49 protein-coding genes (2 of these 49 cut by a window edge) are annotated in these 57,671 nt (G+C 44.5%); 26 read left to right on the top strand and 23 right to left on the bottom strand.

What is annotated here, in order from left to right; translation table 11 throughout:
* Positions 1-462, bottom strand: the 5' end (the start) of a protein-coding gene (locus tag EX191_RS08825) for an ATP-binding protein (RefSeq protein WP_046875634.1). It extends 1,434 nt beyond the left edge of the window; 462 of the gene's 1,896 nt are visible here — the first part of the coding sequence; it begins with the start codon at positions 460-462; its stop codon lies beyond the left edge, outside the window.
* Between the two features lie 68 nt (positions 463-530).
* Between EX191_RS08825 and EX191_RS08820 the strand changes: the two genes are divergently transcribed.
* On the top strand, positions 531-1,286 hold the full coding sequence (locus tag EX191_RS08820; RefSeq protein WP_164665988.1) for a substrate-binding periplasmic protein: 756 nt from the start codon (positions 531-533) through the stop codon (positions 1,284-1,286).
* Positions 1,287-1,357: 71 nt separating this feature from the next.
* Here EX191_RS08820 and ribA read toward each other — a convergent pair whose 3' ends face one another.
* A complete protein-coding gene (gene ribA, locus EX191_RS08815) occupies positions 1,358-2,419 on the bottom strand; it encodes a GTP cyclohydrolase II (protein WP_074190277.1) in 1,062 nt (353 codons plus the stop codon).
* A gap of 281 nt (positions 2,420-2,700) precedes the next feature.
* Positions 2,701-2,898 (bottom strand): PA3496 family putative envelope integrity protein, encoded by a 198-nt coding sequence (locus EX191_RS08810; protein WP_005392088.1) that lies wholly within the window; start codon positions 2,896-2,898, stop codon positions 2,701-2,703.
* 361 nt (positions 2,899-3,259) lie between these two features.
* On the opposite strand from EX191_RS08810, the gene EX191_RS08805 reads away from it, so the two are divergent.
* From EX191_RS08805 to EX191_RS08795, 3 genes are read left to right on the top strand one after another with little or no spacing between them, the layout of a single operon-like run.
* Positions 3,260-4,114, top strand: coding sequence for an ABC transporter ATP-binding protein (locus tag EX191_RS08805; protein ID WP_193447586.1), 855 nt, complete (start codon positions 3,260-3,262; stop codon positions 4,112-4,114).
* Positions 4,111-5,043, top strand: a complete 933-nt coding sequence (locus EX191_RS08800) for an ATP-binding cassette domain-containing protein (RefSeq protein WP_006740905.1) — start codon at positions 4,111-4,113, stop codon at positions 5,041-5,043. Before EX191_RS08805 ends, EX191_RS08800 begins: the two co-directional genes overlap by 4 nt.
* Positions 5,043-5,510: a transcriptional regulator gene (locus EX191_RS08795; RefSeq protein WP_104972137.1), complete on the top strand. Its 468-nt coding sequence runs from the start codon at positions 5,043-5,045 to the stop codon at positions 5,508-5,510. The genes EX191_RS08800 and EX191_RS08795 overlap by 1 nt, the downstream gene beginning before the upstream one ends.
* A gap of 289 nt (positions 5,511-5,799) precedes the next feature.
* Here EX191_RS08795 and EX191_RS08790 read toward each other — a convergent pair whose 3' ends face one another.
* The gene (locus EX191_RS08790) at positions 5,800-7,770 is read right to left on the bottom strand and encodes a replication initiator protein RctB domain-containing protein (protein WP_104972136.1); all 1,971 of its coding nucleotides are present in this window, start codon (positions 7,768-7,770) and stop codon (positions 5,800-5,802) included.
* Between the two features lie 1,240 nt (positions 7,771-9,010).
* Between EX191_RS08790 and EX191_RS08785 the strand changes: the two genes are divergently transcribed.
* From EX191_RS08785 to EX191_RS08770, 4 genes are all read left to right on the top strand, one after another.
* A complete protein-coding gene (locus tag EX191_RS08785) occupies positions 9,011-10,228 on the top strand; it encodes an AAA family ATPase (RefSeq protein WP_005374503.1) in 1,218 nt (405 codons plus the stop codon).
* A 7-nt stretch (positions 10,229-10,235) separates the two neighbouring features.
* Positions 10,236-11,210: a ParB/RepB/Spo0J family partition protein gene (locus EX191_RS08780; protein ID WP_006740903.1), complete on the top strand. Its 975-nt coding sequence runs from the start codon at positions 10,236-10,238 to the stop codon at positions 11,208-11,210.
* A gap of 105 nt (positions 11,211-11,315) precedes the next feature.
* Positions 11,316-13,343, top strand: coding sequence for a tRNA(Met) cytidine acetyltransferase TmcA (locus tag EX191_RS08775; protein WP_193447585.1), 2,028 nt, complete (start codon positions 11,316-11,318; stop codon positions 13,341-13,343).
* A gap of 251 nt (positions 13,344-13,594) precedes the next feature.
* Entirely contained in the window at positions 13,595-15,274 is a 1,680-nt protein-coding gene (locus tag EX191_RS08770) for a DUF342 domain-containing protein (protein WP_193447584.1), read from the top strand.
* Between the two features lie 52 nt (positions 15,275-15,326).
* Here EX191_RS08770 and catC read toward each other — a convergent pair whose 3' ends face one another.
* The gene (gene catC / locus EX191_RS08765) at positions 15,327-15,995 is read right to left on the bottom strand and encodes a type C chloramphenicol O-acetyltransferase (protein ID WP_193447583.1); all 669 of its coding nucleotides are present in this window, start codon (positions 15,993-15,995) and stop codon (positions 15,327-15,329) included.
* A gap of 88 nt (positions 15,996-16,083) precedes the next feature.
* Between catC and EX191_RS08760 the strand changes: the two genes are divergently transcribed.
* Together EX191_RS08760 and EX191_RS08755 are read left to right on the top strand one after the other, a co-directional pair.
* Positions 16,084-16,995: a LysR family transcriptional regulator gene (locus EX191_RS08760; protein ID WP_193447582.1), complete on the top strand. Its 912-nt coding sequence runs from the start codon at positions 16,084-16,086 to the stop codon at positions 16,993-16,995.
* A 37-nt stretch (positions 16,996-17,032) separates the two neighbouring features.
* Positions 17,033-17,698, top strand: coding sequence for a Type 1 glutamine amidotransferase-like domain-containing protein (locus EX191_RS08755; protein WP_193447581.1), 666 nt, complete (start codon positions 17,033-17,035; stop codon positions 17,696-17,698).
* An 89-nt stretch (positions 17,699-17,787) separates the two neighbouring features.
* Here the strand turns inward: EX191_RS08755 and EX191_RS08750 are convergent, their stop codons facing one another.
* The 3 genes from EX191_RS08750 to murQ form a co-directional block, all read right to left on the bottom strand.
* Positions 17,788-18,843, bottom strand: coding sequence for a porin (locus EX191_RS08750; RefSeq protein ID WP_193447580.1), 1,056 nt, complete (start codon positions 18,841-18,843; stop codon positions 17,788-17,790).
* Positions 18,844-18,991: 148 nt separating this feature from the next.
* Positions 18,992-20,446, bottom strand: coding sequence for a PTS N-acetylmuramic acid transporter subunit IIBC (gene murP, locus EX191_RS08745; RefSeq protein ID WP_193447579.1), 1,455 nt, complete (start codon positions 20,444-20,446; stop codon positions 18,992-18,994).
* 28 nt (positions 20,447-20,474) lie between these two features.
* Complete coding sequence (gene murQ / locus EX191_RS08740; protein ID WP_193447578.1) at positions 20,475-21,377, bottom strand: N-acetylmuramic acid 6-phosphate etherase; 903 nt, start codon at positions 21,375-21,377, stop codon at positions 20,475-20,477.
* A 242-nt stretch (positions 21,378-21,619) separates the two neighbouring features.
* Between murQ and EX191_RS08735 the strand changes: the two genes are divergently transcribed.
* Positions 21,620-22,471 (top strand): SIS domain-containing protein, encoded by an 852-nt coding sequence (locus EX191_RS08735; protein WP_193447577.1) that lies wholly within the window; start codon positions 21,620-21,622, stop codon positions 22,469-22,471.
* 19 nt (positions 22,472-22,490) lie between these two features.
* Here EX191_RS08735 and mpaA read toward each other — a convergent pair whose 3' ends face one another.
* Positions 22,491-23,201: a murein tripeptide amidase MpaA gene (gene mpaA, locus EX191_RS08730; RefSeq protein WP_193447576.1), complete on the bottom strand. Its 711-nt coding sequence runs from the start codon at positions 23,199-23,201 to the stop codon at positions 22,491-22,493.
* 141 nt (positions 23,202-23,342) lie between these two features.
* Between mpaA and EX191_RS08725 the strand changes: the two genes are divergently transcribed.
* Positions 23,343-24,968: an ABC transporter substrate-binding protein gene (locus EX191_RS08725; protein WP_193447575.1), complete on the top strand. Its 1,626-nt coding sequence runs from the start codon at positions 23,343-23,345 to the stop codon at positions 24,966-24,968.
* A 63-nt stretch (positions 24,969-25,031) separates the two neighbouring features.
* Here EX191_RS08725 and EX191_RS08720 read toward each other — a convergent pair whose 3' ends face one another.
* A complete protein-coding gene (locus EX191_RS08720; protein WP_193447574.1) occupies positions 25,032-25,607 on the bottom strand; it encodes a flavodoxin family protein in 576 nt (191 codons plus the stop codon).
* A 231-nt stretch (positions 25,608-25,838) separates the two neighbouring features.
* Here EX191_RS08720 and EX191_RS08715 point away from each other — a divergent pair, with 231 nt between their 5' ends.
* A complete protein-coding gene (locus EX191_RS08715; RefSeq protein WP_164666043.1) occupies positions 25,839-26,177 on the top strand; it encodes a hypothetical protein in 339 nt (112 codons plus the stop codon).
* A 301-nt stretch (positions 26,178-26,478) separates the two neighbouring features.
* Here EX191_RS08715 and EX191_RS08710 read toward each other — a convergent pair whose 3' ends face one another.
* From EX191_RS08710 to EX191_RS08680, 7 genes are all read right to left on the bottom strand, one after another.
* Positions 26,479-27,072: a mechanosensitive ion channel family protein gene (locus EX191_RS08710; protein WP_054866762.1), complete on the bottom strand. Its 594-nt coding sequence runs from the start codon at positions 27,070-27,072 to the stop codon at positions 26,479-26,481.
* Between the two features lie 508 nt (positions 27,073-27,580).
* Positions 27,581-29,695, bottom strand: a complete 2,115-nt coding sequence (locus tag EX191_RS08705) for a type I secretion system permease/ATPase (protein ID WP_006740888.1) — start codon at positions 29,693-29,695, stop codon at positions 27,581-27,583.
* Positions 29,696-29,710: 15 nt separating this feature from the next.
* Complete coding sequence (locus EX191_RS08700; protein ID WP_031780239.1) at positions 29,711-31,624, bottom strand: bifunctional diguanylate cyclase/phosphodiesterase; 1,914 nt, start codon at positions 31,622-31,624, stop codon at positions 29,711-29,713.
* Positions 31,625-31,629: 5 nt separating this feature from the next.
* A complete protein-coding gene (locus EX191_RS08695; RefSeq protein ID WP_005392134.1) occupies positions 31,630-32,313 on the bottom strand; it encodes a transglutaminase-like cysteine peptidase in 684 nt (227 codons plus the stop codon).
* A gap of 114 nt (positions 32,314-32,427) precedes the next feature.
* Positions 32,428-33,819: an HlyD family type I secretion periplasmic adaptor subunit gene (locus tag EX191_RS08690; RefSeq protein ID WP_005392136.1), complete on the bottom strand. Its 1,392-nt coding sequence runs from the start codon at positions 33,817-33,819 to the stop codon at positions 32,428-32,430.
* Between the two features lie 172 nt (positions 33,820-33,991).
* Positions 33,992-35,218 (bottom strand): sigma-54-dependent transcriptional regulator, encoded by a 1,227-nt coding sequence (locus EX191_RS08685; protein ID WP_193447573.1) that lies wholly within the window; start codon positions 35,216-35,218, stop codon positions 33,992-33,994.
* Positions 35,211-37,085 (bottom strand): sensor histidine kinase, encoded by a 1,875-nt coding sequence (locus EX191_RS08680; RefSeq protein ID WP_193447621.1) that lies wholly within the window; start codon positions 37,083-37,085, stop codon positions 35,211-35,213. Before EX191_RS08680 ends, EX191_RS08685 begins: the two co-directional genes overlap by 8 nt.
* A 115-nt stretch (positions 37,086-37,200) precedes the next feature.
* Here EX191_RS08680 and pdxH point away from each other — a divergent pair, with 115 nt between their 5' ends.
* On the top strand, positions 37,201-37,836 hold the full coding sequence (gene pdxH, locus EX191_RS08675) for a pyridoxamine 5'-phosphate oxidase (protein WP_005392142.1): 636 nt from the start codon (positions 37,201-37,203) through the stop codon (positions 37,834-37,836).
* 71 nt (positions 37,837-37,907) lie between these two features.
* Here the strand turns inward: pdxH and EX191_RS08670 are convergent, their stop codons facing one another.
* Positions 37,908-38,627 (bottom strand): helix-turn-helix transcriptional regulator, encoded by a 720-nt coding sequence (locus tag EX191_RS08670; RefSeq protein ID WP_005392144.1) that lies wholly within the window; start codon positions 38,625-38,627, stop codon positions 37,908-37,910.
* Between the two features lie 974 nt (positions 38,628-39,601).
* Here EX191_RS08670 and EX191_RS08665 point away from each other — a divergent pair.
* The 4 genes from EX191_RS08665 (at position 39,602) to putP (ending at position 46,301) form a co-directional block, all read left to right on the top strand.
* Positions 39,602-40,414 carry an AraC family transcriptional regulator gene (locus tag EX191_RS08665; RefSeq protein ID WP_006740882.1) on the top strand — a complete coding sequence of 271 codons (813 nt, stop codon included), beginning with the start codon at positions 39,602-39,604 and terminating at the stop codon, positions 40,412-40,414.
* A 406-nt stretch (positions 40,415-40,820) separates the two neighbouring features.
* On the top strand, positions 40,821-43,952 hold the full coding sequence (gene putA, locus EX191_RS08660) for a bifunctional proline dehydrogenase/L-glutamate gamma-semialdehyde dehydrogenase PutA (protein WP_006740881.1): 3,132 nt from the start codon (positions 40,821-40,823) through the stop codon (positions 43,950-43,952).
* An 11-nt stretch (positions 43,953-43,963) separates the two neighbouring features.
* Positions 43,964-44,671, top strand: a complete 708-nt coding sequence (locus tag EX191_RS08655; protein WP_006740880.1) for a 1-pyrroline-5-carboxylate dehydrogenase — start codon at positions 43,964-43,966, stop codon at positions 44,669-44,671.
* Between the two features lie 136 nt (positions 44,672-44,807).
* Positions 44,808-46,301 (top strand): sodium/proline symporter PutP, encoded by a 1,494-nt coding sequence (gene putP / locus EX191_RS08650; protein WP_193447572.1) that lies wholly within the window; start codon positions 44,808-44,810, stop codon positions 46,299-46,301.
* A 123-nt stretch (positions 46,302-46,424) separates the two neighbouring features.
* Here putP and EX191_RS08645 read toward each other — a convergent pair whose 3' ends face one another.
* Positions 46,425-46,958 (bottom strand): GNAT family N-acetyltransferase, encoded by a 534-nt coding sequence (locus EX191_RS08645; RefSeq protein ID WP_193447571.1) that lies wholly within the window; start codon positions 46,956-46,958, stop codon positions 46,425-46,427.
* A gap of 182 nt (positions 46,959-47,140) precedes the next feature.
* Between EX191_RS08645 and EX191_RS08640 the strand changes: the two genes are divergently transcribed.
* Positions 47,141-47,380, top strand: a complete 240-nt coding sequence (locus tag EX191_RS08640; protein ID WP_005392166.1) for an RNA recognition motif domain-containing protein — start codon at positions 47,141-47,143, stop codon at positions 47,378-47,380.
* A gap of 58 nt (positions 47,381-47,438) precedes the next feature.
* Here EX191_RS08640 and EX191_RS08635 read toward each other — a convergent pair whose 3' ends face one another.
* Complete coding sequence (locus EX191_RS08635; RefSeq protein WP_193447570.1) at positions 47,439-47,993, bottom strand: GNAT family N-acetyltransferase; 555 nt, start codon at positions 47,991-47,993, stop codon at positions 47,439-47,441.
* Positions 47,994-48,377: 384 nt separating this feature from the next.
* On the opposite strand from EX191_RS08635, the gene EX191_RS08630 reads away from it, so the two are divergent.
* On the top strand, positions 48,378-48,626 hold the full coding sequence (locus EX191_RS08630; protein WP_012842405.1) for a hypothetical protein: 249 nt from the start codon (positions 48,378-48,380) through the stop codon (positions 48,624-48,626).
* Between the two features lie 294 nt (positions 48,627-48,920).
* A complete protein-coding gene (locus EX191_RS08625) occupies positions 48,921-49,397 on the top strand; it encodes an Lrp/AsnC family transcriptional regulator (protein WP_006740877.1) in 477 nt (158 codons plus the stop codon).
* Positions 49,398-49,520: 123 nt separating this feature from the next.
* On the opposite strand, the gene EX191_RS08620 is transcribed toward EX191_RS08625, so the two are convergent.
* The gene (locus EX191_RS08620; protein WP_005392172.1) at positions 49,521-50,228 is read right to left on the bottom strand and encodes a DUF445 domain-containing protein; all 708 of its coding nucleotides are present in this window, start codon (positions 50,226-50,228) and stop codon (positions 49,521-49,523) included.
* A gap of 591 nt (positions 50,229-50,819) precedes the next feature.
* A complete protein-coding gene (locus EX191_RS08615) occupies positions 50,820-52,670 on the bottom strand; it encodes an ABC transporter ATP-binding protein (protein WP_193447569.1) in 1,851 nt (616 codons plus the stop codon).
* A 403-nt stretch (positions 52,671-53,073) separates the two neighbouring features.
* Here EX191_RS08615 and EX191_RS08610 point away from each other — a divergent pair, with 403 nt between their 5' ends.
* Positions 53,074-54,075, top strand: coding sequence for an arginine deiminase-related protein (locus tag EX191_RS08610; protein ID WP_193447568.1), 1,002 nt, complete (start codon positions 53,074-53,076; stop codon positions 54,073-54,075).
* Between the two features lie 130 nt (positions 54,076-54,205).
* On the opposite strand, the gene EX191_RS08605 is transcribed toward EX191_RS08610, so the two are convergent.
* Positions 54,206-55,129, bottom strand: coding sequence for an AraC family transcriptional regulator (locus EX191_RS08605; protein WP_193447567.1), 924 nt, complete (start codon positions 55,127-55,129; stop codon positions 54,206-54,208).
* Between the two features lie 465 nt (positions 55,130-55,594).
* Here EX191_RS08605 and EX191_RS08600 point away from each other — a divergent pair, with 465 nt between their 5' ends.
* The 4 genes from EX191_RS08600 to EX191_RS08585 form a co-directional block, all read left to right on the top strand.
* Positions 55,595-56,044: a cupin domain-containing protein gene (locus EX191_RS08600; protein WP_086015559.1), complete on the top strand. Its 450-nt coding sequence runs from the start codon at positions 55,595-55,597 to the stop codon at positions 56,042-56,044.
* 152 nt (positions 56,045-56,196) lie between these two features.
* Positions 56,197-56,547 carry a cyclophilin-like fold protein gene (locus EX191_RS08595; RefSeq protein WP_053808330.1) on the top strand — a complete coding sequence of 117 codons (351 nt, stop codon included), beginning with the start codon at positions 56,197-56,199 and terminating at the stop codon, positions 56,545-56,547.
* A gap of 106 nt (positions 56,548-56,653) precedes the next feature.
* Positions 56,654-57,370, top strand: a complete 717-nt coding sequence (locus tag EX191_RS08590; protein ID WP_054866777.1) for a carboxymuconolactone decarboxylase family protein — start codon at positions 56,654-56,656, stop codon at positions 57,368-57,370.
* Positions 57,371-57,412: 42 nt separating this feature from the next.
* A protein-coding gene (locus EX191_RS08585) for a (R)-mandelonitrile lyase (protein ID WP_167427836.1) crosses the window boundary here: on the top strand, positions 57,413-57,671 show its 5' portion. 242 nt of this gene lie beyond the right edge of the window; 259 of the gene's 501 nt are visible here — the first part of the coding sequence; the start codon lies at positions 57,413-57,415; its stop codon lies beyond the right edge, outside the window.

Below are 57,671 nucleotides of genomic sequence, written 5' to 3'. Positions count from 1 at the left end.
CGTGAGCAAGAAAAAAAATTGTTGCCAAAGATCTTCATAAATCGAGCTCAGATCCGCCTGAACAGTCAATGTCGCCAGATCATAGGTTTTATCACCAACACGATATTGCATCGGCCAACTTCTTTCTACGACATCCTCAGAAAGTGCGGTGCCCAGTTCGACGATAACTTCATCTTCATTAGCGATACGTAAATAATCCACAGAGGGCATGCGCATTGCGCCCTCTGCTTGAGTGAGTAACAGCTCCCTATCCTCCACCCATAAGCTGGCAGAAAAGCTCGATAAGTAACTGGATTCGACCTGCTTTAGCTCGACGTGCAAATGGGCTAAATCTTCGTTAAAAACTCGATATAAACTCACAGCGGAAATGATGACAGTAAAGATTAAACTCAACGTTAGCACCGCCAACATAAGTTGGTTGCCGATACTAAATCGACGTTGAGATCGCTCTTTTTCATCCATATGAAATCGCTCCGATAAACTTGCGCTACTCTAAATATAGCCACGCGTAAATAATAATCGAGGATACGATGAAAAGACTTCTACTTAGATTGGCTTTTAGTTTTATTGCGATAGGAACTTATGCTACTGCCGCTGAAGTGAATTATTACGTTATCGCCGACCAAGCAAGGCCATTTCAAATAGAACAACAGGGGCAAATGCATTCCGGGATTGTGACTGACATCGTCAGTGCCATTTTCGCTGAATCAGATTATCAGGTGAATTATCATACTTATCCGTTTAAACGAATGATCTCCATATTAGAAGAAGGTGGCGAACCAAACTGGCTAACTTACGGCAGCCCAAATTGGGGCAAGGTGCAATCAGAAAACTTGTCTGAAGAGCCCATTTACACTGTAAAACATGTATTGGTCTCTAGTAGTGAGAAACCGTTAGAGTTCAAGAATATGGACACCATGCATGGCCGATCTATCGTATTACTACTCGGTTTTGATTATCCGAATTTAATCCCATTCTTTGAGGATGGTAGTGTGAATGAAATACGCGTTAAAGACTATGATGCCGCATATCGAGTGATTACCCGAACACCAGGAGATACAGCCTTCGTCGAAATGGAATCACGCGTTATGTACAACTTAAAACGCCTCAATTTGTCGCTAGAAGATTTTCATATCCAATCTTTCGACTCAGTCATCCCTGACTACTCGATCTATTTGGCCTTTTCGCCCCAAATGCAGCCAGAAACTCAGGACTACATCAATATACGTTTGGCTGAGTTAAAAACATCGGGCGAAATTGATGAGATCATTCAAAGATATCAATAAATGACCTAACGAATGAAAACGCCAACGATTCTATCGTTGGCGTTTTCATCTATTGAGACATAGATGATGCTTTACTTGGTGTGATTGACAAACTTAGGATCAAACATGTGCCCTAATTTACTCGCCTTAGTTTGCAAGTAGTGTTGATTGCTCGGATTATTACCTTCTTGCAAGGGCACACGCTCAATGACGTTGATATCAACCGCTTTTAATGCAGCCAGCTTACGTGGGTTGTTCGTCATTAGTCGCACCGCATCAATGCCCAAATGCTCTAACATCCCTTTACAGAATGCGTAATCACGCATATCGGCAGCAAAGCCCAAACGTTCATTGGCTTCTACAGTATCAGCGCCATCGTCCTGGAGGTGATAAGCTCGAATTTTATTAATCAAGCCAATACCACGTCCTTCTTGACGCAAATAAAGCAGTACACCACATCCCTCTTCGACAATATTTTGTAGCGCCCTGTTGAGCTGAAAACCACAGTCGCAACGCGTACTAAACAAGGCATCGCCAGTAAGGCACTCCGAATGCAACCGAATAAGCGGTGCAGCGCTGCTTGCAGGCTCTCCATACACGAGGGCAAGATGCTCTTTGTTCGTGGCGGTTTCAACGAAGCCATACATCATAAATGTGCCCCATTGGGTCGGCAATTTGGCTTTATCGATGAACTTCACGAGATTGTAGGGTTCGACATGTCTCAGCTCAGCCCGAACGTTCATCAGAATTTCTCCTAAATGATTTTCTCCTTTACCGTCTCCCCCATCCCCCCAAAAGGCATCTTTGTGAGAATGCTCTGTAAGACAAGCGTTACCCGTTCTCATTAACTGCTGCGCTAAAGGTGGATTTTGCAGAAACTTTTCTCTAACGATGAAAGCCATAACGGCCAGCTTCATATCCTCCCAGTCACTTCTGACGAAATGTTCGTATTTTCGGCTTAAGGCGAATGCTTCATCGGGAGTGCTCGCGTGTTGAATTTTGCTTTGTAACTGCGCATCGAGGAACTTTTGGGCTTGATAATAATGTTCGCTGGTGGGCCAAGTTTGGGAGGATATATTGACTGGGGCATGGCAAAAATTGGAAAGAAAACCGTGGGGCTCATCGGGCTCATAAAAAAGGATTTGGTCAACCATACTCGCGCTCCTTGCTTTGTGGTCGCGATAATCAACAAAAAGCATATCGCTATTGATATATCTTTTAGTAACGCTAGGTAAGATTGTCAAACTTCTACACAGATGAAAATGAGTTTGGATCTAGAACTTTTTAGGTGAAAGAGAGGTGAATTAGAACGTTTGGATAAGAAAAATAAAGAGATGTGAGATGTTGTAGTGAGACGCTATGGCTAAAATGGAGCGAAAAATAAAAAGGGCAGCCCGACGACTACCCTATGGATTGCTATACCAAACTAGAGCAATCAGTGTATCAAGCCAAGCTCCCTTGCTTCTTCAATGGTCAATCCACTTTCACGGATTTCACGTAGCGCTTCAATGCGTCTTCTGGCTTCTGCTGATTTCACTGTTTTCTCAGGCTTCACAACGGCTTCTTCATCAGGTAATTCCCATTTGTGAGCGATGTTGGTCATCTCGTCATGGTCGATAGAATTAATGGACATATTTCCTCCGAACACACCATGTTTTCGATGCGTAATCTATAGCAAAACAGGAACGAGGTGGTAAGAAAAACTGTAGGGAAATGTGACCCCTCCCGCCCTTTCGTTAACTCCTTAATAGATCCATCATTTAAGTTTTGCCAAGGGGCAAATTTACGATTAGATTTGAGTAATTCCCCCTAAGAAAAGTGTGCTGATCCAGCTCTCAATTCTCGTCTTCCTTGACCTCATTAACAACGCCGGATACCACTTTTTATTTCGCCTAACTTTCGAGTCACTTCACTGATTCGCCGCTTGCCACTTTCTAAAAACCATCACACCTGATAATGATAATAATTATCTTTTACATTGGTAAGGTGTTTATATGGATGGTATTAACTTAAATCATGCATACCACAATAATCCGGTCATCCAGATCCGAGATTTATGCGTCGATTACATCACCGATAATGGTGATTTCAATGCGGCAAAATCCGTCAGCTTCGATATCGGCAAAGGGGAAGTATTTGGGCTTGCTGGTGAATCGGGATGTGGCAAAAGCACGATCGCATTCTCGATCAACCGTCTCCATAAGCCGCCAGCGTTCATTTCTGGCGGTAAAATATTGTTTGATGGCAAAGACATTCTTAGCCTCTCAGATTCTGAGCTAACCGCTCTGAGGTGGAGTGAAATCGCCATGGTGTTTCAAAGCGCGATGAACTCACTCAACCCTGTCTTAACGATCCAAGAGCAATTCGCAGATGTATTGCGTCATCACCAAGGACTCACCAACGCTCAAGCGAAAGATCGAGCAGAAAAACTATTGGACTTGGTCAATATTCCACGAGAACGGTTAACGGAATACCCTCACCAATTTTCAGGTGGAATGCGTCAGCGCTTGGTGATTGCTATTGCTTTGTCTTTGAACCCCAAGCTGATAATTATGGATGAGCCCACAACCGCTTTAGATGTGGTGGTACAAAGGGAGATTTTACAACAAATCTACCAGCTTAGAGATGAATTTGGCTTCTCAGTACTCTTTATTACGCACGACTTGGCGCTGATGAGCCAATTGTGTGATCGCATTGCCATCATGCGGCATGGAGAAATCGTCGAAGTCAATCAGGCATACGAAATTCGCAATAATCCTCAACATCCCTACACACAAAAGCTATGGGCTTCTTTTCCAAACATCCACGACGTCCACAAACAACCAGAGCGACTAGGAGCGCAATCATGAATCAGCCTATCATCCAAATGAAAAACGTGATTAAAGAGTTCAGAGTAGGCGGTGGTTTAGCGAAAGAGGAAACCTTCCGTGCGCTCCAAGGCGTGAGCTTTGATCTGTATGCAGGAAAAACGCTGGCTTTGGTTGGAGAATCAGGCTGCGGTAAAAGTACGTGTGCTCGCTTGATCACTAAAGTCTATCCGGCAACAGAAGGCGAGATCCTTTTCAATGGCACTAATATCAATGAGATTACGTCACGTTCAGCGCTCCAAGAGTATCGCAGTAAAGTACAAATGGTGTTTCAAGATCCGTTTGGCTCACTCAATCCAACTCATACCATTCGCCATCATCTCACACGCCCTTTAAAGATTCATAAGCAAATCAAAAGTGAACGTGACATTCCTGCCCGTTTGGAAGCGCTTTTAAATTTGGTGGAACTACCTGAAGAGACATTAAATAAGTTTCCTCACGAGCTAAGTGGTGGACAACGTCAGCGAGTAAACTTAGCACGTGCTCTCGCCGTCGGTTCGCAAATCATTCTTGCGGATGAGCCAACATCGATGTTGGATGTCTCCATTCGCCTAGGCGTACTGAATCTAATGCAGCGCATGAAGCAAGAGCTAGGAATCGGCTTTTTGTACATTACTCATGATTTGGCGACCGCACACTACATCGCGGAAGAAACAGCTGTGATGTACAAAGGGCAAATCGTTGAATGGGGTGATACACACTCAATACTGAAGAATCCGCAGCACCCGTACACCAAACTATTGATTTCAGCCGTTCCCGATCCAGATCTTCCTTTTGGTAACTTAGTGAAAAGTGAGCCAAACTATTCGATAGATGCCGATGAAATTCGTAGTCGTAGCAGCATCATTGTCGACGAATTTGATCAAATAGGACCCAATCACTATGTAAAACAATGGACTGAGGCTGCGTAATGGAATTGAGGACTTGGCAAGATCAGATCGCCATGTGGTATGAACATCGGAAGCATGATCAAGTTGAAAAACTGGAAACGCTCTTATATCAAGCGCCCGACGGCGTGTTTGGCCCAGAACTGAACGAAGTTCAAAGCAAAGCGATTGCTTGCTGGCTAGACGGCTGTTTGCGTGTGTTTCAACATGCTAGGTACCGAGATCCTCAAAAAGCGTATCGAACCTTGCTTTACACGAGCGCAAAGCTCGAGCAAGCGGCATGTCAGGTATCGACCGATATTCTGATCAAAGATTGGTGTTTAAAGCGACTTCAGCACCTTACCGTTTTAGCTTTAGAGTTTTGTAATCAGCAATGCGATCAAAATGAGTGGCAACAACAAGCACATAACTTAATCGAGTCGCATGTTGCTTTGATGCGTTCTTTACATTGGAATGAAGCCAAGAAGCATGATCAAGGTTTATCTCATTAATCTGGAAAAATGATCAAGGCTTACTTTGAGGAATTTGAGGTAAAAAAAAGCGAGTTTCCTGAGGAGAAACTCGCGAAGTCTATTCAGAATGAATGTAACAATATGAGCCAATCTATTAATCATCAGAAAGGACAAAAGGTTGTCTATTCGTTATAAATAGTAGTCTCAGGCTTAGCTCCTAATGTCAGTGATTTGTTAGAGTTAAGTCTGTTTTTTATCATCGAAAGACATTGTTACATTTCAAATCAATACGCCACGCCTATTGCTTGATACACATCAAGCAACGCTTTTAAATCGCCATTTCATCCAGAGCGCGGAATACCATTTCATCCATATGGCCATCGAAGATTTGACGGCACACTTTCCGACGTACCGCTAATCCAGCAATCAAGCGCTCAATGGTAAGGTGCTTAACATCATTTTGGGTGTTAAACAGCTCGACGGTTTTGCTTAATGTCTCATAAGGAATTGGCTCATCCCCTACCCTTAGCCAATCAAGCTTCTCTATGTAATCAGAGCACTCTTCTTTGATTGAGGCATACGAGTGCCCTGTCATCGCAGATAAAGCCGTTATACTGCGTTCTAGAGCCTCTGGTGAAGTATATTTAGATAAAGTAATGGTGATCTCGTCTGCATTGATCTCTACCAGGTGTTTTCTTTGCTTCACGCGGCGGCCTAAATTCCCTCTTGGAGATGGCGCTTTGCGTTGGATAGGCTCAAATTCGCCGTCTATGATGCCTGAGAGCTCTTCAAGCTGTTGTCGGGTAACCATCTCATTACGAAGTGGGTTTGGCAGCGTAGGCGCCATGTTACGCTTTCCTGCGTTGGTTGTTCGCGCACGTGAATAACGTAAGACTTCTTCCACATCGCATTTTATATCGATCTGGTAGTCCATCACTTTGTCATTCTCGATCATAGTTTCGATCGTCAGGTGATAACCCCACAAATTCACGACAAACAGCTCATCCGTTCCCTTACCATCCGATAAACGCTTCAGCTCTCGGATCAAATCCATCGAGAATCGTCGCCATTCGATGTTACGTGCCAGCTTCTGGTTTAATTCACTCAGCAGCATGCAGTCAGTATGACGACGCACCATGCGGCTACGGAAGAAAGAATACAGTTGGAATACCAAAGTATGTTGCTTCAAGATCTCTGGTGGGAACAAGAAGAAATAATCACGCGTTAATAGTTCTTCATAAAACGAAGGCTCCCAAACCAAAATGTACAAGTTTGGCTTGATACGAATTTCACCATCGCTTCCCTCTACAGGCGCTTCTTCAGACGCAGTGATGGTTCGAGCAAGAAAACGAAAACGATCACTTTTGAATCCTTCTGGCATGTTTTCACTTAGCCAACGACCAGTAAGTTCATGCAGCTGGAAATCGGTAAACTCAATACGATCAATGCTGTCGCGAATAGAATCACGTGCTGGACCACTGTCTTTTTTGCCTCGAAGCGACAAAATATCAGTAATGTATAACGGCGTCTTGTTCGGCACGTGTGCTGCGTCGAGTTGATACTGATCTTTGTGATGATCATGGTATTGCACGGTCAACGTGAACAGAGCAAACAAGGTCATCAGATCATCCACAGTCATGATATTTTTGGATGATCGCGTTTCAATAACCGCTTTGGTGCCAGAGATCGACACCATGGATTTCTGATAACTTTTTCGAGTTCTTGGTGGTGCAAGTGCTTGGTCAATGATCCCAGCCCAATTCGTTGGAGACACGACAAATTGATCGGCTTCATCTTTCATCGTTGGAGGGGTATTCAACCCATGTTCATTCAACAAACGCTTGTTCACTTGGGTTTGAGCCAATGCTTTTGAACGTTTTTGCTTTTCGTTTTGGCGTACTTTGTCTGTAACAAGACTTGTTGCACCCAACACTGAAATAAGCTGATTAGGATTAACAAACTTATGTAACATCGTCTTACCAGCAAGTCCTTCTTCAAACCGCACTGGAGTTTGAGTAAACAAACCAATGTTTACTGCTGCACGTAAGCGTTGTTGCAGAGCTGCACGAGTGAGTTGTCCGTCCGTTGCTTCCACAATCTCTGTGGTTGAAACCAATCCATCTTTGCTGCTGAAACCTCGCAATGAGATCAGATTAAGCAACTCTAAGATGCTTTTGGTCACCCCTTTGAAATGTTGGTACTGCTCTACCCAATCTGCAGAGGATTCATGTACCTCAAAAAGATGGCCATCCTTATGGCTTCTAGGTGCTTTAATCAGAATTTTTTCATCAGCCGTCATTTTAGATCCAGATCACACTAGCCGTAGTTGTGCTATGGTTCCGAAGAATAAAGAAAAACAGATCATAAATAAAGAAAAAAGATTGTTTTTTAAATAACTGATCTTTTTGATTAATCTGATCTTAATTGATTATATGATCTAATGATCTGGCTATCGTTTTCCCGCTAAGTCCATGTTCTATAAAGTGATTATTTTCATGCATGTCGGAACTATGATCATGTTAATTCTGAAACTATGATCAACAATAGCCTGAAAGCATGATCACATTTGCTCGTAAGCATGATCATTAAGTTTATGAAAAGATGATCAAAAGAGTCTTGAAACGATGATCATGATGTTTTTACAGGTTATCCACAGATGCTGTGTTTAATAATGATCTTAATGAGGATTTTATTGAGCATTGTCGATGTTATTGATACTCGGATCGATGATCAAGAGCTGAGATAGCTATCGTTCTGGAGACAATATTGATGATAAATTACGCATGTGATGAAAATACATCCAAGTAGCTCTTATTCCGCAGTAAAACCTAGTTTCGGACTATTCTTAGGAAGCATGATCATGAGAGTAAGATTTATCATAGTCACTTGAACAATTTCATTGTTCCGGCTTCTCTATCCACTAATTTCTTCTCCATCCCCCATTCTGACTGCATTCAACCGTAAATTAGAGACAAAAACTCATGCTTCCGAGAGATTCTATAGCTTGATCATATTTCCGATTGATGGATCTTATTTAATCCGCGTGTTTACACCCTCGTCTACTCTATTTTTCCATGATCATGCTTTCGTATTTGTGTTTTATCATGGAAGCATGATCATAAGCATACCTTGATCATACTTCCATAGGAACATCACTTGAACTGCCCTTTTTGGCTCGGATACATGATCAAGGTTGTTATTAGCGTTCATGTTGAAAGATTGCTTTCTATTTTTTGTTTAAATTAGGTTGGCCTAACATAATCCGTAATTTAGCTTAAGAATATAATCGTTCCGGTAGAAAATTGATTTACATTGTAAATGAGTGACGCTGTAACACTTTTGTTTTTAAGTTTAAGGTGTCCATTTATTCGAAGATTATTTAATTAAAAATAGTTATGTTTTTTACCATAAATCATAAAAGCGTCGATTTGAGTGTTTTTTTATGTGATGGTTATTCAAAATGTTCGTGCACCTTTTTGTTGTTTTTGGTCTTTACTGCTGTACAATTGCAAGCATAAATCCTTCCAACGGAATTTGGCATGAAAAGAGAAAAAACGATTGAAAACCTTCTTGAGTTGGCGGAGCTGACTCAGCAGGTTCAAGCTGACCGTATTGAAATTGTTTTAGAAGAGCGAAGCGATAACTACTTCCCACCAATGTCTAAGGCGATGATGGAAACCCGTTCAGGTTTAACTCGTCGTAAGCTCGATGACGCGATTGGTAAGATGGAAGCGGCTGGCCATCAATTTACTAAAAATAACGCGAATCATTATTCAATTACGTTAGAAGAAGCACATATGCTTATGGATGCGGCTGAAGTGCCTAAATTTCATGAGCGTAAGAAGAATTCAGGTAACAAACCTTGGATTATTAACGTGCAGAACCAGAAGGGTGGTACAGGTAAATCAATGACAGCGGTCCATTTAGCGGCATGTTTAGCGCTAAATTTGGATAAACGCTACCGTATTTGTTTAATCGACTTAGACCCACAAGGCTCACTACGTTTATTCCTCAACCCGCAAATCAGCATGGCAGAGCATGATAATATCTATTCTGCGGTAGACATTATGTTGGGTAACGTGCCTGATGGTGTGGAAATTGACAGTGAATTTTTGCGTAAAAACGTATTGCTGCCAACGCAATACCCGAACTTAAAGTCGATTTCAGCGTTTCCAGAAGACGCAATGTTTAATGCTGAAGCATGGCAAACGCTATCTGAAGATCCATCACTCGATATCGTTCGTCTGCTAAAAGAGCAACTGATTGATAAAATTGCTGATGACTTCGATATCATCATGATTGATACCGGCCCACACGTTGACCCACTAGTATGGAATGCGATGTATGCATCAAATGCGTTGTTAATCCCTTGTGCGGCTAAGCGTCTGGACTGGGCTTCAACAGTAAACTTCTTCCAGCATTTGCCTACGGTATATGAAATGTTTCCGGAAGACTGGAATGGTCTTGAGTTTGTTCGCTTGATGCCAACCATGTTTGAGGACGACAATAAGAAGCAAGTTTCTGTTTTAACTGAAATGAACTATCTTCTAGGTGACCAAGTTATGATGGCTACTATCCCTCGTAGCCGTGCGTTTGAAACCTGTGCCGATACCTACAGCACAGTATTTGATCTGACAGTAAGCGATTTTGAAGGCGGTAAGAAGACGCTAGCCACCGCACAAGATGCTGTTCATAAAAGCGCACTGGAATTAGAGCGTGTGCTGCATTCTAATTGGCCGTCATTGAATCAGGGGTAATAAGTAAATGGCTTTGAAAACGTCTGAATTAAACGCGAAATTATTTGGCAAAACGAATAAACGTCGTGTTGTGACTCCACAAGAGGCGCAAACCGCGGCAAAAGAAAAAGCTCAAACGATTGAGCTAGCTGTCGCAGGTGAAAACATTGTTCAGTTTGAACTTGTTCGTATTCCTGCAGAGAAAGTCGCGACAGAAACAACGGTGTTTGTTGATAACGCTCGTGAGCAATCGTTCTTAAACGAACATGCTTTATCTGATGTTTTAGTCACACTCAAAGAGCGTGGCCAACAATATCCAGCGGTGGGTCGTAGAACTAAAGATGGCAAGATTGAAGTTTTAGATGGTAGCCGTCGTCGCATGTCTTGTATCCTCGCGGAGCAAGATTTTTTGGTTTATGTTGCTGACAACATCAATACTGACCATGCAAAGTTTTTGTCTGATGTGGCAAATGCTCACAAGCCGCTCTCTTTGTACGAAAAAGGTAAAGAGATGCAGGCTAAACTAGATAGTGGTGAAGCTGAAGATCAGAAAGCATTGGCGAAAATGTTCCAGTGCAGTGAAGCGTTAGTAAGTGGCGCTTTAAAAGCGGCGGCATTACCGTTAGAACTGCTTCAAGCGTATCCCAATGTCGGCGATCTTGGTCGTCCAACTATCGTGAAACTGCACAAACAGTTTTCAACGCTAACGCCAGAGCAGCAGCAAGAGCTGTTAGATAAATGTCGCTCTAGCGAAGGGTTTTTATGGCAGCGAAGCACAGCTCAAGGCGTTGCTCGTCTGACAAAAGAAGTCACGGAAAGCATCGAAAACTGGATCGCTGAGCTTGCACCAGCAAAACCTGGCAAGAAGACCGAAAAAGTCGACTTAGTAAAAGGTCGAGCAAGCTACAGCCGAAAAGGTAGCAGTCTGGCGTTGAACTTGAAGAAAGTTGACGACAGCTTGATGGAAGAGATTCTTGCCTTTGTGCAAAACAAGCTGCAATAACAAAAGATGATTGAATCAACCGCCTCCGGGCGGTTTTTTTATATCTGCGAAGCGTCAAATTAAAGATGTGATACCATTGCGTCAGTTCAACGTTGGATAGACAAAATGCAGACACAATCTGATTTCCTTTCATCACTTCAACAACAAGCTCACCAATCTTTCCAAAGATTCGGCATCGTCATTCAAGGCGAGTCTTCTTGGCAAGATGCATTGGTGTCAGAGTTCCATAAAACACAGATGTATCAACGTTGGTTTTGTGTCGGCGATTTTGGTTTGGAAAACGCATACAGTGTTTCGCCTAAACAAGGGCACATGTTGTTAGGCAGAGAGTGTGACGTTCTATTGTTTGATGCTCGAAATGGTTTTGACGCAAATAGCTTTACCGCCGCGCTTGGTTCATTGGTTGGCGGTGGTCTTCTTATTGTCATTACTGAGTCGCGACAACCTACGAATTTTGCTCAGCAATGGATGCACAAACAATGGGAGAAGCTCGTTGTTATTGAGCAAGACAAAGCATTGCCAACGGCTCCAGACATCAAGCAAGCAGAAAAAGAAAGCCACTACACGGAACAAGAACATGCCATTTCTCTAATTGAAAAGGTGGTAACTGGACATCGAAAGCGACCGTTAGTTTTGACCGCTGATCGTGGGCGCGGAAAAACAAGTGCCCTCGGCATTGCGTGTGCGAACTTATTACAGCAGAAGCCACTTAGAATCTTAATTACGGCACCATCTATAAAAGCTGTTGAGCCTGTTTACCAACATGCTTTGCGGTTACTTCCTAATGCGCAGCGTATTAGGAAGGACAGATTAGAATCAGGGCAGGGAGCCATTCAATTCATTGCTCCTGACGAACTTCTATCGAGCCGACCTGAATGTGATTTGTTACTTGTCGATGAAGCGGCTGCAATTCCAGTTCCTATGCTTAAAAGCATTACCGAACATTATCATCGACTCGTTTTTTCTACGACTATTCACGGTTATGAAGGTTGTGGCCGGGGCTTTACGATTAAATTTGTTGATTGGCTTCAGAAACAGCGTTCGGGAATGAAAACATGGCACATGACACAGCCCATCCGCTGGAGCATGAATGATGCGCTCGAATCATGGCTCTATGACGCGTTTTTGTTGGATGCGGAATTAACGCACCATCAACTTAACCAGGTCGACTCAATTCCCCTTTCTAAAGCCGATAAGAACGATTTGATATCGCAGCCTAGTTTGCTACGTGAGTGCTTCGCTCTTTTGGTTAATGCTCATTATCAGACCTCGCCGAATGATTTGATTCACCTTTTGCAAGACGACAACAGTCAGCTCTATTTTGCTAAGCAAGATAATGTGGTTGTGGGGGTAATATTAGCGGTCGAAGAGGGTGGGCTTGACGCCGAATTGGTTGAAGAAATTCAGCTTGGTAAGCGTCGTCCTAAAGGACACTTAGCCCCAGTTACGATTGCAAACCACCTAGGATTTCCGAATGTCGCGAAGTTATCGACGCTGCGAGTCATGAGAATTGCTGTTAATCCGGCATTGCAACGAAGAGGCATCGGTCAAAAAATGCTGCAGAAACTTGAGCAAATGGCTGCTAAACACATTGCTTACTTATCCACGAGTTTCGGTGCGACTGAAGAATTGGTCCATTTTTGGCGACAATCGAACTTCCGTACAATTCGCTTAGGGTCAATGCGCGATGCTGCTAGCGGTTGTTATTCAGTCTTAATGGTCAAACCTTGTGATTCCCAACAGACGGCTTGGGTCGACCAATCTCAGGTGCTATTTGAAGAAATGTTGTCTAACAATGTGGCTGACGTCTATCCAAAATTGGAAGCCTCTATTTTTCGATCTCTATTACCGCAACCTTTGGGCATGAGTCCACTTTATCCCGCCAAGCTATTACTAATTGAATGTTATGCTGATGGTGGTAACAGTTATGAGTCCGTGTCTATCTGGCTTCAGCAGTGGTTACTTCATTTAGGATTAAATTCCGTTTCCGACTTGATGATCAGTAGGCTTTTTCTTAACCGTAGTTGGACTGAATGTGCTCAGCAATTTGGGCTACCTGGAAGAAAGCAAGTTGAGCAGCAGCTAAGGGACGAAGTAAAGCACATTTGGAACGATTTACACTGTAAACAATAAGGTGAGATTTACACTGTAAATGAAATTATTAGGAGCTGATTTTACACTGTAAATCCAGCTCCTTTTTATTTCAGTGTGTATTTTGATTGAGCTTTAGGTTAAATCGAAATGCTCTCTTAATATCTGTTTAACCGTTATTGATGGATTACTTTCTTTAGTGACGTGAGCCTTATAATAAGAAATGCGAGGTTTGTTCAGAAAACGGATTTGGGTAGACTGAAAGTGTTGATGGGAAGCAAAGTGGTAAGGGTATGTGGAAGCTGTGTCTTGAGTTATCTGAAGATAAGACCAAGGTGATAGCCCGTCTTCCGGGAGAAGTGGACCTCGGTGGTGAGCTAAATCAAAATGAATTAAACGAGCAGCTCGTCGCAATGAACGCAGAAAAGCTGTTTGTTGTAGAGGGGGAAGTCGTTAGATTCATTAACTGCGCCAAAGAACGTAAAGCCGAAGCTTACGAAGGCATCGTCATTGCAGAAAAACGCAACGCACAAGTTGAGGTCGAATTGTCGAATAATGACATGCTCGCCAGTATGAACGTTGTCGGTGCGTACGGAGGCCGAGGTTTACGTGGCCCCGAGATTGTTCAAGCTCTTGCTCAAGCGCGAGTTTCGAAAGGCATCAACAAACTGGCTTTGAAGAAAGTGTTGGTTGTCAGCACTCAGCTCAAACCTGGCGAAACTTTTTCTCAACCAGTAGCGGTTGGTAAGCAACCTATCAAAGGCAAAGACGCTCTTTTTACTCCTCTCGTTAAAGACATCACCAAACGCATCCTCAAACCCAAAGACGGCCAATCTGCTAGCGACAAAATTGATTTACGTAACCTCGGTGAAACTATCGCGGTTGACGTAGGCGATGAGGTGATGCGTCGCACGCCTGCGACCAAAGGTACGCCAGGTTTTACTGTTCAAGGGCGAGTGATTCCTCCACAAGCTGGAAAAGACAGCCCAATGAAGCCAGGCAAGGGCACCGAGATAAGCAAGCACGACCCAAACCTATTGATTGCATCGGTATCCGGTACGCCTCTGATTAAAGACAAAACCATTGAAGTTGATAACGCACTCTGTCTCAATAGCGTTGGCGTGAATACAGGTCACGTGAAATTCAAAGGGAATGTGATTATCGGTGGCAACATTGAATCCGGAATGATTGTTAAAGCGACGGGCTCTATTACTGTAGGCGGCTTCATTGAATCGGCTGACGTACAAGCGCAAGACGACATTCAAGTTGGTAAAGGGATCATTGGCCACACAGTGAGTGATGGCCAGCCAAAGAGTTGTCACGTCAAAGCCAAAGGTTCGATTCGTGCCAGCTACGCCCAATATTGTGATTTGCAAGCTGGCGAAGATATTGAGTTGGCGGTGCACAGCATGAATAACGATATTGTTTGTGGGCGCAATCTGACGGTGCTGGATGAGAACGGTAGGAACGGTACGCTCAGCGGCGGAGATGCAAAAGTCGGTGACAAAGTGGTGTGCTTACAATTAGGCGTAGAAGGCGACACCGTCACTAAGGTAGAAGCGTTCGCGCGCTATTCTGCATTTAAGGAGCGATTAGCTGAGCTCAAAGATCAATACAAACGCGCTCAAGAAGGAACGATGGATGTGATTCGTAAAGAGCTCGAATTTAAGAAACGTCCTAAAGCCGAACGTACCGACGAAGAACAAGCTCAGATTGATGTGATGAAAACACAAAACAACGAGCAGCTTGAAGCGATAAAGCAAAAGCTAGAACAAACGGAACATGACTTTGAAGTCGCGTTAGAAGAAAATATTGTCGAAGCCAAAGAGCGTGTCTTCACTCGCGTGACGGTGCAGTTTGGCGACGAACAAGTAACGACAAAGCGCACTCATGGCGGTTGTTCGTTCCGTTTCAATCAATACGAAATTAAAGTCTCGGCGAACTTGGAAGAAGAGGACGTCGCTGCGGTTTAAGCTTTCTTACTTACTGAGCCCACATGTCGCAACAAGATGTGTGGGCTTTTGTTTATCTACAATACAAATCGACAATGTGCTCTTGATAGTAGTCCGCAAGCGCACCGACTTGGCTGCTACACATTACTTTCATTGCTTGTTTAATGTGTTCTATTGGCCAGTTCCACCATTGGATATTGAGTAGAGTTTCAATCTCTTTATCGCTGAATCGTTGACGTACGACTTGGTTGTTTCCAACCACCACCGAATAAGGTTGGATGTCTTTCGTCACTAGGGCGCGTGCTCCGATGACGGCTCCATCGCCGATGTTTACTCCAGGCATGATCATCGCCTCACTGCCAATCCAAACATCATTCCCCACCACTGTATCTCCGGCACGCTCGAAACCGTCTTGTACGCCTTCTCCAAATTCTTCAGGAGAGAAGGGGAATGTCGAAATCCAGTCAATGCGATGACCTTGGTTGCCTGCCATCATGAAGGCGGTTCCAGAAGCGATGGAACAAAACTTGCCAATGATTAATTTGTCGATGCTATCGGGTTCTCTACTTTGCCATTCTTGAAGTGTGACGGGGTCACCCAACAAGTAGCGTACCGCTTGCTCTTCGAAGCTTTTTTGATGATAGAAGCCCGAGTAATAGCTGTAATCGCCAACGATGATATTGGGATTTGTGATGTGATCTTTAATGACTTGACCTTTTAACCACGTGTCGAAAACACTCATAACTCATCCTTTCAAATTTAGGTTGTACAGAGTTTAGATGCTTTCTATTATTTCCAGTAGTTTGATTTTAGAGATTCAGAATTACTGTATGGAAATAAAATGGCTCAGCTACGTACCACTTTACGTCGCTTTGTGCGAAGAGCGAAGTATTGCTGGCGCGGCAAAGCGCCTGAATTGTTCGAATGCGCATGTAAGTCGGCAACTTAAACAGCTTGAAGAGATATTGTCGGTGCAGCTTATTCAGCGAACTACGCGCCAGTTTAATTTGACCTACGATGGTTTGCGGTTTTATCAGCAGGTAAAGCAACTGCTCGAAGGCGCTGAGCAGATCAATGAGCAAGTCATGGCAAACGAGATCGTATCGGGAAAATTGAGAATAGCGGCGTCTGCTTCTTTCGGAGCCGCGTTACTCAGCCAAACATTGATCGACTTTCGATTGCAACATCCACAAGTGAGCGTCGAAGTGATCTTCACAGAGACACCTCTCGACTTGATTGAGGCTGGGTTTGATATCGCATTCTACTTTACCGATACTCCTCCAGAGGGATACGTCGGCCATCAGCTACGCACTTTACACTGTAAACCGATCGCTCATCGCTCGTATTTAGCTGATAAACCAAATGTAAGTACGCCAGAGGATCTTGGTGACTTGGAGCACATCCTCTATAAAAGTCACTACTTGGTGTTAGATAAATGGACGTTTACGCATAAGCAAACTCAGCAGCAGTGCAGTATTAGGTTAGAAAGTACGCTGAGTTTTAATCTTGTCCAGTCCATGTTGGATGCTACTTTGGCTGGCTGTGGTGTAGCCATGTTAGATGAATTTGCATTGGCTAAACTCGAACCTGCACAAAAAGAACAACTCGTGAGTTTGCTGCCAGAATGGCAAACGGATGCGATTTTGCCGCTTTATCTGCTTTACCCAAAACGTGAGCACTTACCAAGAAGAACGCGAGCGTTCATTGATCACTATAGGAACATATATTCTGTCGGCGAATAGCGACAGCAAACTTAGTAACAATTGAGGAAGCAAAGGAATGCGAAAACACTGTATTGCGATTGGTGGTGGTGGCTGGATGATGGGAGAGAATCCGAGCCCGCTCGATCAATACATTTTGTCTTTGTCTGGTAAGGAGAATCCAAACATTTGTTTTCTACCGACAGCCACGGGAGACGCCGATGAAGTTATTGAACGTTTTTACAATGCGAAGCTTAGTGAAAACGTAACCCATTTTCCGCTGTTTAAGTTTGATGCTAGTTGGAAAGAAACGCTATTTGAACAAGACATCATTTACGTCGGTGGCGGTAATACGCGTTCGATGTTGGCCATTTGGCGCGAATGGGGAATCGATAGAATACTCAAGCAGTGTTATGAACAAGGCATCATCATTTGTGGCATGAGCGCTGGTGCAATTTGTTGGTTTGAGTTTGCGGTGACAGACAGTGATCCCGAAGCATACCAAGTTATGCGTTGTCTTGGATTAATTGACGGTTTGGCTGCGGCGCATTTTTCCCATGTTGGTGAGAAGTTTGAGGTTTTCCAAGCCTTTGCTCGTTCTCAACCGAGCATCACTTGTTATGGTATTCACGATTATGCGGCATTGCACTTTGTCGATGGAAAATTGTTAGCTACTGTCACCAGCTTTCCTGATGCAGGCGTGTTGGTCAAAACAGGTAACGAAGAAAACATATTACGAGGGTGAGCTTCTTCAAATCAGCATTAAAGGCAATAACTACTGACCGGACACAGAAGAAGCTCATGGATTCAGCTAACTTATATTAAGTATCGTGCTTACAGCTCGTAACGCAAACCTAAGTGGTAGTAGCTTTCGTCTGCGTGCGCACCGCCAAACGAGACTTCTTGTCCATTGCTGTAGCCACGCGAACCGTTACGATCAACGTAGTTTGTGTAGATAGAAGAACGAGGCGTCAGTTTGTATTGCACTTCTAGCGTTGTATCTTTCAGCTCTAGCTCGTCACCCTCACTGTTTTCTAAAGAACGATAACCAGCACGCAGTGCCCATTTGTCATTTACACTGTAAACCGCCGTCAATTCCATCACTTTGTCGGTACTGGTTTGCGAGTAATAGCCCTCTAGTTCATCTTCCGAGTACAACGCACCCAACATCAAATCTCCTAGGTAGTAACGTGTACCTGCGCCCCAGAATGTGTAATCGGTGTCGTTGCTTTCACGTGCATCACCTTTATTTTTCTGCATCGCCACCACTGGTGCGAAGGTACCCAAATTCCCCATGTCTAGCGTATAACGCAGTGCAGCGTTGTAACCGTAGTCGAGCTCAGAAGTGTTGTTTCCTAAAATGTACGCGACAGAAAAATCGAAATTACCTAGGCTGTTTTGGTATTGCAGCGTGCCATCTTGACGGAAAACTTGCGTCGCGGTTTTGTCGACTTTATTCGCTTGGCGCGCCATAGAAACATCGGAAGAGGCGAACACATCACCAATGTCGGTAAACATAATCAACCCAGAAGCCACGCGACCACCAGTAATGCGACCATAATCTTTCGCATCAATACCCGCCCATACATAACGTGCGGTCAGAGACGGTTTGTCGTTTACTTGGTTTGCGTATTCAGCGGCACCCACTTGGTATTGCGCTTGGCCGATGATCGACGCGTACTCGTTGATGGTTTGTGAACCGTTTAAACCAATACGGCCATCAAACTCGCCATTTGCATCGCCGTGCTCGTCATTTTTACTGGTGACATTGAAACCAAGACGAGAGTAAATATTTAAAACTGACCCATCTTCCGCTTGATACAGCTGCGCTGCCATTGCGTTTGATGCCATCAACGTAGGGAGAAGTAGAGTCAAAATGTGCTTTTTCATGATTAACGACCTTTCATTTCTATTGTTTTAGGTACGACAAAGCCCCTTCCGAGTAACGGAATAAGAAAAATTGTCGTGAAGTAGAGAGAGGGGGCGCCCTTGTTTGCCAAGGGCGCGAGCTAGTCCATTCCTATAGGGGAAGAATGATTTAGCTTAAATCGACGTCTTTGCAGCCAAAGAAGTAAGTCGCGAGGAAGCCGACGATGTAAGAGATAAGCAGGCCAGCAACAAACACCATCATGCCCGGGAAGATGCCATTTTCAGATGTCATGAGAGGAATCGCCACGATACCGGACGGGCCAAACACCGTATTAAGACCAACTGGTAAGCCAAGGTAAGAAACTAAACCGATAAAGAAGCCGCCCGCAGCACCACCAATACAAGCGGTAACAAATGGTTTTACGCGTGGTAATGTCACGCCGTAAATTAATGGTTCGCCAATGCCTAGAAGGCCCGGAATAATAGCGCCTTTAACTTGAGTGCGCAGTAGAGCGTCTTTTTTTGCTTTGAAATACAGCGCCATTGACGCGCCAACCTGACCGCCACCAGCCATCGCCAGGATAGGGAATAGCGAGTTAAAGCCCTGTGCTTCCATCAATGCGAAGTACACTGGAACAAAACCCTGGTGGATGCCAAATACCACAGAAATTAAGAACAAACCTGCCAAGATTGCAGCGCCTAATGGGTTATCGTTCAAGTTGAGGAACAACCAAGACATCCCTTTAAACAGCTCGCCGCCGATTGGCATGATGATCAAGAAGGTTACCGCACCCATGATCAACAGAGTGATAACGGACGTTAAGATCATGTCCAGATCATCTGGCATGTATTGACGAACCTTACGCTCGACTTGCGCACCGATGATCGCCGCCAAAAGTACGCCGATAATGTTGCCGCGCGGATCAATCGCAAAGCCGAAAAACTCGTTCATGCCAGAGTAAATACCGGATGTAGCCTCTGGGTTGTAACCCAGCACAAACAAAGAGGCGAGAATGGCACCATTAACACCAGAGCCGCCAAACGCTTGCTGCGCGTTGTAACCAATCAGAATACTTAAGAAAGCAAACAGACCCTTACCAAAGACTTTCATGTAGGCAATCAAATCCAACATAAACTGGCTTGGTGTCTGGTCGAGAACAAACATCTGTTCCAATAACGTCGCAAAACCTAGCAACAAACCAGCGGCAATAAAGCCTGGGATCAACGGCGTAAAGATGGTGGCAAACTTGCTTAAAAAACGCTGAACCGCACTGGTTTGTTTGCTCTTCATCTGCTTTTTCTGCTCGGCCGCGACGGCAGAAAGATCTTGTTGCGGCACATCTGGTTCTTCACTGTCACCAGAGGTTAAGCTGTCGATCAGTTGATTCATCATCTCAGCCGCTTGTTGAGCTTTTCCAGGACCGAGAATGATCTGAAACTGCTCATCGCTTTCCACCACACCCATTACGCCGGGAATTTGCTTGATAACTGATTGATCAGCCAAGCCATTGTTGGCGAGCGATAAACGCAAACGCGTCATACAGTTACCACATTTGCTTACGTTGCTACTGCCACCCACTGCGGACAGCAACTGCGATACTGTGTTTGAAGTTATTTTTGCCATAGGGTCTATCCTTCAGAGCTCGGATTATTTAGTTATTATTTAGTGCTGCGCGAATAAAACCGTTGTGCGCGGCAAGGCGTGATTTGGCTTGTTCGGCATCCAAATCGGCCAAAATCATTAAGATGGCGGTTTTGCAGTGGCGATCGCAGGCATTTAATGCTCGCTCTGCTTCTTTTTTTGATGCGCCGGTTGCTTCGACAACAATGTTGGTTTGGCGTTGGATGAGCTTGGCGTTGGTGGCCTCTACATCCACCATTAAGTTGCCAAATACCTTACCGCTACGAATCATTGCACCTGTCGTGAGCATGTTTAACACCAGTTTTTGTGCGGTGCCGGCTTTCATGCGAGAAGAGCCAGTAACGACCTCTGCGCCAACAATCGGCAGAATCGCGATGTCGGCCGCTTTTGCCATGGCACATTCTGGATTACAGGCGATAGATGCGGTCGTAGCTCCGATGGATTTAGCGTACTCCAAACCACCTATCACATAAGGTGTACGGCCACTTGCTGCAATGCCTACAACCACGTCATGCTTGGTGAGGTGAAGCGCCTTTAAGTCGTCTTGACCCATTTTCGCGTTGTCTTCTGCGTTTTCTACCGCTTTCAAAATCGCCTGATGTCCACCAGCAATTAAGCCAATCACCATATCTGGGTGCGTGCCGTAGGTAGGAGGACACTCGCTCGCATCAAGAATTCCTAAGCGGCCTGATGTGCCAGCTCCCATGTAAATTAAACGGCCACTATTTGCAAAAGCTTGGGTAATTGCATCAACTGTCTCTGCAATTTGTGGTAGCACCGCTTTTACCGCTAGCGCGACCTTTTGATCCTCTTCATTAATGACTTGCAGCATCTCGATGGTCGAAAGCGTATCGATCTCGGCACTGGCTGGATTACGGCTTTCTGTCACCAATCGGCTTAAATCAATTTTCATGTTTTACACTCTTCGTAATGTTCAATCTGAGGGCGATTCTATGGAATAAAATATTCAGGTTTGGTGATAAAAATCACACTTGAGGTTATTCTTTATGCAGGGGAAATTTGGAATAATGAGAGAAAATATACGTCTATTACATCCGGGATTAACTGGCTTGGTTAGAATAATCAGGGAGTTAAATCAAACTCCTATTATTTTTGTTTTGGAATAATTTATTTAAAATTTTTGAGGTTTTTGTTGTGTCAGTTATCAATAAGATAGTAGCGAGGCGTACTCAGCTTTCGCAAAGTGGTCGTTTGGTCGGTGATTGGATTGTTGAAAACGCAGAAAAGGCGGCGCTGCTCACCAGCCAAGAACTTGCGGCGCAAGTAAAAGTGAGTCAATCGAGCATTGTGAAATTTACTCAGCGTATCGGCTTTAAAGGTTACAGCGAGTTTAAATTAGCTCTGAATGAAGAGATTGGCCGTAAGCATGCGATGCAGTCGACACCGCTGCACAGTGATATTTTGGCTGACGACCCCATTGCGGTTATTTCACAGAAACTGGTGAAAGCGAAAACCGATGCTATGTTTCAAACCACCAATACGCTGTCTTATGAAGCGTGTCACCAAGCGGTGAAATGGTTGAGTGAAGCGCGTCGAGTGCAAGTGGTCGGGATTGGGGGCTCTGCACTGACCGCGAAGGATTTAAGCTTTAAACTGCTTAAACTTGGTATTACGGCGCTTTCTGAACAAGACAGCCACGTGCAGATTGCTGTTGCCCGCACGCTCTCTCCAGAAGATGTTCAGATCGCAATCTCGTTTTCGGGTGAGCGCAAAGAAATTCTCTTCGCGGCAGAAGCGGCAAAAGAGCAGGGCGCGAAGGTGATTGCGTTATCAGCGCCCGGAAGAAGTCGCTTGCGCGGCATTGCCGATATTACGTTTGATACCATCGCCAATGAAATGGAGCATCGCAGCTCCTCCATTGCTTCGCGCACCGCGCAAAACGTGATCACCGATTTGCTGTTTATCATCTTGGTTCAGCAAAGAGACGACAGTGCCCGTCAGTTGATCAGCGATATCAGTACCGACATCAAACAGATCCTCACATGATCGCTTAACCAACAGCGGACTAAAGATCCGGATCGTGCATCAGCAAAGCAATAAAGGCGGGGAGATGCTTTTCAATGGTGAGATCGGCAGAAATTGCCGGTAACTCCAACGTGATGCAAGGTAAATCACGTTCACTACACCAAGTGCCGAATGAGCCGGGTGTTTCGTAGTCGACATCGTCAACGATTGGCAGTTGAAACTGCTCGCCGAGCCATTTGGCAAGGTTGGAATGTTTGGGGGCATCCACAAACGCAAGCGGTTCATGAAATGACACCACAAACTTTGGCCTGCGCAGTTCAATCAAGTTAATTAATGCGCCAACTTCTGGCTCTAGCTGGTTTTTAGAGCCTGTTTTCACCTTTACGTCTCGAACGGGTGTGTGAGAGCTCCATCGATACACGGTGCCATGCTCAGTCCAATTTGGGGTTGGAAACGCGCGATTGAGATCCACTTGGTTTGCATTTGCACGTGTGCCTAGCTGGTTGCCGTCAGGATTCATTGACAGAATCACATCATGTCGTAAGTTTTTAGCTGGCAAGCTTCTTAGCGCACAGGACAAACCTGCAATCGAGGCCGTCTCATCCCCGTGAGTGCCTGCCAAAATCAAACCTCGCGAAGCACTTTCGACTTGTGCCGGAAAATACAGTAATGGCGCACCAAGCACGGATTGACCGTATGTTGTTGGCCGAATTAAAAATGCCGCTCTTTCCGTTCTTGGAATTAGACTCACCGTAATCTCCTGATTGATGAAGCAATATCAATATCTAAGCTAATTAAACCTAGCTAAACCGAACCGTTTAAACTCGTCAACGGTTGAAATGTTAATTGTGGCGCTTGCTTCACAAGACGCGTTAGGAGAACGAAAAACGATATGGATTTTAAAAAACATTCAACGGCGTTGCTGATTTCCTCTTTATTCACCCCTTTTCTTGCTACATCAGTTGCTGCGGAGACCTTACCTAAAGGCATTCAACTTGCCGCAGAACAGCATTTAGTACGTGCGAATGACGCAGAGGCGGCGACGCTTGACCCTGCGAAAGCCGAAGGTCTGCCAGAAATGCATGTGATTCGTGACTTATTTGAAGGGCTTGTGATTCAAGATCGTGACGGAAACATCATTCCCGGTGTGGCAGAATCATGGGAAACCAACGACAACCAAACCTTTACTTTTCACTTGCGCAAAGACGCGAAATGGTCGAATGGCGAGCCTGTGACGGCGGAGGATTTTGTCTATTCACTGCGCCGAGCGGTAGATTCGAAAACCGCTTCTCCAAATGTTTGGTATCTCAAACTCACCAAGATCAAAAACATCGCCGATGTAGCAGAGGGCAAAAAGCCTTTGGACGAGCTCGGTATCAAGGCGGTGGATAAATACACCCTACGTTTTGAGTTGGACAGTCAAGTTCCGTACTTTGTTGCTATGACTGGGCACACGTCCATGATGCCGGTGCATCAAGCAACAGTGGAAAACCGCGACAAGCCGTGGAGCGATCCAGACCAATTTGTTGGCAATGGTGCATTCACATTGGATAAGTGGGTCGTGAATGAGCGCATTGAACTGGTTAAGAATCCAAGTTACTGGGACAGCGCAGATACGCATTTAAACAGAGTGACTTACATTCCGTTTGAAAACCAAAACGCGTCGATCAATCGTTATGCGGCAGGAGAGCTGGATATCACGTCAGATGTGCCGACTCATATGGCGCAGAAGCTTAAACAAGATTACAAGCAGGCTTACACGGTGGTGCCATTACTGTGCACGTATTACTACGCGTTCAATACCACTCGTCCGCCATTTGATGATGCGCGAGTGCGTCAAGCAGTATCGTACTCCATCATGCGCGATGTGATCACGAATGGTGTCACTCAAGTAGGCAACCTTCCTGCTTATACTTTCGCGCATCAGTACACCGCAGGGTTTGATGCAACGCCGCCAGAATACAGTAACTGGAGTCAACAACAACGTGATGAGAAAGCACGTGAACTGCTGAAAGAAGCGGGATACGGTGATGGCAAACCTTTGGATTTCAAATTGCTGTACAACACCAGTGAGGCAAACAAATCGATCGCGGTTGCGATAGCGTCGATGCTACAAAAAAATCTCGGTGCAAACGTGGAGTTAGAAAACCAAGAGTGGAAGTCGTACTTAGTGGCGCGTAAACAAGGCAATTTCGATGTGATGCGTGCTTCCTGGTGCGGTGATTACAATGAAGCGTCTACTTTCCTGAGTTTACTTCGCTCAGGTTCTTCGGGTAACTTTGCTCGTTACAGCAGTGAAGCGTACGATAACGCGATGAACAGTGCATTGGCTACAACCGATGAGAAAGCGCGCCAAGAATTTTACGACCAAGCTGAACAGTCGCTGGCGACAGATATGCCCATCGCGCCAATCTATTACTACATGCAAGCGCGTTTGGTTCGCCCAACCGTGGGTGGCTTTGCAAAAAACAACGTAGAAGGGCGCATTTACTCGAAAGACCTCTACATTAAAAAGTAGTGCTCAAAACAAGCGATAAATACGAAGCCCCGAAGATGTATCTTACGGGGCTTCTTTTTATTGTTAGCGAGTGGAGAGCTTGTTCACGAGCATAGCGACTCGTTTGCCAAGATACTCTGCTGTTGCAACATCAGAAGCATGCAACTGACCACCTTGTGCAACAATACCACCTTGTACACCATAACGATTCAGGTTTTGCTCCCCAGAATTGCTGATCTTATCCAACCCGACCCACATCATGCCGTGTTGGTTAGCGAGCGTTTGTAGATATTGTAATGTGCAAGATTGGTCGCCATTCATTGCCCCACCACTGGTAAAGCCAGCCGCGATTTTGCTCGCCCATTTTTGGTAATACCAAGATTCACTGCTTGCATCTGCAAATGCTTTAAACTGCGCTGCTACACCGCCCATATAGGTCGGTGAGCCAAAGATAATCGCATCACACTCAGCAAGTTCATCCATTAGTTTAGGGTTCACAAAACGTCCCTCAATAATCTCACTGCCTTCAATTCGGTGAGAGAGGATTTCACATTCATCTTGCTGCTTAATGCCTTGTTGTTCAACGCCTGCGGCAATCGCGCGAGCAAGCTGACCAGTAACGTCGGTTTTAGAGAAATAAATAATCGCAATTTTGGACACAATGGTTCCTTTTTTCATTGTTGATTTTTAATCGTGCGACTAAGGCTAAAACCTCAAGCTAAGTTGAGGTCAAGAAGAGATTTGAGATAGATAAAGTACGAATTGGTATCTAAAGAGCTTTCTTATAGGGTAAGTCGACGGCATAACTACAGTGAATGCAATGATGGCGAATGTCGTGTATAAAAGCGTTAAAGGAAGATCTTAAAGATGTAGAAAACTCTCTTGGAAACAATGATAAAGGTACCGATGCTAGTGATGATTAATAGGCGGAAAAATAGATTAAAATATGTAAACTCAGACCTGATCCAAGGCGGGAAAAGTACATTTCATCGTTTCTTAAGGCGAGGGATTATTATCATTATGGTAGGAGGCCTTTCTACAGCCTTTTCCACGGCATTTGCACACTTTATAGGGGGGGTGTTTGATGTGGATATGAATGTTCATCCAGAGAGCTTAGAAGAAAAAGTGCATGCACTACTTTTTGTTTCGGTCAGTCTTGTTTTTTACCTCTTTTCTGCCCTTATCTCGCTAAATATTAGTGGGTGGCTCATAATGAAGCTAAAAATATAAGCTTAACTAAAACCATGTCCTTGTATTTTAAGGAAGATGGAACTAGTGACGATTTTTTCTTTGCTTGCACCATCTCTATTTTTTGTATTTATTTAAGGTTCGTAAAGAAGAAGCTTACTTTGGTTAAAGTGGCGCTTTTGGTTTCGGCGATGTGTCATGTGTTTATCATGAAAGAATACAGCGGTGACCTTTCAGTTTATACGTTTTGTCTCTTCACTGTTGTTCTCCATTAACTTTGGGTTATTTGTGACTACCAAGTGATATTAAAAAGCCGATGTAGATACATCGGCTTTTTAGTGGGTTATTTCTTTCTGCGAGTATAAATCCGAGATTTTGCTTTACTTGGCTCTGGCTTGTTTTTTGCCAGCTTTAGCACTGCTTTTTGCAAAATCTGGTTGTTTGGGTAAGTGATCAAGTTACCGTTGTCGTGCTTAATTAACACGTGAAACATGCTGATTTCTTGAATCTCACCGCAGATGTCTTCATCTTTGTCTACGACTTTAATTCGGTCACCCACTCGGTATGGGAAGACAAAAAAGATCAAAAAGCTGGCAGTGATGTTGCTCAGAATTGACCACTGCGCAATAAACGCCACACCCAATACGGCAAAAATGGACGATAGGAACAATGACACATCGCCATAGCCAATCCCGGTGATAATGGCAAAAACAGACGCGGTTAAAAATAAAAGCACGACGTTAAAACAACGCTGAATAAAACTCAGGCGGGCCTTTTTTACACCTTTTGAGGTCGCTAAGTTTAAAATGGCTCGATTGACGATTCTCTTCAGAATGCGATAAGCAATCAGGACAATAATGCCCATTAAGACTTTGTACCCGAGAGAGCCTGCGGTGAAATACTGGCTCACTTGATCTAGATGGATCCAATCATTCATTTCTTCAACTCGACGATATTAAGAAAACCGCTGTTATAGCTGATTTTCTGATGTAAGTAATCACAAATTTTTCTCTCCATTTTCGTCTCTCTACCTAGGAATTTCGCCCTAGAGCCTACGGAGAGTTGTAGAGTTTTATCAATAGTGTGCAGAGCTTTACTTCTGTTTGCGCTCACCGCATATATTCAACCAAAGTTGATGCTGTTTTAAAGTGTTTAATGTTTGAGCTGTATCTCATATCCGGTATTGTATGAGGCTAGGATCGTATAAACGTGCTGAATATGATTTTTGTCCTGATAACCTAAGACGTGTTGAGTGAAATGGCTTGCTAGGATATCTATCAAATGGAAGAAGATGAAAAGGCGATTATGATTTTATTCGTGATTGTTGGCCTTGTACTCGTTTGGATAGTGCTTGAAGAGCTTAACTATCTTGGATTCTCAATAAAATAAGCCCCGTTAAACATGAGTCAAACGGGGCCTTTCTCTTTTCTAAATGCTAATTTCGGTTAGCTAACCGCACGTACTTTGCCTTGCTTTAGGTCATTCAGCACTTGCGCTTTAGGACCATCAGCAATGATGCTGCCTTTTTCCATCACAATTACTCGATCAACGATGTCGAGCATCGACGTTTTATGCGTAATCAGTATCAATGTTTCGCTCGGTTTGAGCTGAGATAGCTGGTGCTTAATATGCATTTCAGAGCGGTTATCCATCGCGCTGGTTGGTTCATCCATAAGTAGGACGGGAGGACGGCCCAAAAATGCACGAGCGATCGTGACGGCTTGACGTTGACCACCAGAAAGCATCGCACCACCTTCACCTACTTGACGTTCTAAACCAGCTGGATCCGATTGTGTAAATGCGGTCACGCCTGCACGGTTTGCTGCATCAAGCACGTCTCGGTCATCGGTTAGTGGACGACCCAAGGTAATATTGTCGCGAATCGAACCGAAGAATAGATTCGAATCTTGAGGCACACAGCCGATGTTACGTCGAACATCAACGTGGTGAAGCTGTGCAATATCAGTGTCATCGATACGTACGTGCCCCTCTGTTGGCTTATACAAGCCCATAATCAAGCGCTCCAACGTTGTCTTACCCGAACCAATCCGACCGATTATCGCGACTTTTTCTCCAGGATTTATCGTGAGAGAAATGTTACGTATAGACGCGACAGGAGAGTCTGGGTAATGAAACGTTACGCGATCAATTTCAATCTTACCTTGGATGATTGGGCGATGGATGTAGCGTTTCCCTTCTTCTTGCTCGTCTGGCATTTCCATGACTTGATTGATAATCGTCATAGAAGACTTCGCTTGGTTGTAGCGCGTTGAGAGCAAAGACAGCTGAACCAAAGGCCCTATGGCGCGACCACTCAACATGGTTGCGGCGATTAAGCCACCCATAGTGAGCTCGCCCTCTGCAATCAGATAAACACCGAGAATGATCATCCCAACGTTACTACTTTGCTGCACGAAGCCTGCCGCATTCTGGATGCTGTCGGTAATGCGGCGGCTTTTGATGTTCCAGTTCGCCATGTGCGCCACCGCTTCTTCCCAACGGTATTGGAATTGGCTTTGCGCGCTGAGCATTTTTACGGTTTCTAGCCCCGCTAGACTCTCAATTAAGTTGGCGTATTTTTGCGATGCTAAGCGTGACCCTTCCTCTATAGAGCGACGCAGCGGTCCTTGAATCAGCAGTGAATGAACAATCAAAATGACCACGCCGACCATTGGAACATACACAAGATCGCCAGCCATTAGCCATATAATCACTAAGAAAAGAATGGCAAAAGGCAGGTCAATTAGGGCACTGACGGTTGCTGAAGTGAAAAACTCTCGAATAGATTCAAACTCTTGAAGATGGCGAGCGAATGCGCCGACCGAAGGCGGCTTGGACTCCATTCGGATGCCCATCACTTTGCTGAACAGCTTGGAGGAAATCAGAATGTCAGACTTCTTTCCTGCGACATCAATAAAGTAGTTTCTCAACGATTTGAGTATGAAATCGAATAGAAAGACAACAAATATGCCGCTTGCCAATACCCATAAGGTTTCAAACGCGAGATTTGGTACCACTTTGTCGTACACCAAACGAGTGAACAGCGGGGCGGCAACGGCAAAGAGGTTGATGAGAAGTGAGGCGATTAAAACATCGCGGTAGATACGTTTTGACTGCCACAAGGTTGACCAAAACCAGTGACCTTCGTTGGTTTTGAGCACCTCGGGAGAGCGCTCATCGAAACGGAATTGCTTTTTAACTAAAAAGTAGCGACCAGTGTACTGCTCAAGTAGGTCTTCTAATGGAATGGAGATTGGCACCATTCCACTTTCTAAGGTGGTGACTTCGGCTTCGCGTGTCTCCGCGTTAATGCTGTTGAGAACGCATGAGTCACCGCCTTTAAGAACTAAGATTGCCGGCAGAATCAGGCTGGAGATGTTCTCCAGCTCTGCACGGTTTTCCTTGGCAACCAATCCGGCCCTTTCCGCTGCTCTTGGTAGCAAAAATGGAGTTAGCTTGCCGTCTGAAAGCGGAAGGCCATTGACCAGCGCTTCTGGCGAGTTAGCTAACCCATAGTAACGGCTAACGTAGATGAGCGAATTCAGTAAAGGGTCTTTCATCTGTGGTAAACCTTTTTATTCCTTGTCGACGATGAATCCTTGGAATACCTCAACAAAATGCTCGGTGAGGAAGTCCAACTGGATTTGAGTTTCAATACGCGACGCGATAGTCGTAATGCCTAGGTTATGGGCAGTACGAGAAATCGACGTTAGCGTGAATTTCTGTTTTTCGTCGTGTAAGTTGTGTGTGAATAGGTAATCGAGCTTCACATAGTTAGGGCGGAACTCTTGGATGTACTCCAATGATTGGAAGTTACGTCCATAGTTATCTACGCCAAACTCAGCCCCGGATTGGCGAATGGCATTACATAACAGCGCCGTGTGGTGAGGCTGATCAATAAAACACTCCTCTGGAATTTCAAAGTGTAGCTTAGAGGCCACTTTTGCGTGTTTTTCCAACATGCTGGTGGTCCAGCGAATGAACGATGGCTGAGACAAGCTGCTTTGCGCAATGTTGATCGCGACAGGATCGGTTAGCTCGCCACTTTCCAGCATCTTAATCATCGACTCAATAACGTATTGGTCGAAAATATTGGTGGCGTCTAGCTGCTCTAGTGCGAATAAATATTGGTTGGCACGGAACGTTTCGCCCTCTTTTTCGATGCTTGAGAACACTTCGTTATGGAACACTTTACCCCAAGTGTTCTTCGCCGCTTGGAAGCGGAATTTAACCCAATCGCTATGAATCGCTTCTTCAACCAGCGCTTTCCACTGCTGTTTACCCATTAAGTTAGAAGGTGTGTCACTGCCGATAAAGCCGTAAGCTTTGTCTGGTTGAGCTTTGGCTTTCGAGAGCGCATTATCCACCATAGATAAGATTTCAGAGCGCGTTTTTTGGTCTTTACTATGCGCAACACCTAAGGCTGCTTTTGGTTTGGCTAGACCGGTTGGATCAGTGTTCAACCCGTTAACGCAGTTCACGATGCTGTCCGCCAAAATGCGTAGTTCGCTTTCATCCATGTGTGGGAAAAGCAGGCCAAACTCATCACTAGATAGGCGTGCAATGGTAGCTCCCGGCACATCAATGGTGTTTTTCAGACGTTGAGACAGCTCTTTTACGTGGGCATCGGCGCGTTGGTAGTCTTTTGTCTCGTAAATGTCACCAATGTATTCTGCATGGAGTAGCGCGATACCCCCTTGCGTTTGCTCTGCAAGCCATTGGTCTATTTGGTTAATGTAGAACGAGCGATTACCCAGTTTGGAGATAGGGTCGAGGTAAGCTTGAGCACGCAGTCGTTGTGCCTCTTTCGCTTGTTCTTTGAATGACAGCTCAATTTGAGCAGACATCATGTTAATGCCATCTACCACCGCGATCAGATCTTTAGTTCTTGGACGAGCAAGTGGTTCACCAAATTGGTTATTAGCGATTTCATGCATTTTTTTCACGATGGCCGCTAATGGTTTTAGTGAGCGACGGAGGATGTACGAAATCGCAATTAAACCAGCCAGGAAAATGACACTGAACGCAGATAACAAACCAATAAAGCCTTGCCAGAGCTGCTCGTAAGCAGCTCCTGGGTGGCTAATGATTTCCACTTCAGCAAGTTGCATCCAACCACTGGTCACTACGCGCTTATCGTGAATGGCTTTGAATAGATTCATGTCGATAAACCATTGTGGCACCGTACTTGGTTTAACCGGGTAAGTGCGCACGATTTGGTAGTCAGAATCTAAAGCGGTCAGGCGAACAACCGAGTAGGTGCTGCCGTCAAACAGAGCATTAATCACGGATTCTACCGCGACTTTATCTTTGTCTTTAAGGTAAGGAGCCAATGCCAAACCTACGGTGTTAATGGTGTTGTTGACCTCTGAACGTTGCTGTTGTTCCAAGCTGTCTCGAGTCGTGTTGAATTGGATTACGAATACTGATGCCAACAAGAGTATAAAGACCGTAACCATTCCCACTACAAGCTTCTTATATAGGGTCATGTTTCTCACTCGTCATAGTTAATTTTAGGTTTATTTAACTGCAACTTACGTTCGCGCGAGCGTAAGTCATTCCAAAGGCTCAACCGTGATGCTTTCCCTGCCAGCTCTCCAGTGCTAGCAGAAGACTTCATCAACCACAGGTTTGTACCATTAAAACTGTATATCGGTAGCAAGTCGCTACGTTTAGAGGCTCGGACAATATCAGGGTTGATATTGTCGAGAATGAGCGGCTCAGAGCTTGGGGTTGGGTAGTAAGCTAATACCATGTGAAACTGATTCAGTTCGATGGCTTTTACGTAGATCAAACGCATCTTTGAATCTGGTATTCCTAGCTCGAGTAACGAGAAGTACTTGGCGATGGTGAAATCCTCACAATCCCCTGCATTACTCCCTAAAAATTCGAGTGGCGTAGCCCAATAATCTGTCTTTCCCCACAGTTTTATGTCGTCAACAAAATACAGCTGGTTAAAAAAGTCGTTGACGCCAGCGAGCTGTTCATGTGTCTCTAATTGTTTAAATAAGTCGAGGTTTTTTCGCCATGTATTTACGCGCAATCCCGCACGTTCGCCGTACACCGCTGTGACCGTATTGACCCATTGTTGTTCTTTACTGCTTAACGCACCAATTTGGAACGAAAAACAACTTAAACTGATTAATAATGTAACTTTACGCTTCAAATTGGATCGCATATTCGACTCATATCACAAGTATACTCTTCTAAAGGGTTCGTCAGTGAGAAACAAGTGCTTTTTATTTAATCACTTATCGCTCAATACTCGCCGTTGTGAGTACCTTGGTGTGATTTACTCCTTCAAGGCGTTCGTTTTGGCACTTAAAATCGGTTTAAGTAGATATTCCAAAACGGTTCGCTTCCCTGTGATGATATCGACCGATGCCGTCATTCCTGGAATGATTGGTAAATCTGCATCTTGACCAAAATTCGTTTTATCGGTGCGGACACGAACGATGTAAAAGCTATTTCCTTCTTCATCTTGGGTTGTATCTGCGCTGATGTGTTCCAATTCACCCTCTAAGCCGCCGTACTTAGTGAAGTCGTAAGCCGTAAACTTCACGATGGCGTGTAGGTCTGGGCGCAAAAATGCAATGTCTTTTGGCGCAATTTTCGCTTCTACTAATAACGTATCTTCAGTTGGTACAATTTCGACGATATCCATGCCTGGCTGGATAACACCCCCAACGGTGTTGATGTTCAGCGTTTTGATTTTGCCTGTGACTGGCGAGTTCACAACGGTTCGATTGACTCTATCTTCTAAACCCACTGCTGATTCAACCAAAGCAGATAACTGGTCTTGGGCGCTGTTGAGTTTCTCTTGCTGTTCTGAACGGAATTTGAGCGCAACATCAATGCGATTAAGCATGGATTCTCGAATCGCTGACTTTAATACCGGGATTTTGAGCTCACTGGAAGTCATTTCGCGGCGGGTGTCGTTGACTTGGCGTTGTAACTTGAGTAATTCAATACGAGGCACAACACCTTCATCAGCCAACGGTTTGGTGATGTCTAATTCTTTCTTCGCATATTGATAGCTTTGACGTAAGTTCCTTACTCGCGCTTCAATCTCTACTAAGTCCTGCTGCTTTTGCTGAACTTGTTGGTCAATCACCGAAAGTTGGTTGCGTAAATTGTCTAAATCTTCGCGGTATTCAGCTTTCTGGCGCTGAGTGAGTTTCGGTTGAGTTTCTTCTAAAGTTGGTGGAAAGGTCAGTTTTCCATAATCGAGTACTACGCTTTGGCGCCAGTTTTCCGTTTCAAAATCACGATTCACGGCAACACTGTTGATTGAAGCTGAGAGTTGCAGCACAGACGCAGTTAGGTTGGCAACTTGTTGTTCACGCTCACGAAAATCAGAGCGAAAGCGAGTGTCATCGATAAGAAGTAACTGCTGACCTTTTTCAACCAATTGACCTTCTTTGACTAAAATTTCTTTGACTAAGCCACCTTCTAAGTTTTGGACAACTTGAATCTGTGAAGAGGGAATGACTTTTCCCTGACCAACAGTGACCTGGTCGATTTCAGCCCAAGATGCCCAGCCTATTGCAGCAATAAAAAACAACACCATCACCCAGAGCATCAAACGTGCGCTGTTGGGGGTGTTGAGGAGCAATGCTGCAGTTTTGTCGTCAACAAAATCCAACTCTTCATTGTTGAGTTTGTTGTAGTTATCTCGGCTCATCACAGTCCCTGCTTATATAAATGCTGATTATCTTTTTGATCTTATTATTATTAACCGATCATGTCAGTATGCTCGGCGAATAAAAATATGAGACGAAGACCATTCTCTCTCCGAATGAGCGTTTTCAATGCTTCTCTAGCAAAAGAAAAGTGGAGATACCGTCAGAGTATGGCTATTGCGCCTTGAACTTGGTTTTATCCAACTGATGTTTTTTTAGTTTGTCGTACAAGGTTTTGCGTGATACCTGTAATTCTAGTTGAACCTCTTTGAGTCTGCCTCGGTGTCTTTGTAGTGCATCGAATAATAAGCAATATTCAAAGTATTCTGTGCGCTGAGTCATACTCTGAATTTCGATACTTTTTTCACTGTTCCAATCTTCCATTCGGAAGGTATCTGGCTTGAGCGCGCGAAGTTCTGCAAATTGGCGTAGCTGCTTAATATTTTCTGGCCATTCTAAATCGGTCAGATGTTTGACTTCTTCTAAGCTGATGTGTGGCGGTTGAAGCTGGTAACGACTCGCAGCGTGGCGTACAAAGTGCTTATATAAAGGCCCTATATCTTCCTTTCTTTCATCGAGTGTCGGCAAGTGAATTAGAGTAGCCAGGGCTTTGATAGACGGATCAACTTGGGTTGTCGCACCAAAAACACGCTCAAGTTTCGGGTGGTTAAACAAGCATTGCCATTGTTCATATGAGACATGCTCAGCACTATGTAAGTACAAGCTGCAATGGCTTTTTCCTTCAATCAAGCGATGTATGGCTTTATCGAGGGCTTCTAATGAAAGCTCATAGAGATCCTCACCAGAAGCGGCGATTAACTCGCTGTCTGGCGTTGCATGTATGTCGTGGGCAAATTGTGCGGCGAGCCGGCGACCTGTGCCATCTTGACCAACAAAAATGATCGGCTGGTTCGTTGGTGCGCTGATCAAAGCGCGACGAATGCTCACCATGGCTTTACTGTGACCAATCATTTTCGGACCAACATGAGTTTGCATGTCGAGCTCTTTTTTAAGCCAGATGTTTTCCTGCAATAGATTCAACTTATCACCAGCGTTATTGAGCGACTTTATCAGTTGTTCCGTTGAAAAAGGCTTTTCGAGAAAGTCGTACGCGCCGCTTTTCATCGCATCTACCGCGGTTTTCACATCTCCATGTCCGGTAAGTACGATAAATTGAAAGTGATCGTTTTTACTTCGCAACATTCGCATGAACTCCAATCCATCCATCACGGGCATATGGATATCGGTGATGATGATCGCTGGCGTATTTGGGTCGATAACGCGTAAGGCTTCCACGGCGTTTGGTAAGCAGGTGACGTCTATCCCTTCAATAAGCAGTGCTTGAGCGACGGCATCACGAATATGTGGTTCATCATCAACAAAGAAAACGGGATTATTCATGGTTGTTTTCCACTTCTGGGTTGCGTTGGTTTTGGATAGCGATTGGCAGCGTTACGATAAAGGTCATGCCTCCTGCTTGTTGTTCCGTGTTCTGATGTTTATAAGCACTGAGTGAACCGTGATAGCTTTCTAAAATGCGTTTGGAGATGGTCAAACCTAATCCTAAACCCTCTGGCTTAGTCGTAAAAAATGGGTCAAAGACTTTTGCTAGGGCTTCGTCCGACATGCCGGGCCCGTTGTCGGAAACAAGGATGTCACAGCTGTCATCATGACACTGAACGGCAATAGATATTTGCGGATCAATGCAGTAGTTTTCCATCGCTTGTGCAGCGTTGTGGAAGAGATTGATTAGAACTTGCTCTAACTCAACGCTGTGAATTGCTAGCTTCACATTATAATCGATGGCTGGGACTTTTAATGTCACCCCTTGTTTAATGAGTTTGTTGCTCAAAATGCTGGTGGCAGTATGTACTGCGTCGTGCAGTACCGCGATTTCATTGTGTGAATCGTGCGTGGCTTTCCGAGTGAAGACTTTTAAGCGTGCGATCACTTCCGAAATGGTGTCATTGAGTGTTAGCATTTTGCCCAAGTTGTCGGCGACCATTGGGTATTTTTCCATTGCCAACAAACGCTGCGAGTTTTCGGTATAGGTTCTTAGTGCGGAAAGTGGCTGATTTATCTCATGATTAATACTGGCAGAAAGTTCTCCCAACAATGCCAATTTCGCGGCTTGAGTCAGTTCTTGTTGTGTTTGTTTAAGCTCTTGTTGGCTTTGCTCATATTGGCGGATGGTCTGTTGTAGCTTTTGGTTGGCCTCACTCAACACTAAGGTTCGTTGCACCACTTTTTCTTCTAGGCTCACATTAAGGTCGGCTAGGCGTGCCTTGTTCACGAGTGTTTGGAACCACGCCAACGCAATCAGCGCAATGAGCGCATATAGAATCAGAAAGACGACATCAGCCTGTAAAACGGCGGCAAGGACGGTGTTGTGGTTTATCAAGGCCACGACGCGAAATCCTTTATCCAATAAATGTGTCGCGTATGCGAGGTAATTGGGTGAGAGGAGCAATTGATTATCAGCAAACTCGCTGACGCCACTTTGCGCGGTAAGCTCACCAAAATACTCTGGTAAGGTATCGCCATACTGACGCGTTTCGGTAAGCTCGTTTATCGCACTCGGTGACAGCGGGAAAAGTGCACGATAGCGCCAGTTAGGCAAATTGCTCATAAACACGACATTGTGTTTATCCGTGATGAGTACGTCCGTCGTGGTTTGCGAAAGACGCTGTTCTAACTGCTCCAAATTCACTTTTACCGTGATCACGCCAACGACATCATCATTTACCCAAAGCGGAGATGAGAAGAAGTACCCACGTTTATTTGAACGAACGCCTAACCCGACATATTGAGCAGGTTCACCGCGTCGCGCATTTTTAAAATAGGGACGATAGCTAAAGCTGGAACCAACAAACGTATCTTCTTGCTGAAAGTTACTTGAGGCAATGACCAACCCTGTGCGGTCATGAACGTAAATCGTATCGGCCAAACTTTGTTTCAACCAGTCTGCTAACAATAGATTGAGCTCGTGAGAGGGCGCTCCGCGTTCTACTGCTTTGAGTAATCTCGGATCGTGACTTAATAGGTTTGGTATCTGTTCAAACTTTGCCAGCTCGTAGTCGACTTCTTGCGACACTTGCGCTGCTTGTCTCTCTAGCTTTTGTTGCCACTGATCATGTTGGTATTGAGTTGCGTAATGATGAGTAAGCGCAAGCCCTGAAATGCCAACGGCACACAGTAGCAATAGAAAATGGCGTAGGGCTTTAGGGTTGAGTAAGTTCACGATCAGCTCACTGGTTTTTTGTGTCATGGTATCAAATGACACACTGTGATGCTGTGAGCGGCAACGATAACAAGCACAATGATGTCCTTGTATTTCCTCAGTATCGGGAGCACAATCGACAAAAACGAGTGAAGGAGTAGAGATGGAACTTGCTGATATTCGTCGTGAGTACACCAAAGGTGGGCTACGTCGTAAAGATTTGAAAGCTGATCCTATTGATCAATTTAATCTGTGGCTAGAGCAAGCAGTTGAAGCGGGTTTAACGGATCCGACTGCGATGACAGTTGCAACGGTTGATGAAAATGGCATGCCGTTTCAACGCATTGTTCTATTGAAAAACGTCGACAAAAATGGCTTTGTATTTTACACCAACCTAGGCAGTCGCAAGGCCCAGCAGCTTGAGCATAACAGCAATATTAGTTTGCACTTCCCTTGGCATCCGTTAGAGCGCCAGGTTCATATTACTGGTGTGGCGGAGAAGCTCACCGCCGTAGAAAATATGAAATACTTTACTTCTCGTCCAAAAGAGAGCCAATTAGCCGCAATCGCGAGCAAGCAAAGTAGCCGTATTTCTGCTCGAGGCGTATTAGAAGGTAAGTTTTTAGAGCTAAAACAGAAATTTGCTAAGGGTGAAATACCGGTTCCAACCTTCTGGGGTGGCTTTCGCGTAAAACCACAGAGCATCGAGTTTTGGCAGGGTGGTGAACACCGTCTTCATGATCGCTTTCTTTTCTCCCAACATGATGGAAGTTGGGACATTGACCGTCTAGCGCCATAAACTCTCTTGCCTCATGAATAAACAAACACCGCCACTTGGGCGGTGTTTTTGTAGGTGGAAAGTGGCGCGAATTATCGTTCTCCATTCAACACTACCGATAATTGATGCTTAAGCAGCGTTTTGGGTACAACAGAGCCGTAGCCAGCTTCCATTGCTTTATCTATTAGTTCGTTCTTGCTGTTCGCTGCAAACTTATTACGTAAGCGTGCGACGTGACCTTCAACGGTTTTTGTTGATATACCCATGACCTGAGAGATGAATTGTGGCTTCTTGCCGTAGAGCAGGAGGAAAAGCGTTTCTTGCTCGCGACATGTGAGCTTCTCTGGTTTTGGTTGTAAATCAGAGAAACGAAAGATGGATTGCTGATTAGGGTTGGTGCTGATTGCACGACAAACCCAATACCCCACTTCAATCACGGCGGTGTCGGTGAGTTCTCTTCCGTAGAAAATGGTCCCTACGATGTTACCATTGTCATCTCGCCACGGTGTTTTAGTAAAGATATGCGCTCGCCAGCGGCCATCTGGATAAGGATGGATATCAAGAATTTTGAGTGACTCACCAGTTTCGATGACGTGTTTATCTTGGCGTTGAAATTCTTGTGCACATTCAGTGGTTGGGCTTGCCATCTCAAAATCAGTTTTACCGACGCACTCCTCGGGCGACGTGTGTCCCAACAGTTCTGCGTATTCCTGATTTACGTAGCGGAATACCGAATCTTTATCTTTGCATCCCCAACAACCTGGTAGCTGTTTAAGGAGGGATTGTTCTATGGTATCGACTGAAATATTCACAAAAGGACTCACTACATACTGCTTTTACCAATACAGAGACGTTTGTGTTGCGTTGTTAATATTGACATTGCCAAGTAGGCAGTCACGTTGCTAGAACACGTTCGTTGATTGGCGCTCAATCCAATTAAGTTCATGGTGTTCGATATTTTCGTCACACAGCGACAAACAACAACGAAATTGAACGAAGAATTTAATTGGGAAAATGGTCTGTTTCATTACAGATATGTGCGCTCACGGATGTCCGCCTGATGTTCGGCTTACAACTCGTATCGTCCTTGATCATGCTTCCTACAACTCAGTTGTAATTTAGTTGGCGTTCATATCACTCATCGAGAGGGAGAACGGCGCCTAAGTCATATGAGAGGGACAGTGAGACGAAAGCTATAATATCAGCTTATGCCATTGTTTTCATTGTTGAGAAGCGAAAAAAAAGCCAGCCTGAAGACGGGCTGGCAACACAAGATATAATCTTGTCGACGTGTAGAAGAGGTTCTAAATTACCTAGCGAGGGTCTGCTAAGTAAGTTAGAGGTATCAATGAGATACCGAGAGCTTTAGATCGTATGCATCTTAAAGCTCGAGGACTAATGTATTGAATCAGAAGCATATTAGTAAGGGGGGAAATCCCTCTATGTTGATTTCAAGAGGTGGCTTTGATCTGTTTATGAGGCGATTTATCTATTTTGAACCGCAGTGTTCTACCAAATAACGGATTGTTCGGTAACAAGGATCTTTATATCTATTGGTTATGTATACGTAAGGTGCTTCTATCTATCCGTTTTTGTTAATAAAATTGGTTGCTCATTGACCGTAAGTTAACCTCGCATGATCATCGTTCCGGAACTATGATCATGTAAACCAACTTGATCATGCTGTTTTGATCTTGTGCGATTGAGTTGGGGAAAAGTTGCAACCCAACAAGGAAGGTATATGATGCCAAGACGTAAGCTGACCGTGTAAAGACGACTGTTTAAAATGAGTGATTCAGATAACCCCAAAGCCCCGCCATATCAAGAGATTATGCTGCCTAAGCCAGCAGAACTGATCACACTTCCGTCTTATATGGATTGCCATGATCATTCTTACACACAGATCGTGATTGGTTTAAAAGGACAAGCCGAATTTGAAGTGCGTGGACGAGGTAATCTTGTCGGTCCTGGCCAAGGTTGTGTGGTAACCGCATGCTCTGATCATGCTTTCGGTGGCGTCATTAATCAATCGGACATTTTGGTGTTGAATATGCCAAAACCGACAAATGATGATCCTGAAATGCTGCAGAAAATCAATAATCTGGAGAGAGACCATGTCTACTTTCAGTTAGACGGTCAAATTCAGAAGCTGATACAGATGTTGGTTCAGGAAATGCGAAACCATCCGGACGACCTGCTGTTAAGTCGCGCGTGCAACGACACCGTGATTGCATTAATGCAGCGCCATATCTCGGCATTTGAGACTAGCCGAAAAGAGTCACGCTTTGATTTGGAGGCGATTGATCGCTATATCGAGCAGCACCTTAGCCATAAAATCAGTGTGGCTCAGTTAGCGGGACGAGTGTTTCTTGGGGAAAGTCAGTTCCATTGCTTGTTTAAGGAGCAGATGGGGATTACACCTCATCAATATGTTCTCGGAAAGCGTATCGACATGGCTCGTGAATTAATCGAGCAAGGCCACCTTTCTTTAGGGCAAATTGCCGAATTCACTGGTTTCTCAAGCCAGAGTACGTTTACTCATACTTTTACTCGCTTACAGGGAATATCGCCATCCCGCTATAAAAAACAAGTTGGATAACAACGCGTATTTTTAGGTCAAATTAGCAGCAATCAGAACAAAGCCATGCAATATGCATGGTTTTTTTGTGTTTTATTCACGTGACCTATCTCTCGTTTTGTTAAATTCTCTGTCCTTTGGTGTGACTGATATGCCACTTGATCCTACATTTTCTCTTAGAACGAACGCTTCACAAAAATCTTATTGATATTCTTGACATTTTGTTGTGATTGCAATGAAAAAATTAAAATTTACAACACAAAATATTACCTATTTGAATGTGACTATGTGGATGTTTTGTTATAAAAGCGAGTTTTTGGCAAAAATGTCGTAGTTTTTGACAAGTATTCTTATCGGCCTCAAAATACACTGCCAGCCATTGATAATCCTCGAAGCGGTTTTCGAGGAGTGAGATTGAGGAACACACATGTTTACAGCTACGAACGTGTTGACACCGGAATTTATCGGGCAGCCGCTTGATAAGTTGTGGTCACTGATCTCGCCATTGTATATGGTGGACGAGTCTCAATGGCTAGAGCAACTATTGCCACTAGCGACGCCGACAGAGGATGAAAAATCGGCGATCACTACCCAAACGACCCAACTTATCGAAGCCATTCGTGCCGATAAGAAGTCAATCCAGATGATTGATGCTCTATTGTTGGAATACAGCTTAGATACTCAAGAAGGTATCTTGCTGATGTGTCTTGCAGAAGCATTAATGCGCATCCCAGATGCCGCGACAGCAGATTCTTTGATTAAAGATAAGTTGAGCGTCGCAGACTGGAAATCTCACCTGAAAAACTCTGACTCTGTGTTTGTTAACGCATCAACATGGGGCCTCATGCTAACAGGTAAAGTGGTTGGTCTTGGTGAGCAAGGCACCCAGAGCCCAGGTCAGGCTGTAAACCGTCTGGTAAATAAATTCTCTGAGCCTGTGATTCGTAAAGCCATGTATCAGGCAATGAAGATCATGGGTCACCAGTTTGTTCGTGGTCGTACGATCGAAGAAGCGCAAAAGAATGGTCGCCCAATGCGCGACAAAGGTTTCACCTACTCATTCGATATGTTAGGTGAGGCGGCGTTAACCACAGCCGACGCGAACAAGTACTTCAAAGATTACCTAATGGCGATCGAAGCGGTAGGTCGAGAGACTTACGGCAATGACACCAGTCCTGCGCCTTCGATTTCCATCAAGCTTTCTGCATTACACCCGCGCTACGAAGTCGCAAATGAAGAACGTGTAATGACAGAGTTGTATGACTCACTAATGCAGCTATTGAAACGTGCAATTGAAGTCGACGTTGCAATCACAATCGATGCAGAAGAAGCGGATCGCCTTGAGCTTTCTCTGAAGCTATTTGAGAAAGTGTACCGTAGCGATCTTGTGAAAGGTTGGGGCAAGTTTGGTTTGGTTATTCAAGCCTACTCAAAACGTGCTCTACCAGTCTTGGTGTGGCTAAACGCACTCGCAAAAGAGCAGGGTGACCTTATTCCGCTGCGTTTGGTTAAAGGCGCGTACTGGGACAGCGAAATCAAGTGGTCTCAACAAGCGGGTTACGCTAATTACCCGGTATACACTCGCAAAGAAGCGACGGACGTTGCGTACCTAGCTTGTGCTCGTTTCCTACTTAGCGAAGGTGTTCGCGGTAATATCTACCCGCAATTTGCAAGCCACAATGCCCACACGGTGACGGCAATCGCCGTTATGGCTGAGCACAAAGAGTACGAGTTCCAGCGTCTACATGGTATGGGTGATTCACTGTATAACCATGTTATGGAAATGTATGGTCAGCCAGTACGTATTTACGCTCCTGTCGGTAGCCATGCTGATCTTCTTCCGTACTTGGTTCGTCGTCTGCTGGAAAATGGCGCAAACAGCTCGTTTGTACATCGATTGGTTGATGCGCGTTGTCCGATTTACGAGTTGACTCATCACCCTGTTGATGTGTTGACGGGGTTTGACACGCTACACAACGACAAGATCCCATTACCTGCCGACATCTTCCCTGAGCGTAAGAACTCATACGGCGTCAACATTGATATCGACAGTGAGGCAAAGCCATTTGAAGCGCAAGTAGAAAGCTTCATGGACAATCAGTGGGTTGCAGGCCCGATGATCAATGGTGAGCGTTTTGCCGAAAGCATGATCAAGGAAAATGCGGCTGAGATCATCACCGCACCGTACGATCGCCGAATTGAAGTCGGCAAGGTGGCATTTGCAACACTTGATCATGTTTCCGCTGCAATTGATGCGGCGCAAACTGCTTTCTCTGATTGGAAAGGCGTTCCTGTTGAGCAAAAAGCGGCTTGTTTAGAAAAGCTTGCTGACTTAATGGAAGAAAATCTGGCTGAGCTGGTGGCGATTTGTCACAAAGAAGCGGGCAAGACGATTCACGATAGTATTGATGAAGTTCGTGAAGCAGTGGATTTCTGTCGTTATTACGCGAAACAAGCGCAAAACCTACAGCCATTTGAGCTAGAGGGTTTTGACGGTGTGAAACGCATTTCTAGCCGTGAAGGTCTTGGTGTGTTTGTATGTATTAGCCCTTGGAACTTCCCTCTGGCTATTTTCCTTGGTCAGGTAACGGCAGCACTGATTGCAGGTAACACAGTGGTTGCAAAACCTGCTGAGCAAACAAGCTTAATTGCCGCTCGCGCTATTGAATTAATGCTTGATGCGGGTTTCCCTGCTGGTGTGATTCAGTTACTTACTGGTCGCGGCGCTGAGATCGGCCATGCACTGACTTCTCATGATGCCATTGCTGGTGTGGCATTCACTGGTTCAACGGCAACTGCGCAACGCATTAACGTCACGCTTGCGGAGCGCAGCGCGAAACCGGTTCCGTTTATTGCGGAAACAGGTGGTCAAAACGCAATGATCGTGGACAGTACTGCATTGCCAGAGCAGGTGGTGCGTGATGTGATTCGTTCAGCGTTTGCATCTGCCGGTCAGCGTTGTTCTGCCCTTCGTGTTCTATTTGTACAAGAAGATGTAGCAGACCGTATGATCAACCTGATTCAAGGTGCGATGAATGAGCTGCATGTTGGTTTACCTTACCTACACAAAACGGATGTTGGTCCGGTTATCGACAGCAATGCAAAACAAAAACTCCTTGCTCACCTTGAGCAAATGAGCAAAACACAGACTAAAGTCGCTCAGCTACAGCTGGATGAATCGTGCCAGCATGGTGACTTTGTCTCACCAAGTGCGTTTGAAATCTCGGGCATCGATGTGCTGAAAGAAGAACAATTTGGTCCAATCTTGCACATTGTTCGCTTTAAAGCGTCTGAATTACCGAACGTGGTTGCGCAGATCAACAAGACGGGTTTTGGCTTGACGATGGGTATCCATAGCCGTAACGAAACCACGTACCGTTGGATTGAGAAACATGCTCGAGTAGGTAACTGCTACATCAACCGAGACCAAGTTGGTGCTGTGGTTGGTGTACAGCCGTTTGGTGGTCAAGGCTTGTCGGGTACTGGCCCGAAAGCTGGTGGTCCACACTACCTATTCCGCTTTACTCAACATCTTCTTGCTCAAGCAGAAAACGCATAAGGAGTCGCATTATGGTTCATCAGATCACCTATTTTAAAGATGCATTCTCTGCGTGGGAGCAGTGGAATCTGACTGATTTTGATTACAAATGCGAGCATGTTCTGGCATTTAAATCTGCATTAGAAGGGCAGCAGTCTACCGTTGCCAAAGTGGTTTCTTACCACTTGCAACAAGCATCAACTCTTCTTGCAGAAACTCACCAGTTAGTTGGCCCTACAGGGGAAACTAACGAACTGTATGCCGCAGGACGCGGTGTGGCTTTGGTGATTTGTGAAAACAACATCGAGCCTGCTGATAATGCGTTATACAGTGCTTTTGCAATGATCACCTGTGCCTTAATTGCAGGCAACAGCGTGGTCGTTTGCAGTGACAATGCAGAGCTAAACCAACTGGTTAAGCAAGCTGTAGCGTTGGCAAACTTCCCATCTAACTTAGTCCAGGTTGTTGCGTACGATGCGTCTGCCCCGTTGCTTGAGAGCGATGTACGTAGTGTGGGTTATGTTGGGCGTTCACAGGTTGAGCATGCGCTCAATCTTCAACTAGCTAAGCGTGACGGTGCAATCGTCGGCTTAGTTTCTGAAACGGATTTAGAGTCACCGAAATTGGCTCATGATCCTCATCTCTCGTTGCGCTTCATTACCGAGCGCACTCGAACGATAAATATTACCGCGGTGGGTGGTAACGCGACTCTACTCGAGTTGGGGAACGAAACTCACTAACCTGACTTGTGATACCAATCTGGAGTAACTGGACTGAGAGCCGGTCCAGATTGGTTTCTTATACTCTGATGTATTGCTGAGACGGTAAAATATCAGGGCAGGCAAGGAAGGAAATAATTATAACGAGGACTATCTAATGATAGAAAATAGCTTTGCTATCACGTCCACTTTTGTGGCGTATTTACTGATTATGGTTGCTATTGGCGTTTACGCGTATAAGAGGACTTCCAATTCATCTGATTACTTCCTAGGTGGCCGTAGCCTAGGTCCGTGGCCTGCTGCATTATCTGCAGGTGCTTCAGACATGAGTGGTTGGTTGCTGCTAGGCTTGCCTGGCTATGCGTACGCTGCGGGTATCGAGGCCTTCTGGTTAGCCGGCGGTCTACTTCTTGGTACATGGGCAAACTGGCTCATCAGTGCAAAACGCCTACGTACCTACAGTATCCAAACTGACGCGTTAACGTTGCCAGAGTTCCTGTCACGTCGCTTCAACGATAAGTCGAAACTGATCCAGACAATCTCTGCGTTTTTCATTCTTCTATTTTTCCTTTTCTACACCAGCTCAGGTTTGGTCGCAGGGGGCAAACTGTTTGAGACGGTATTCGGTCTAGATTACACCTACGCTGTTATCATCGGTACGGTGTGTGTGGTTTCTTACACACTATTCGGTGGTTTCCTTGCGGTATCTTGGACTGACTTAGTGCAAGGTCTGCTAATGGCGGCTGCGCTAATGATTGTTCCTGTTGCTGTTATGGACGGTGGTCTAGGTCAGCTAACTTCTGATCTGCATGACATCAACCCAGAACTTGCAACGCTATGGAATGACGCCAAAGGCGAACCACTGTCTGCGATTGCTATCATCTCTTTAGCGGCATGGGGTCTTGGTTACTTTGGTCAGCCACACATCCTAGCGCGTTTTAAAGCGTCTCGTTCAAACAAAGATCTAACGACTGCACGTCGTATCGCTGTGATTTGGACTGCACTATCTATGGTTGGTGCAATGCTTGTTGGTCTTGTCGGTCTGGTTTGGGTTACGGGTCATCCGGGCACTCAACTAGAAGATGGCGAGAAGATCTTCATGCTATTGGTTAACGCAGTATTCCACCCTGTCGTTGCGGGTATGTTGTTAGCAGCAATCCTCGCGGCGGTAATGAGTACAGCAGACTCACAGCTTCTTGTTTCATCTTCAGCGCTTGCAGAAGATTTCTACAAGCAAGTATTCAAGCCAGAAGCCTCTTCTGAAGAAATTGTAATGATTGGCCGTATCGGCGTTATCGTGATTTCTCTTGTTGCGCTATTCCTAGCAATGACACCAGATAGTTCAGTACTTGGTCTTGTTTCTTACGCTTGGGCTGGCTTCGGTGCTGCATTTGGTCCTGCGGTTGTACTTAGCCTTTACTGGAGCGGTATGAACCGTAACGGCGCACTAGCAGGTATCCTTGTTGGTGGTATCACTATCGTAGTTTGGAAGCAGCTAACTGGCGGTTGGTTTGATGTGTATGAAATCGTACCGGGCATCATCTTCTCTACGCTTGCTATCATTGTGGTAAGTAAAGCAACGGGCGGTGCTGCGCAAGACGTATTAGACCAACATCAATCGTACGAGAAGAAACTAGTTGAACTAGACTAATTACTTCCTTTACGAACACAAAGCCCGCTTATACAGCGGGCTTTGTTTTATCTGAATTTAATAAACGTTAATGGTGATTGCTTGAGGCCAGATTTTCACGTCGCTTTATTCTTTGTGAGTGTGTTAGTCACGACGAACTTTGGCGTAAATGACGGTGTTACTCAGCTCGCCAGAAGACGCACGCCGAGCATTGCGTAGCTCACCTTCAAACTCATACCCACAGCGCTCAGCAACCGCACGGCTTTTGCGGTTATTCGCATCGGCTAAAATCGCGATTCTTTTCGTGTCCAACGCTTCGAATGCATAGTTTTCAATCGCCGCTACCGCCTCAGAGATATAACCGTAGCCTACCGCGCGATCATCAAGCCAATAGCCAATCTCAAATGCCGGTATCTCTTGATCATGGATCATTAACCCAATGGCACCGAGTAAACGATCGCTTTCCTTGTCGATTAGGTAGTAGCGCAACTCTTCTTCGAAGTTTTCAAAGTTTGCGATGGCTTTCTCTGTCCCTGCAATCATCGCTTCTAAAGTGAGCACGTGAGGTACCCATGGCAGGTAAACTTCAAGCGTTTTTTGGCTACGAACAACGGCCTGATGTGCTTCTTCTGCACGTTCCAAGCAAGCTGGGATGAGCTTTAAACGTTTGGTTTCCATGTCGAATCTCCTAGGCTTTTATACTCCAATCGTCTCGTAATGCAGGATTCAGAGCGTTATCACTAAAAATCATTTAAACAGAAACACTTAGAGACATCTAGCCTTCGCAACAACATTATTCACTTGGTTTGTAAGGGAGAAGCTGAGAGAATTGAGGCGTTATAAACATAAAATGGTTTAATATGAAACTTCTAGTAAGAAACTTAGCTCGTGAGACGACAGAGCAAGACATCCGTACTCTGTTCTCAAACTACGGCAAAGTTGAGCTTTGCACCGTCGTGCTTGATCAAGAGACGGGTTTATCAAAAGGGTTTGGTTTTGTGATCATGCCGGATGAAGCCGAAGCCGTTGCGGCGTTGGAGGCACTAAACCTGTCTTCAGTACATAAGAGCAAGATTCGTGTGAAAGTCGCACAAGACTAGTATTTTTGCCTTTCAAGGTGAAAGATAAAACCAGCTGAGAGGCTGGTTTTTTAGTGCCTTAATTTTGAGAGGTTGCTACGGTTACTTGAGGCGAAAATATTTGCTGGTATACGCAGACTTCTCGTTCTTTTCCCTGCATTTTGATGATGTGATTGTCGATATACGTCATGCCCAACTTTTGAATGACTGATTGGGATTGTCTGTTTTCGACCAAGTGCATCGCTTTTAGGCCCGATAACTCAAAATGTGGTCTGGCAAACTGAATTAAAGCCATTGACGCTTCTTGAGCAAACCCATTCCCCCAATAATCGACGCCAAGCCAATACCCTAATGTGCCGACTCCCTCCGAGATGTTTAGCAGACTAACAGCACCAATTAACGCTTCGTCTTGACGCAGGGTAATAGCATATATGACCCCGCTACGCTTTTGATATACGCCAACATGGCTCTTAATCCAAACTTGTGCCATCGGCTCTTCATAGGGATGAGGAATATTTGCCGTCATATCTGCAATGCTCTTGTCTCCTGCGAGTCGTGCGACTGTTGCGCTGTCTGTCGGATGAAATGGGCGAAGAATAAGCCTTTGTGTCGTGAGCGTTGGTTGAAGCGTCATCGTGCGTCCTTGAGATGAGTCAGTATCGTGGAAATTGCAGATTCACACTGTAAATCAGGCATGTTTAAACAACCAAGTAATGCCTGAATCGAAAATGTGAGTGAAAGCCATATTTAAAACGCCATAAAAATGATCATTGCAGATTGAAATAGCGAGTAGCAACAATTGCTTATGTGTTATGTGTCGTATTATTACACACATAAGCGCGTTCGTTCATAATAATGGTACAAAAGTTGAGGTCTGACCAATGTCTCAATTTTTTGATACTTTCGTCCAATTTTTTGAAGATAGGACACAAAAAATTAAAGGGGCTTTTTTATTGTGGAATTATTTTGAACAAAATATGTCAATTGTCAGTAGTACTGAAAAACAGGGAGAAGAGAAATGCCGGATATATATTGCGCAGCTTGTAGAAAATCAACGCAACATAAAGTGATCATGAAGCGTTGCGAGCCACAGCCCGTTGATTCGTTGACAGGTAAAGTGGTGAGTTTTACACAGCTGATGGCGAAATTTGTATCAGGTGAACACTACTACGAGATGGAACCACAATACTACTGCCGATGCTGTAATCATCGTGCAATTGGAGAAGTGATTCCTCATCCTACCAGGCATACGTCGGCAGCTCTCTAATTCAGAGCGATAGCTATGATTAATAGCTAAACAGGGCGGCTTGCTTGCCCCGCACGCCAGATCTATAAAGGCGTATCACACGCTTTCAAATTTGCGACTCTACGGGAGCCGCTAGATTACTTTTGTTCTTCATACTCGGTTATGGAGAGAGCGGCAGTAATCGCAGCCCTTTCCTTCCTTAGTTATTTTCTAATTATTCTCTGCTGAATTTCACATGCTGTGCATTTGATGGTTTGCAATTGTTTAAGCAACGATTAATGTGATGCTTCCTGAGTGGTTACAAGGATGTGGTTAATGAGTTACCAATTGGACCGGATTGATTTACACATTTTGAGAGTGCTTCATTCAAGAGGCAGAATTCCAGTTGTTGAACTCGCAAAGCAGATCAACTTAACGACCTCGCCGTGTTCTGACCGCGTGAAGCGACTAGAAAAAGAGGGGTATATCAATGGCTACCATGCTGAGCTGAATGCGGAAAAATTAGGGTTGGATGTGCAAGTATTCATCCATATTCGCTTAGACCAAACCAGTTTTTCCATTTTTGAAAAGTTTGCGAAAGCCGTCGAATTGATGCCGGAAATTGAAGAGTGTTATTCGCTCTCTGGGGACTTCGATACCATGATAAAGGTTCGTGTTAAGAGCATGAAAGCGTATCAGGAGTTTATGTCGAGTAAGTTAGGCACGCTTCCAGGCGTAATCCAGACTCGCAGTGAAGTGGTAATTGAAGAACATAAAACAGGATTTGGCGTGAACCCGGAGCTCCTTGGTTAGGCGAGGCTGATGTCTATGACTACAGCGCTTATGCGTTGAGCATATTATTTAACGTGACTTGGCGGATTACTTTTTCAAGATCAAAAAGGAGCCGAAGCTCCTTTTTGATAAATCGGTGAGCGACTATGCGCCGATAAAGGTGCTGATAACACCAATCAAACCACCAAATACGCCACCCCAAACGACTAGCCAGCCAAGGTGTTCTTTAATCATTTTTTGCACCATTTCTTTGACCAGTGCGGGTGTTAACTCGCTCAAGCGCTGATCAATGATGCCTTCAATGTTTTGCTTTATCTCATCCATCATAGCAGGAGATTCGAACTGCTCTTTCAGTGCTTCTTTGATGTTATCGCTCTTGCTCAACTCAATAATGGATTCTTGCATCTTTTCGACGAAAGGCTGCCGCATAGGTTGTAATGCCTCCGCGCCGCCAAACATCGCTAGCATGCCGCCAAATTGAGAGCCTTCGATCACTTCTACCAAAGAGTCAAACGCTGGGTTTAAATCCACTTTCTCAATCACAGGTTGAAGATCGATGTTTACACCGCCCGCCATTTCTTTGTTCAAGAATCGATCGATGTTCGCTTCGGTAAAGAACTGCTCCATCATCAAGTTTTTGATAGCCAGTTTAAACTCTTCAAATCGCGCGGGGATCACGCCAGAACCGTATAATCCAGGCACTTTTTCAAACAGCATGTGGATGGCAAGCCAGTTAGTGATGGCGCCTGAGAACGCAAACAGCCCCGCATACCAAAGGTAGTCGTTTTGTAATTGATGACCTCCAGCCATCAAAGCGATAGCGAGGACATTCGTTAGCAAACTTTTGTTCATAGTGACCAGTTATATGTGAATATCGGAATAAATAAGTGGGCCTGATTCTATACCTAAGTCACATTGAGATGCTAGGTTTTGCCGTGATGAGTGACCGTGTTGCGAAGGGATAAAAATGGATGTGCAGAAAAACAAAACCCGACAATTACTGTCGGGCCACTGCTTTTTCTTAGAAAAACTAAGATTCTATTTTTAATTTTAGATGCGGTAGATCTTACAACAAAGTTGGCATTTCCATCTTTCTGAGTAGCCGAATAGCTTGTCAGCCCAACTTGGTTTGAGTTGTACGATCTGCATTGAACCACATTTACACATAAGCTAATTACCTTATTGTTAATCTAATAACTAAGCCATCTATTGAGTATAGCTGTTTCTCAAAAAGTGAAATGACAAATGAAGACGGCTCAAAACTCTGTATTGTGTTCATTGCAATGGATACGCAACGAGGCGGTATATTAGCAGAAAAAATGTGAGCTTTATCATGGAGGGTGTTTCATATATGAGAAACTATAATGGCTATATGAGTATAGGCTTATTAATAAAAATGAAAAACGGCGCTTCATGCGCCGTTTTTATTGGGTTTCTCGCTAATTAAGAAACGTGTTGATTTTCTAACTCTTCAGCGATAAATCCGCCAGTTTGATGCGCCCAAAGCTGGGCATAAATACCGTTGTTCGCGATGAGCTCTTGGTGAGAACCTTGCTCAACAATACTGCCTTTATCTAGCACGATGAGGCGATCCATTTGTGCTATGGTCGACAATCGGTGCGCAATCGCAATAACGGTTTTTCCTTGCATTAACTCATTCAAGCTTTCCTGAATCGCTGCTTCGACTTCTGAATCCAGAGCCGATGTTGCTTCATCCAGTACCAACAATGGTGCATCTTTGAGTAGCACACGAGATATTGCGATACGCTGACGTTGGCCGCCAGACAGTTTCACACCACGTTCACCAACTTGCGCATCGTATCCGACATTACCAAATGGGTCGGTCAGAGTTTCAATAAACTCATGGGCATGCGCTTGCTTAGTGGCTTTCAGCAAATCTTCTTCAGTCGCATCTGGGTTGCCATACAAAATATTGTCTCGAATCGAACGGTGTAGCAGAGAAGTATCTTGGGTCACCATACCGATCTTTGAACGCAAAGAGTCTTGTGTGACTTCTGAGATGTTCTGTCCATCGATCTTAATGCTGCCGTCTTCGACATCGTGGAAACGAAGTAACAAGTTCACCAAAGTCGATTTTCCGGCGCCGGAGCGCCCAACCAAGCCGACTTTCTCTCCTGGTTTGATGTTGAGATCGAGATGGCTAATCACGCCTTTGTTCTCACCGTAATGGAAGCTGACGTTATCAAAGTGAATGCCACCTTCAGTGACTACTAAGTCTTTTGCGCCTAGTTTATCTTTAATATCAATAGGCTTAGAGAGCGTTTTCATTCCATCGACTACGGTTCCCATATTTTCAAAGAGGGCGCCAACTTCCCACATGATCCACATCGACATACCATTTACGCGTAATGCAAGGCTAACAGCAATCGCAATCGCGCCAACGCTGATGGCACTATCCAACCACAGGTAAATCGATAAAGCAGCAACGGAAAACACCAAAATATAGTTTGAGATCTCTACAGCAACGTCGAAGCCAGTCACTAGGCGCATTTGACGATAGACCGTATTCAAAAATCCCTTCATGCCTTGCTCAGCATATTGGGTTTCGCGCTGGCTATGAGAAAACAGTTTGACCGTTTGAATATTGGTATAGCTGTCGACGATGCGTCCTGTCATTGTCGAACGTGCATCGGCCTGCGCTGAAGCGACGTCTTTAAGCTTAGGAACGAAATAGATTTGGATAGCGATGTAAGCGAGCAGCCAGACGATCATTGGGATCATCAAGCGCCAGTCTGCCGTTGCTAACATAATGATCATGCTGGTGAAGTAAACCGTAACATAAACAAACACATCCATAGCTTTCATGACGGTTTCGCGCACAGCTAGTGACGTTTGCATGACTTTAGTTGCAACTCGGCCTGCAAAATCATCTTGATAGAAGTTTAAGCTTTGATTGAGCAAATACCGGTGTGCAAGCCAGCGGATAGACATTGGATAGTTGCCCAATAATGTTTGGTGAACGAGCAACGAATACACGATCACCAAAATGGGCATGACAACCAACAATAAGGTTCCGTAAAAAATCAAATCTGCTTTATTGTCTTGCAAGAACGTTTCTGGATTGCTGGTGGACAACCAATCAACCAATTGTCCCATCGCGCCAAACAACATAACTTCAACGACAGCAACAATCGTGGCCATCAAAGACATGATGATCAAAGGCTTTTCGTAGCCGCGGGTGTAATAACGTAAAAAAGCGAGCATCCCTGAAGGAGGCTGATCTGGTGTGGATTTGGGGAACGGCTCTGTAAAGCCTTCAAATCGTTTAAACATAACTCATCCTAAAGTTAAAACAGTGCCATTTGGGGTGGCTAAATCCATCGACTCACGCAGCTTTGGACGAAGTCGCGTGTATAAGGGTTTTTGGCTGCTCCTCGAGAAAGCAGACGGATTGACGAGAGGGGCGAAAAAATAGTCTAACCGATTGTGTTTTAAATGTAACTAGTTGGTTATGGGTGTGGTTGTCTATGGTTCTGATTCTTATGATGAATTCTTCGCATGTTCATCGCGATGCCATAAAACCTTAAACCTGCATAGTGACAATAAAATTTCGGGAGAAATAAGCTAAGTGCAGTGAAAATTACTTCTAGGTAATTAAATTAATTGTGAAAACAGCAAAACTGAAGTTAACAATAAATTTACAATCTCCTCATTCTAGTGATAAGGAATGTATTGGATGCTATTACACGAATCAGTGACCCAATTTGCTAATGGGAAAGAAGAAAGTACGCAAAGTGCTCAGCGCCAAACCGCAAACTGCGTAGTGATGGTGCCACCGAAAGAGTTTCGTTTTAATGAAGAAACCGCACAAGATAATGAGTTCCAACATAAAGTGTCACTCAGCCAAGAAGAAGTCTCGCGTAGAGTGATGGCCGAGTTCGCGAGTATGGTAGCTACGCTGCGTCAAGAGGGCGTTCAAGTTGTTGAGTTTGATTATTCAGCTTCAGATGTTGCGACGCCAGATGCGGTATTTCCAAACAACTGGTTTAGCACTACGCCAGATGGCACGTTGTACACCTTTCCAATGGCCTGTGAAAACCGTCAAAAAGAAGTGCGTCCCGATGCGCTTGTGGCGGCACTAGCGCAAGCTGGGCGAGAAGTTCATCGACGTAGCAGCCTAACTGAATATCTTGATGAGCAAGCGTATTTAGAAAGCACGGGTGTGATGGTCTTTGACCACTTAAATAAAACGGTCTATGCCGCACTCTCACAACGTTGTGATCGTCTGGTTTTAGAAGATTACGCCGATCGTATTGGCTATGAACGAGTGATCTCTTTCCAAACTCGTTTGCCGTCTGGTGCGCCTATTTACCATACCAACGTGATGATGGCTGTGGGTGAGCAGTTCTGCGTGATTTGTGACGAAGTGATCCCAGAATTTGAGCGTCGTTTTGTTCTGAAATCACTCGCCAAAGATAAGCAAGTGATCTCTATTTCGATTGAGCAAATGAACCAGTTCTGCGGCAACATTCTTCAGTTGGAAACCATCAATGGAGACAAAGTCATTGCGATGTCGCAATCGGCATACGATGCTTTCTCTCCTGCACAAAGAAATCAACTTGCGACGCACGGTAAATTGCTGCCATTCGATGTTTCTACCATAGAATCTATTGGTGGTGGCTCGGTTCGCTGTATGTTGGGTGAGGTATTTTTGCCTAGTCGACAAGCGGTGTTATAAACAATATTGCGCAGTTTTGCTTGCAAATGCAGGTGACGTTCATTCTCTCCCAAATAATAAAACCGTTAGCCTCGAGGCAGTACGAGGCTGACGGTTTCACTTTCTAGCTTCTTCCTAGGATATTCCGAGCTTAACCCATACTCTCGCGCAAAGACTTGATGTCTTTGGATGGTGGCGCACCAAATAAACGGCTGTATTCACGGCTAAATTGAGAAGGGCTTTCGTAACCCACTTTAAACGTAGTCGCCATGGCATCGAGGTTTTCTGTCAGCATTAAACGCCGAGCTTCGCTGAGTCTTAATTTCTTTTGAAATTGCAGTGGCGTCATAGATGTCATAGAACGAAAGTGGGTATAAAACGCCGATTTACTCATGCCACTGTAGGCGGCTAACTCACTGACACTTAACGGCTTTACGAAATTATTCTTCAACCAATCAATGGCCTTCGCGATTTGATGGCTGTGACTTCCTGCAGTTACGATTTGATTAAGACGAGCGCCCTGTTCGGTGATTAACAGTCGATAAAAAATCTCTCGTTTAATGATCGGCGCTAAAATTTTGATGCTTTGTCCTTCATCCAGCAGCTCTATTAAACGCAGAAAGGCGTCAAGTAATGGCTCCGACAACTCTCCAACCGCTATGCCTTTTTGTGCTTCTTTGCTTTGATTAAACGTCAGTTCACTATCGACAATAAGTTGAGATATTTCAGTCAGATCCAGCTCCATAATCACCCCTAAATAAGGTTTATCTTCACTGGCTTCAATGATATTGGCGATAATCGGCAAGTCGACAGAGGAGATCAAAAAGTGGTTAGCATCGTAAACAAAGCTATCTTCACCCAACAACACGCGCTTTCTCCCTTGAGCAATTAAGCAAATACTTGGGTTGTGGGTGTAGCTTGTTGGTGGTGTTGGGGTTGCCCAACGACTGAACCTTAATCCTGGAATTTCTGTGTCATATTGGTTCGCGCCATTTGCCCATTTCTCAATGTGCTTGGCAAGCTTTTCTATTGCACAGGCCAGGGTTGACGAAGTGTTTGACGGTACCTCTTGCATAGGTCAGTGCTCTCCTCTAGTTGGCCTCAGGTTCGGTGTTAACGGCATGCGATTTCTGCCTTTGTAGTTAACGCCTCTTCGGAGTCAATTAAGCGACTTGATTAAGCATAGTTATAACAGTTCATTTCTTTAAGTAAAGAATATTGGGCAAGTGTCTATTTCGAGGTTAAGCGATCGGAGATTGATCTTTCTGCTTGATTGTTGAGCGGGCTAATTGTCTTCCATGAGTTTATTCTTTAAAAATCAAATTATTATGTATTACTGAGTTTTTATTTCGTTTTTTCTAACCGGTCTTAAGTATGGTTGTCTTTTGTATTGGTTTGGAATATTGGGCAAGTATTAGCAAAGAATAGGCTAACGGTCATCTATCAAAGCGCAATACAGTGAACCTATGGTTTGGTGAGTGAATGAACATGCCTTACGTTTGTAGGGTGATGAAAGCACTCAAGAACACTATTTGGAGTCATGATGAATAACAAAAGCAATACTCAAATCCCTGACGTACTGCAAGCCGGTGTATTTCAAGGTCGAGGCATTTTCGAGTTTGGTGAAAAGAATGAAGCGTATGCGGATTACTTTACCGGTACGAGTTATCTGGCGTTGCTCAATCAGCCTGGTCTTATTGTGGCGAACGTAACGTTTGAACCAGGGTGTCGCAATTTTTGGCATATTCATCATGAAGGTGGGCAGATTCTGTTAGCGACAGGAGGGCGAGGTTGGTATCAAGAATTTGGCCAACCAGCACAAGAGTTGAATGTTGGCGATGTCGTGCATATCGCGCCAGGTACTAAGCATTGGCATGGCGCAGCTAAAGACAGTTGGTTCTCACATGTAGCAATAGAAATACCGGCTGAAGGCGCAAGTAATGAATGGTGCGAACCAGTCTCTGATCAAGAGTACATGCAACTAAAGTAGCCCGAGCAAGTTTTCAGTGAGAAAAGGGAATCTCGATGAGACAAGCATACCGTTTCAATCAGTGGGTGAGATGCGTTTTGGTGAGTAGTGCCTGGATGTTCCCCTGCATTGTAAACGCAGAAGTTAATAGCGCTGGATTGGAGGAAAATATAGTGAAAATTCGTTTTATTTTCGATGATTGCAGTGTTTTAGGCACATTGAAGAGCAGTGCGAGTACAGACGATTTTGTTCGTCAATTGCCTCTAACATTAGATCTACAAGACTACGCAAATACAGAGAAAATTGCTTACTTACCGAATAAGTTAACTCGCGAAGGCGCACCTTCTGGAACTCAATCAAAAGCGGGTGACATCTCTTATTACGCCCCTTGGGGAAATTTAGTTATCTTTTATAAAGACTTTGGTTACGCGTCTGGGTTAATTAAATTAGGTCAAATCGATGATGGGATTCATTGCTTTATTTCGAAAGAAACAAACCGTGTCACGATCGAAAAAGTAAATTAATGACCCAGTTAACAATGTGAATTATTAATGTAGAAATCAGAACGCTAATAAATATATTTCTAGAGCTTCTATGGATTAGAACACCGTTACATAATGGAATTTTGATATGAAAGCATTAAACAAATCTGTTAAATCAATATTAATATTGGTGCTCACTATGACAACGCTATGCACAACGAATATCGCTTCAGCATCAGAAATATTCAGTGATAAAGAGCGAGCTATTATTCCTATTTCTGCTTTTACTGCGAGTGGTGAAATAGAAAAACTAACACAAAGCCTTAATGATGGGTTAGACGCAGGCCTAACGGTCAACGAGATAAAAGAACTGCTGGCTCAGTTGTATGCGTATGCTGGATTTCCGCGCAGTTTGAATGGACTAGCAACATTTATGACGGTGTTGGAGGAACGCAAAAGCCGAGGTATTACCGATATCTTAGGGCGAGAATCAAGAGCGTTACCTAACGATAAAACCAGCTTAGAATTTGGCGCTGAAAACCAAACACAACTTGTTGGTGCAGAAGTAAAAGGCGCGCTATTCGATTTTTCTCCGCAAATTGATGAATACCTAAAAGCACATTTGTTTGGTGATATTTTTGAACGCGATGTGCTCACTTGGAAAGAGCGTGAAATTGCTACGATTGCAGCATTAGCAAATATGAACGGTGTTAATAGCCAATTAGCAGCTCACTATAATATCAGTATGAATAACAATGTTTCTATTCAAGAGTTAGAGGAATTTATTGTTGTATTAAGTGAGTGCTGTGGTGAAAGTGTGTCTAACAATGCTCAATCGGTCCTAAAAACAGTTTTGGAAAAATAAATATTATTTGGCCAATCATATCAATTAGAAAGGAATTCGTTTATGAAAAATAAATCATCATTGTTTATTTGGTCTGTGCTGTTGTCGACGGGATTTATGCTTCCAATCGCTCAAGCAGCCGATGGTAACTCATCTTCGCAGCAAGTTTATCGCTCTGCTGATCAGAAATCGTTTCAAGGACCTGAAAACCTATTTACCGGGAAAGTTAACGTCGAGATGTTGTTTCCTGAAAACGAAGTTGCAAACTACAGCGCCGCCTATGTCACTTTTGATGCAGGAGCTCGAACCGCTTGGCATACTC

The organism is Vibrio chemaguriensis (assembly GCF_012275705.1).
GTDB lineage: Bacteria > Pseudomonadota > Gammaproteobacteria > Enterobacterales > Vibrionaceae > Vibrio > Vibrio diabolicus.
This window is presented reverse-complemented; position numbering and strand designations above follow the sequence as displayed.

What these genes read in the sequence shown, in the direction of transcription:
- murQ (WP_193447578.1), bottom strand. Translation starts at nt 21,377, where the DNA reads ATGAAAATTGATTTAAGCCGATTGGTGACAGAAAGCCGTAATCCAGCC.
- EX191_RS08750 (WP_193447580.1), bottom strand. Translation starts at nt 18,843, where the DNA reads ATGAAAAAGCACATTTTGACTCTACTTCTCCCTACGTTGATGGCATCA.
- EX191_RS08625 (WP_006740877.1), top strand. Translation starts at nt 48,921, where the DNA reads ATGAGTTACCAATTGGACCGGATTGATTTACACATTTTGAGAGTGCTT.
- ribA (WP_074190277.1), bottom strand. Translation starts at nt 2,419, where the DNA reads ATGGTTGACCAAATCCTTTTTTATGAGCCCGATGAGCCCCACGGTTTT.
- catC (WP_193447583.1), bottom strand. Translation starts at nt 15,995, where the DNA reads ATGAGTGTTTTCGACACGTGGTTAAAAGGTCAAGTCATTAAAGATCAC.
- EX191_RS08725 (WP_193447575.1), top strand. Translation starts at nt 23,343, where the DNA reads ATGGATTTTAAAAAACATTCAACGGCGTTGCTGATTTCCTCTTTATTC.
- EX191_RS08615 (WP_193447569.1), bottom strand. Translation starts at nt 52,670, where the DNA reads ATGTTTAAACGATTTGAAGGCTTTACAGAGCCGTTCCCCAAATCCACA.
- EX191_RS08700 (WP_031780239.1), bottom strand. Translation starts at nt 31,624, where the DNA reads ATGACCCTATATAAGAAGCTTGTAGTGGGAATGGTTACGGTCTTTATA.
- EX191_RS08820 (WP_164665988.1), top strand. Translation starts at nt 531, where the DNA reads ATGAAAAGACTTCTACTTAGATTGGCTTTTAGTTTTATTGCGATAGGA.
- EX191_RS08620 (WP_005392172.1), bottom strand. Translation starts at nt 50,228, where the DNA reads ATGAACAAAAGTTTGCTAACGAATGTCCTCGCTATCGCTTTGATGGCT.
- EX191_RS08695 (WP_005392134.1), bottom strand. Translation starts at nt 32,313, where the DNA reads ATGCGATCCAATTTGAAGCGTAAAGTTACATTATTAATCAGTTTAAGT.
- EX191_RS08590 (WP_054866777.1), top strand. Translation starts at nt 56,654, where the DNA reads ATGAAAGCATTAAACAAATCTGTTAAATCAATATTAATATTGGTGCTC.
- EX191_RS08805 (WP_193447586.1), top strand. Translation starts at nt 3,260, where the DNA reads ATGGATGGTATTAACTTAAATCATGCATACCACAATAATCCGGTCATC.
- EX191_RS08715 (WP_164666043.1), top strand. Translation starts at nt 25,839, where the DNA reads ATGATAAAGGTACCGATGCTAGTGATGATTAATAGGCGGAAAAATAGA.
- EX191_RS08795 (WP_104972137.1), top strand. Translation starts at nt 5,043, where the DNA reads ATGGAATTGAGGACTTGGCAAGATCAGATCGCCATGTGGTATGAACAT.
- murP (WP_193447579.1), bottom strand. Translation starts at nt 20,446, where the DNA reads ATGGCAAAAATAACTTCAAACACAGTATCGCAGTTGCTGTCCGCAGTG.
- EX191_RS08790 (WP_104972136.1), bottom strand. Translation starts at nt 7,770, where the DNA reads ATGACGGCTGATGAAAAAATTCTGATTAAAGCACCTAGAAGCCATAAG.
- EX191_RS08710 (WP_054866762.1), bottom strand. Translation starts at nt 27,072, where the DNA reads ATGAATGATTGGATCCATCTAGATCAAGTGAGCCAGTATTTCACCGCA.
- EX191_RS08785 (WP_005374503.1), top strand. Translation starts at nt 9,011, where the DNA reads ATGAAAAGAGAAAAAACGATTGAAAACCTTCTTGAGTTGGCGGAGCTG.
- EX191_RS08630 (WP_012842405.1), top strand. Translation starts at nt 48,378, where the DNA reads ATGCCGGATATATATTGCGCAGCTTGTAGAAAATCAACGCAACATAAA.
- EX191_RS08760 (WP_193447582.1), top strand. Translation starts at nt 16,084, where the DNA reads ATGGAAATAAAATGGCTCAGCTACGTACCACTTTACGTCGCTTTGTGC.
- EX191_RS08640 (WP_005392166.1), top strand. Translation starts at nt 47,141, where the DNA reads ATGAAACTTCTAGTAAGAAACTTAGCTCGTGAGACGACAGAGCAAGAC.
- EX191_RS08755 (WP_193447581.1), top strand. Translation starts at nt 17,033, where the DNA reads ATGCGAAAACACTGTATTGCGATTGGTGGTGGTGGCTGGATGATGGGA.
- pdxH (WP_005392142.1), top strand. Translation starts at nt 37,201, where the DNA reads ATGGAACTTGCTGATATTCGTCGTGAGTACACCAAAGGTGGGCTACGT.
- EX191_RS08685 (WP_193447573.1), bottom strand. Translation starts at nt 35,218, where the DNA reads ATGAATAATCCCGTTTTCTTTGTTGATGATGAACCACATATTCGTGAT.
- EX191_RS08610 (WP_193447568.1), top strand. Translation starts at nt 53,074, where the DNA reads ATGCTATTACACGAATCAGTGACCCAATTTGCTAATGGGAAAGAAGAA.
- EX191_RS08605 (WP_193447567.1), bottom strand. Translation starts at nt 55,129, where the DNA reads ATGCAAGAGGTACCGTCAAACACTTCGTCAACCCTGGCCTGTGCAATA.
- EX191_RS08770 (WP_193447584.1), top strand. Translation starts at nt 13,595, where the DNA reads ATGTGGAAGCTGTGTCTTGAGTTATCTGAAGATAAGACCAAGGTGATA.
- EX191_RS08680 (WP_193447621.1), bottom strand. Translation starts at nt 37,085, where the DNA reads ATGACACAAAAAACCAGTGAGCTGATCGTGAACTTACTCAACCCTAAA.
- EX191_RS08775 (WP_193447585.1), top strand. Translation starts at nt 11,316, where the DNA reads ATGCAGACACAATCTGATTTCCTTTCATCACTTCAACAACAAGCTCAC.
- EX191_RS08635 (WP_193447570.1), bottom strand. Translation starts at nt 47,993, where the DNA reads ATGACGCTTCAACCAACGCTCACGACACAAAGGCTTATTCTTCGCCCA.
- EX191_RS08780 (WP_006740903.1), top strand. Translation starts at nt 10,236, where the DNA reads ATGGCTTTGAAAACGTCTGAATTAAACGCGAAATTATTTGGCAAAACG.
- EX191_RS08810 (WP_005392088.1), bottom strand. Translation starts at nt 2,898, where the DNA reads ATGTCCATTAATTCTATCGACCATGACGAGATGACCAACATCGCTCAC.
- putA (WP_006740881.1), top strand. Translation starts at nt 40,821, where the DNA reads ATGTTTACAGCTACGAACGTGTTGACACCGGAATTTATCGGGCAGCCG.
- EX191_RS08665 (WP_006740882.1), top strand. Translation starts at nt 39,602, where the DNA reads ATGAGTGATTCAGATAACCCCAAAGCCCCGCCATATCAAGAGATTATG.
- EX191_RS08600 (WP_086015559.1), top strand. Translation starts at nt 55,595, where the DNA reads ATGATGAATAACAAAAGCAATACTCAAATCCCTGACGTACTGCAAGCC.
- putP (WP_193447572.1), top strand. Translation starts at nt 44,808, where the DNA reads ATGATAGAAAATAGCTTTGCTATCACGTCCACTTTTGTGGCGTATTTA.
- EX191_RS08655 (WP_006740880.1), top strand. Translation starts at nt 43,964, where the DNA reads ATGGTTCATCAGATCACCTATTTTAAAGATGCATTCTCTGCGTGGGAG.
- EX191_RS08800 (WP_006740905.1), top strand. Translation starts at nt 4,111, where the DNA reads ATGAATCAGCCTATCATCCAAATGAAAAACGTGATTAAAGAGTTCAGA.
- EX191_RS08690 (WP_005392136.1), bottom strand. Translation starts at nt 33,819, where the DNA reads ATGAGCCGAGATAACTACAACAAACTCAACAATGAAGAGTTGGATTTT.
- EX191_RS08645 (WP_193447571.1), bottom strand. Translation starts at nt 46,958, where the DNA reads ATGGAAACCAAACGTTTAAAGCTCATCCCAGCTTGCTTGGAACGTGCA.
- EX191_RS08705 (WP_006740888.1), bottom strand. Translation starts at nt 29,695, where the DNA reads ATGAAAGACCCTTTACTGAATTCGCTCATCTACGTTAGCCGTTACTAT.